The organism is Anabaena catenula FACHB-362 (assembly GCF_014698735.1).
Lineage (GTDB): Bacteria > Cyanobacteriota > Cyanobacteriia > Cyanobacteriales > Nostocaceae > Anabaena > Anabaena variabilis_A.
Genome location: NZ_JACJTQ010000009.1, coordinates 57,672 through 115,342 on the forward strand (window position 1 = coordinate 57,672; position 57,671 = coordinate 115,342).

Sequence of the window (57,671 nt, forward strand, 5' to 3'; positions counted from 1 at the left end):
CGATATTAGGCATTAAACCTATATTTTTACTGTTCCTATTATTGAGGAATACGGTATTACTAAATCTGGCTTGCCATTTGTTAATTATTTCTTGTGTGTTATCGTCTGAACAATTATCAGAAACAATAATTTCACATTCAGATTCAAAACCTTTGATTGCTTTTGCTAACCAAGTAAGTTGTTTATCTAGCAATGTAGCACGATTGTAAGTAGGAATAGCAATAGTCAGTAATTTATTCATGATATATATGGTAATCAATCCTAAATAATTAGGAGTTCATTTGGCTAAAAATCAGAATTTTCCTTGGTATATTCGAGACTTCCGAACCAAATATATTTGATTTGATTCGGAAAATTGTCCTAACTTATCTTCAAATTATTGTTGACTCCAGAAAAAATCTTGATCAATTTGTTGAGTACGAATTAGATACTCTAACTGCTTTAATCTTGTAAATCCTCGAAACAAGAAAGTATCTTCATTCATGTGGATTTGACTGAATAAATCAAATAACTGTTGAGCGCCGCGTTGAGCATTCCAATCACACTTAAATCCGGGGAGAATTGTGTTGATTTTCTCAAAAGATACTCGATAACTGCGGTTATCTGAACCGTTATTACCAAAAGACAATTTACAACCAGGGAAAGTATCAGCAATAATTTCTGCGATTTCTTTAACCCGATAATTATTTGTTGTATCTCCGACGTTAAAGACTTGATTGTGGACAATATCTCTAGGTGCTTCTAAAGCGCAAACAATGGCTTTACATATATCCAAAGCATGAACTAATGGCCGCCAAGGTGTACCATCACTGGTCATTTTAATTTCTTTGGTAGTCCATGCTAATCCTGACAAGTTGTTTAAAACAATATCAAATCGCATTCTAGGAGAAGCACCAAAAGCTGTAGCATTCCGCATAAAGATGGGAGAGAAATCATCATCAGCTAATGGTTTAACATCTCTTTCTACTAATGTTTTACATTCTGCATAAGCCGTTTGGGGATTAACAGGTGATTCTTCTGTGACATCATCTTCACTAGCAACGCCATAAACACTGCAAGAAGACATATAAACAAAACGACGTACACCTACTGCTTTAGCTAAGTTAGCAAGGCGAACTGAACCTAAATGATTAATTTCATAGGTAATATTGGGTGCTAATTGTCCGGTAGGATCATTGGAAAGTTCTGCCATGTGAACGATTGCTTCTACACCCTGTAAATCTTCAGGAGTAATATTACGAATATCTTTGTTGAGGGTTTTAGCTGTTACGTCTGTTCCGTTATATAGCCAACCAACTTTATAAAAACCAGTATCTACGCCCAGAACTTCATGACCTCTTGCAATTAATAAAGGAGGTAGTAAAGAACCTAGATAGCCTTCTGTTCCTGTTACTAATATTTTCATTGTTGTTATGTCCTATTTGTTGATTAGTTAAGTTGTCGTAAGTTGAGAGTTTTATGCTGTCGCAGACTTCTGTTATTCCATCAAAGTTTTACAACTGCTTGTGCAAATATCCGCCTAATTTTTAATGAAATAATTGGATATTTATCAGCATTTTGTCCGATATAAGTCCAAATTTTTAATCACTTTCATGGAGAAAAAAATAGCAGAAATAAAGATATCAGATCCAGTGAGGGCAATCGCAACTAAGCTGCTAGGCTGACAAATTTAACTTTTAGGCTGATGGAGCAGTTTTGCAGTCTTTTGCCCAAAAATAAAAATGTGCAACTTAGAAGTGCGATTGCTGATGTAGATAGATATCTAAGTCTTTTTATTTTTGCCTTTTTAGTAAACTACGGTGGAAATAAAGCCTGGTGATACTAGGCTACTAAGCTTTGTAAATATGATTGTTGGGGTATTTGTGCCACAATTGCTTTACCAATTTCCAAGGAAGAGGTTGCTGCGGGAGAGGGTGCATTGCAAACATGAATAGAGTTGTTACCTTGGACGATTAAAAAGTCATCTACTAAGGAACCATTATTCATTAATGCTTGAGCGCGAACTCCAGCATGGGTGGGGACTAAATCTGCCGCTTGGACTTCGGGAATTAGTTTTTGTAAACTTCTGACAAAGGCAGCTTTACTAAAGGAACGAATGATTTCTTGAATTCCTTCATCAGCGTGTTTAGCTGCTAGTTTCCAGAAACCCGGATAGGTGATAACTTCGGCAAAATCTCTTAAGTCAAAGTCTGTTTTTTTGTAACCTTCACGTTTGAGACTGAGAACTGCATTTGGCCCTGCATGGACACTATTATCAATCATTCGAGTAAAGTGGACACCCAGAAAGGGAAAATCGGGGTTAGGAACCGGGTAAATGAGTGTTTTGACCAAATAGCGTTTTTCTGGGGTTAGTTCGTAATATTCGCCCCGGAAGGGAACTATTTTGGCTTGGGGGTTAACTTTACCTAATTTTGCCATGCGATCGCTATGCAATCCGGCACAATTAATCACAAACCGAGTTTCAAAACTACCTTTATTGGTTTCAATTACCTGATTTTTACCACTTTGGGAAATTTGTAAAACTTTGGTATTGAGACGTAAATCTCCACCTTGCTGTTGAATGATTTCAGCGTATTTTAAACAAACTTGCTTGTAATTAACAATCCCTGTAGAAAATACACGAATTCCACCTACACAACTGACATGAGGTTCAATTTCTTTAACTTCTTCGGGACTGATCCTTTGAACTGGTATGCCGTTCTCTAAGCCTCGTTTGTAGAGGGTTTCTAATCTTGGTATTTCTTGTTCTTCTGTGGCAACAATAACTTTACCACAAATATCATGTTCAATTTCATGTTTTTGGCAGAATTCTACCATTGAGCGACTACCATCACGGCAAAATTTAGCTTTAAAGCTGCCTGGTTTGTAGTAAATTCCTGAATGAATTACGCCGCTGTTATTACCTGTTTGATGAAATGCCCATTGACTTTCTTTTTCTAGCACTAATATCCGTGCATCATGATAGCGATTTCCTAGAGCCATCGCTGTGGAAAGTCCAACTATTCCTCCGCCGATAATCGCAAAATCATACATTAGTAATTCTTCCCCACTCCAAAATCCACAATCTAAAATCCCAAATTGGTATTACCAAATTTTCCAAGGAGCTTTATCACTCTGCCATAGATCCTCTAAGTAGTTTTTATCTCTTAAAGTATCCATTGGTTGCCAAAAACCACTATGTTTAAACGCCGATAATTGTTCCATATCAGCTAACTTTTCTAATGGTTCTTTCTCCCACACAGTTGAACTATCAGCAATAAAATCAATTACTTGTGGTTCTAGAACAAAATAACCACCATTAATCCAAGCACCATCACCTTCTGGTTTTTCTTTAAAACTGGTAATTTTTGTTTGTTCTTGTCCTAGAGAAATCGCCCCAAATCTTCCCGCTGGTTGGACTGCACTGAGTGTAGCTAGTGTGTTTTGTTCTCGATGGAATTTAATTAACTCTGTAATATTTATATTACTGACACCATCACCATAGGTAAAGCAAAAAGTTTCGTTACCAATATGTTCACGAACTTGCTTTAAACGTCCACCAGTCATCGTATTATCACCTGTATTTACTAAGGTGATGCGCCAAGGTTCAGCATATCCAGAATGTATACTCATTTGATTAAATCGCATATCAAATGTCACATCTGACATATGTAAGAAGTAGTTAGCAAAATACTCTTTAATGATGTAACCTTTATAACCACAACAAATGATAAATTCATTAATCCCGTGGGAGGAATAAATTTTCATGATATGCCAGAGAATTGGCTTACCACCAATCTCAACCATAGGCTTGGGTTTGATACTGGTTTCTTCACTGAGGCGTGTACCAAGTCCTCCAGCTAAAATCACCGCTTTCATGCAATTAATTTCCTCGAAAATTGTCAGGTAGGTTATTATTTAAGTTGTCGGGATGAAGAGGATGCACAAATACTAGAGAAAAAATTCATTTTCATATAGTTATTTTTCTCTACCAACTATATAGAAACAATTTAACCGTAAATTGATGAAAGATTATGAAGAAAAAGTAAATTAAGATACTTTATATATAAAAGCTTGATGAATATACTAATTCTGAGTTCAATTTTAATAAATTATACTAGTTGAGATTTTAGATTTTAGATGGTAAAAGACTTACTGCATCAGCTTTATAATTTTCCATCTGTTACTATTTTTTTTGATACTTGGTATTAATAAAAGCAAATAAATATACAAATAATTAGCATCAAATATTGCCTACCTCTAAAGGACTAATTTTTCCTGAAGAATAAGCAAAATAATGTTAATTATAATATGACGGTTATGGTGAGATGTAATATTGTGTCCAGTTGTTCGCTTTAGCGTATTCTTAGAAATATACTGATTATCTTAAATTCAGGGGTTTGAGACCCCTAGGTCTACACGTAGTCTCAGTTGAGTTGGGGTAATAGTCCCCGACTCCAACTGTCTTCAATGTTTAATTTTTAATTTTTAATTTTTAATAGGGTTGATGCGGTGAGTTTTGTTGATCAGCAATTATTCGGACTTGATTTAATACGATGTCCGGCTAATTAGTTATGATTATGCCATTTGTGCAACAATCGCAAAATTCTCTTTCCCCCAGCTATCTTAATGATAAGTTTTTAACCGGACACGATATATAGCTGTAGCCAGGATAATTAGGACATTATTAATCCTTGAAACTTAGATATAATAAGGCTTTCCCTCCTGCCTCCTGCCCTCTGCCTCCTGCCTCCTGCTATAATACTGTCTCTCCTTAAAGTGAAACGGTATGAGGCGGAGATTTTTTTGACAAGTAATATCAACAGGACTGACGCAGAATCATGAAAAAACGTTCGCGCAGCGTCTCCGACAGGAGAAGAGAAGAAATAAGAATTTTCAGAGAGTTCTTGCGTAAGTCCTAATCAAGTCCGGTTGATTAATAATTGGTAGTTGGTAATTGGTGAAGAGATAATTGAGACAAGGTAAATAACAACAATACCAAAGCTATCAGCAGTAATTAGGCCAGCTTGATGTTACTGATTAATTTGTTCCAAAATACTTGAACTTTGGAAGATGGTATCACACTTGTTGGAGACGATAACGCAAATATTGCTGAGAGCTTGCTGGTAATTATCCATATCCTCTTGTGCGAGGTACATTTGAGCAGATTTTTCTAAATCTTCAATTGCTTGGGCATGATTTTCTTTAACTTTACTTTCTCCATATTGTGCTAGTTCATAGTACACCATCCCACGTTTGAGATAAACTTTTGCCATATGAGGATTAATATTTATTGCTTCGGTAAAATCAGTAATTGCCTGTTTATATTCTTGAGCATAATTGCTGCTATATTGGGCAAATTGATAACGGGCAAGACCTCGCTGAAAATAAGCTTCTGCGTTGGAGAGATTCAGTTTTATTGCTTGGGTAAAATCCGCAATTGATTTTTGGTATTCTTGTTGGGAGCTATGGCTATATTTAGCAATTTGAGAACGAACAATACCTCGGCGGATATAAGCTTCAGTATCTTGACTATTGAGACTGATAGCAGTATTAAAGTTGCTGATAGCTTTCCTATACTGTTGTTCAGGATCGTTACTATAGTCGGCAAGCATATAATGGGCATTGCCCCGGTTCACAAGTGCTTTTACTTCCTGAGGATTGATTTTAAGAGCCTGGTTATAATCTGCTAATGCTCCTTCAAAATCATTCATATTGTAGCGGGCATTACCTCTGTTAATAAATAATTTGGCGTAATTGGGATTTTTTTTGATGCCTTGGCTAAAATTTTCAATGGCTCGCTCATAGTCTCGCTTTTGATAATCAGTATTACCACGCTCATAGTAATCTGTAAAAGTTATATTTTCATCGGGAAGAGTATTATTTTCTTGGCGAGACATCAACGTTTGTTGAGTGTAAGGATTTTGGGAAACAAATGGGCGAGTAAATTTAATCATTACGTCTAAATATCCCAACAAACCAAAACCCAAAAAACAAAACATAATCTTGTAAAACCTAGATTTGTTAGAATTTTTGGGCGGTTGAGAAGTATAAAAGTTTTGAGTAAATACTGGTTGCCAATGATGTAATGAAGATCCTACTGTAACTGGTTTTCGGAAACGAGGAGTTGCTGTATGACGCTTTTTGGGTTTTCGGCGCGGTTGCAGATGTTCTTTGGAAGCGATCGCTTCCAGTGATGGAAAAGGATCACGTCCACCTAATCGCAAGGAACGTTCACACCAAGGACATTGTTTCAGGTGATGATCGTAGAAATGCTGGGGATTTACAGTACAAGTAACCAGACTTTCTTCAGCCGCAGCTATTGCTGATAACCAAGTTTGAGCGCTAGGACGCAATTGGGGATTGTGGTGGCCATCCTCAAAACAACGCACAAACAAATCCCGTAAGCTGGGATGGAGCATTTCCCAAGGGGGTGCGACGGGGGTTGGCTGATAGGGAACTTGCCGTTTTTGACAGTATGTAAAATGACCATCAATTATTCTGGCTTCATAGGCAGGGGGGTCAAATACACCTTGAAAAATCCCAGAAAATGGGTGCGTGCCTTCCATTAACAATTGAAATATCAGCACTGCTAACCCAAATAAATCATGGGAACTATCGCGATCGTACTCCGCAAAAGTTTTATTCTGTAATTCTGGTGGAGTATATTCGGGTTTACCGACTGAACAACGATAGACAATATTCTGCTCTGAGTCACGCACCTGAAATGAGTCTGTGTCTACCAAGGTGACTAAGGCGGTGTCACTAACTAGAATATTCGACTCATTCACATCCCCAATACAGTATTGACTAGCGTGCAAGGCGGCAAAAGCTGCGGCTAGATTGCGAGCCGTCCGCAGTAAATACTGATAATTGAATAAGGGGCAGTTTTGACGACGGGTTCCAGGATTGTAAAAGTCCATAATCGGCCGCATCCCCCGAATGCGGGGCATTAAAAAGCCGATGATGCTACCACTACCATCTGCTGCTTGCAACAATTCCAGTGGCCAAGCGATGGAAATATGCCCTAAATTGGCTGTAGGGTTTTCGGGGGGTTTGGCAAGCATCGCCTGAAGTTTTTCAGCATGGGTGACAACTGGCTTGTGATAAATTTTTGCCACTAAATTTTCATCAGATGGCACTGCATATACACAAGCTTCACCACCACGCCCCAAATTAACAGTGAGATCAAGAAGTTCCGGCTTGGGAAAACAACGTAGTACCTGCATGGTAGAGTTACGATTAAGAGAGGTTATGTTTACAGATATTGCTTATGAGTGGCTGAGTGCGGCTAGGACTAAGGTCAAATCATCATCCGTGCGTTGAGTAATCCGCTCAGAGCATAAAAACCTCACCAACTGCTCTTTAGCCATAATCTTATCCTCAGCATTCGCTACAAACTCGAATAAAGGAAAAAAGAATGGTTTGTGAGGTTCACCAACCACCATATTCAAAGCCAGCATTTGTAGTCCATCGGTAAGAACACCTATATTGACTATTTTTTGCCGCAATATTCTGATTTGTGCCGTATTTACGGCATCAGGCGAAGTCAAAAAAGTAGTTTCATTGATGTATTCACCGTTATTGGGTATGGTAAGTGCCAGTAGATTGCCGCTGTTATCTTTGGCTACAGCCAAGCCATCACCTATTTGGCCTACGGCTACTACTTCTGGTGTGGCGATCGCAATAATTAAGGTAGTTGCTAAATCATGAGGCTGATGGTTGCAGACATTTGCCTCCTCTTCTACAGCTTTTTTGGCGGCTAATATGGCATCCGTGAGCAGTCCACGCAATAGATCATCATCTGTAAGAGTGTTGTGGGTAATTTCTTGATTGTTTGAGAGATGATCTATTGCTGTTTCTACAGCAATCATTGCTCCCACTTTCCCCAAAGTTGCAGAACCCGCACCATCTGCCGTCGCTACTACCAACACATTATCTGGCAATATTTGCCAATGGTGAGCATCCTGACATAACTGCTTGTTTTTGACGTGGCTAGTACCACATACAGAAGCGGCTACTATCCGCCATTGAGAAATCTGTTTTGGTGTGTTCATAAATTTGCTCTCACAGCTAAAGTGAAGAGTTATCAGTTTCAAGGTAGGTGATCAAGAATCACTACCTGCAAGTATGCTTACCAATTAATGGGAATGCCCTGCAATTTAACTGGTAACTGATAACTGTTAACTGTTAAACAGACCCCCAACCAATTGGTGGTAGTGCCACTTGTTCATCTACTTTAGAATGAGAAACGGCTGACATACTAGCTGAAAGCCAAACGAACATTTCGATAAAGTTTAATCCCTGGAGTTTCAAAGGAGTACGCACGGCTATTTGATTTAAACGCATCATATTGGCATTTTCTACTCCTACGGTAAAAAAGGCAACGCGTTTATTAGCTTCATCTCCTTGTAGGCGCTGCACTGCTTGCTCAATCACATGATCTAGCTCACCTTGTGGCTCCCCATCAGTAATCATAAATACCCACGGACGATAGTAAGCTATGCCATTGGCACGATACTGGGATTTACGTTCTTGAATTATTTCTAATGATTTGTTAATTCCCGCGCCCATCGTCGTTAGTCCCTGGGCTGTTAGAATAGGTGGGTTGAATTGGTCTGCGGTGACAAAGTCTTGCACCACGTTGACATGACTGTCAAATGTCACAATCGCTACCTCAACCCTTCTAGCTGCTAAGGAGTTTTTGACTAGTTCATCCTTAAAACTCAGCAAGCCCTGATTTAAAGCCTCTATTCGCTCTCCTTGCATCGAGCCAGATGTATCTAGCAATAGCACGCAAGGACAACGGGGTTCGGGGTTTTCTGCAAACTCTACGACTTCATCTAGTTTTATTGTATCCAGCATAACCTTTTGTGTTATGTTATAGTCCAAAGCTTTAATTTCCTTTCCTCAAAGTATATAATTTCTAACACTAGTACGACTACAAGTATGGTATTTAGCGGTAAATAGCTTAATCTTCATTAACCAAATTATTCTCACACAATTCTCTATTTCAGGAAATTTGAATAACTATATAGTTTAGTTAAAGCAAATTTATCAGGGTGAGAAGTTTAGTTGTTGTAGTCTATCCACCATAATTTATGTTAAACACCTTAAGAATATAATATTCAATATATACATTTATCAAAATAAGTTTTTAAAGATTTTATGTGGAAAAATAGCCAACTGCTCAACTACTAAGTAATCCTCATTAATTCTGGCATTTGATAATTTTTACAATGTAAAAAGCAAAACCGAAAAACCTTAATTATATTGACAGCATGAGGCATATTTATAGACTAGTACTACAGAGCAGAAATAACTATCCAGTTACAAAAGGTTAACAAAGTTTTTTATCTTCTGCGTTCTTACAGTAGTAATATTAGGTAAATAGAAAAAGCCCAAAGTAATTGCTATAGCTAATAATAAGTACATAATATTGGTAAATACATATTGGTTTATAGAGAAAAATAAAAGAGAAGTGAAAATTTTATCTCAAAATTTACTCTTTCTCAATACTAAGTCAATTTCTCCAGAAAAACTGTAAAAAATATGAATAATACTGGCACATTTAGCAAACTATCTCCTGAGCGTTTATTAAGGCAGTTAACTAATTGTTCTGATACTACTTGTTTACAAGTCCTGAACAACTCCGTATCTTGGACAATATACTTAGAACAGGGCAAAATTATCTATGCTACCCATTCAGTAGAACCATTTGATCGACTAGAACGGCATATGCGTCGCCTAAGTCCGCAAATTCCCCTTGTGACTAGTGACATTCGTGTGCAGTTACGTATGATGTTTGAACCTGATTGGCAAACTCCGTTAACTGATGATGACGACAATTCACCAAGCCAACCTCCAGAATATCAAGCTATTTACTGGCTGATTAATCAAAAACATCTACTTTCTACACAAGCGGCAGTGCTAATTCAAGAATTAGTTAAAGAAGTAATTGAATCATTTCTGCTCATTCACGACGGAACTTATAAATTAGCAGAACCAGTAATTAGCATTCCTAAAATTTGTAAGTTAGACGTAGAGAATATTATAGAACGCTGCCAAAAGCGGTTACAAAATTGGCAGTCTTTCGCTCCCCAAATATCTTCTCCCTATCAACGTCCATATCTGTTGATTAACAGTAAATTTTATGATAAACGACTCCCAGAACTACAGCAAAATCTAACTAACTGGATGAAGGGTTTTAGCTTGCGTCATCTGGCTGTAATTATCAATCAAGATGAAGTGCAACTGGCTCAAACGTTATATCCACATATACTTGAGGGTTCGATTATTTTACATGAACCAGATCCTCCATTTGATCAATTACCGAAGACTTTTAAAGATCTATCACCGATTTTGCCACATGGCATAGCAACAATTAATAGAGAATCGTTTAGTGTAGAAGTATTATCAGATCCTGCTACGTCCGCAGAAGATACTGAATTGGAAATTTCTACTTTACCCACAGATAACAGGGAACAATTAAATATACAAAATAACATAGAAGCTGATGAGCAAAGTGTAACTAATGCTACTATAAATGCTACAAAAGTCTACAAAATTATTTCTGTAGATGATAGCCCCACAATTCTCAAAGAAATCAGTCGTTGTTTAGAAGATGAAAATGTTTCTGTAGTGACGATTAATGAGCCTGTCAAAGCAGTAATGTCTATTATTAGACATAAACCAGATTTGATTTTGCTGGATCTGAATATGGCAGGAATTGATGGTTATGAATTATGCCGGATTATCCGTAATAATTCAATGTTTAAAGAAATTCCCATTATTTTTGTGACTGGAAGTAGAGGAATTGTAGACAAGGTAAAAGCAAGAATGGTAGGAGCCTCTGGGTATTTAACTAAACCTTTTACTCGGGCTGAGTTACTGAAAATGATTTTTATGCATTTAGCATAAAGGTAAATGGGGGAGACGCTGGCAAAAGCTCAGAATTCCCTGTTCCCTGACAACTGACTCTAGAAAGTAATTAATCGTGGCACAAGTTGTATTAGAAAACGTTTATAAAAGTTTCCCTCCTCGGAAGGGGGAAGGTTTGCAGAATCAGCAGCAGTTATCACCAGGAAAAGAAAGTCCCGATAGTATTAATGTTTTGCGACGAATAAATTTAACCATCGCCGATGGTGAGTTTATGGTATTGGTGGGACCATCTGGCTGTGGTAAAAGCACCTTGCTGCGGTTGATCGCCGGTTTAGAGGTCATGACCGGTGGTAATATTTCCGTAGGCGATCGCTTGATTAATGATTTACCGCCTAAAGAAAGGGACATCGCTATGGTGTTTCAAAATTACGCCCTCTATCCCCATATGACGGTGTATGACAACATCGCTTTTGGGTTACGTCGTCGGTTTGATGATGGGGAAGTGGGGAAAACAACAATTACCAAATGGAAAGAAAATCTCTTGGTAGGGGTAAGCAGGAAACTACCGAAGGGACTGCGTTATGTTTCTCAAAAAGAACAGGCTATCAATGAAAGGGTGCGGAGTGTTGCTCAATTGTTACAAATTGAAGCTTTGTTACATCGTTTACCCAAACAACTTTCTGGGGGACAAAGACAAAGGGTAGCATTGGGAAGAGCGATCGCACGCAATCCCCAAGTATTCTTAATGGATGAGCCATTATCTAACTTAGATGCGAAATTACGGGCAGAAACCCGCACCCAAATTGTCAAATTGCAGCGTCAATTGGGAACGACAACGATTTATGTCACCCATGATCAAACAGAAGCAATGACAATGGGCGATCGCATTGCGATCATGTCAGAAGGTAAAATACAGCAAGTGGCTGCACCATTGGAACTTTATAACCGTCCAGCTAATCGCTTTGTAGCGGAATTTATCGGTTCACCACCCATGAATTTTATCCTGGTGGAATTTCATGCACCTTTATTAATTACCCATTCTGACTTTCGCTTTACTCTTCCAGATGTATGGGGAAATGCCTTACAAAAATACGATGGCAAAACTTTAATGTTAGGTATTCGTCCAGAACACCTGAATTTGAGTGTAGCTGCTACCAAAAATTTACCAGTAAAAGTAGACTTAGTAGAAAACTTGGGAAATGATACTTTTCTCTCCGTGAGAATTGCTGATCCTGATTTAGCAAACACAAATGGTCAAGGTTTACAGGTAAGAGTACCACCAGATAGGGTTATAACCCTGGGTGAGCAACTTTGGTTATCATTAATACCAGAAAAACTGCACTTTTTTGACCCAAAAACTGAGTTAGCACTATTTCCTACAAAATAGTCAAAGTAATTCGTAATTATTCGGTCAGTGGAATCTGCTTTTTTAATTTTTAATTGTTAATTTTTAATTCCGAGAAAGCGGTACTAGGGTAGCCAGTGGGGATGAAAGCCGACTAAAGGAAGTTGTTCAGGCTTAATTTCGATATTTTCTCCTTCTGTGATGGGTAACAGAGGCATAAGCCACAGACTGCTAGTAGCAATGGGTTCACCATCATCAGTTTTTAAGTTGTTACCAGGTAATGGTGTAGTGGTATTTTGTAGTGGCACTACTTGGTCAAACAATATGCCCAAACCGTCAGGTGCTAAACTCATTTGCACATTACGTTGAGCGGGAGGTAGCATTAACAGTGGCTTCTGCTGTTCTGTTTTGAGATTAATCGCCACTAAATAAGGCTGTTCTATATATTGTTCTTTTGATATTAGCTGTGTTGTCAAACAGTAGAGCGTGGGTGAAGCAGTATCAAAATTGCAGCCGAGAATAGAGCCTGTTGTTTTTAAGAGTTGTTTCTGCACACCTTGGTTTGTAACCAAGAATAAATCTCGTGTGTAGTCAGTATTAAACTTAACCATTGCCGCTTGTGAACCATCCTTAGAAAAAGCTTGAACTAAGCCAAATTGCGGCAAGAAATCTAGGGGTTTACTAGCATCTCCTAAAAGGGATAAAATTGCTGTTCCCTGTCCTTGGGCTACGGCTACGGCTTTACTATCTGGTGTAATCAAAAAGTCTCCACCAGGTTGACTTTCCAGACGTTTTGGGGTGTTTTTTTCTCCTGAAGTATGGTTGTTGGCTGGCAAATGCCATAGTCCAAAGTCACCGGGATTATCTCTTTTTCCCCGTTGAACAACAATTGTTTGCCCATCGGGAGATAAATCAAATTTCAGGTTTTGATAGTCTTTATTATCTAAAATCAGGTCAATTTTACCTGCTGGTTGTGGTTGTTCATCAGTTTTGCTAGAAATGCCTGTTGTGACTGTATATAATTGGGCTGAAAGTAAATCCGAAGATTTGGAAGAACGAGCCGAGAATAATATTTTATCCCCATCTGGAAATGGCTCGAAGTCCATGACAATCAGGTCTTTGGGGGTAAGTACCTTTTTTTGTTCTTGGGTTAAGTTGTAGAGTACTAACTTTCCCTGCTCTTCTTGATTCGCTCCTATATAAAGTAGGGCGCGATTGCGAGTGCTGAATTTACCTGTAAAGGGTTCCATTACCCTATTTTTTCCTTCTGCTTCCGAGAATTTATCTCTAGATCCTTGTAATAACACTTTATAGTTTGTGCCATAGGGTGCTGGTGTCACCAGTGTATAGACCAGTCTTCGCCCTGCCCAACTGATTTTACCTGCTAGAGGTGGATCGATTTTTAAGTTATTCTCTACGCTTTTGATGTCCATTGGACGGCTAAAGGTAAGACTGAAGGAGATGTCTTCTGCGCCAATTTGTTGATTTTGCCAGGTAAAAGTTCTGACGATAGGCTTGACGGCATCACCTTGCCAGATCACAAACCCAATCAGCAGACTTAATAGGAGAATCAGCGCGATCGCAATTCGATCTAGTGGTTGAATTAATATATGAGATTTAGTCATTGGTTATTAGTTATTAGTTATTGGTCATTGGTCATTGGTCATTGGTCATTAGTTATTGGTCATTGGTCATTGGTCATTGGTCATTGGTCATTGGTCATTAGTTATTGGTCATTGGTCATTGGTCATTGGTCAGAGAACACGTAATTCTTCTTTTTCCCCGCGTCTCCGCGTCCCCGTGTCTCCCCATCTCCCCATCTCCCCATCTCTCCATCCCCTTCTCCCCAGTCTACTAATAACTGTAAGGATTTTTGGGTTGGGGAATTTTCTTCAGGGAGTTAGCTTTGATAGTAAGTTGGCGTTTATTAGCCACAGTTTCTGTAATCATTTGTCCTTCTACTTCTAGCCAAGTGTCGGCTGGATACTGCTGATTATTATCTGGAACTTTAACGGGTAATCCGGCTGGATAGACATCTGCGGCACAACAGGTAATTACAAATCGTGCCAATATCAAATGGTTTTTTTCTAATTCTGGCGGGTGGATGACAAATCCTTGGACTTTAACTTTTTGTCCTGTATAAGCATCAGGTTCTGGATAGACATTGAGGATACGAACCCAGTCTATGAGCGATCGCTCTTCCGGGCGAACAGTAGCACGAAAAGCTTGGGGTTGGGCGCGTGTAGCCCCGATCAACTCAGTCACACCTCGATCTAGTGCTGTTTGACTAGCAAAGACGCGAGGTGTAATGATAAATCCTAAGATTGCTGATGTTAAAAGCAAAGCGCTGCCCCAACCAGGGGGAAATAGATTTATATGTTGTTGATTATTGGGTGCTTCATAACGGCGACGGCGTTGCCAAAGTTGCGCCCCTTTGGCAAATCCCACAATTAGCAACCCAACACCACCCAGATTTACTAACCAAAAGTAATCAGGGTGAATCAACAAATTCAGTTTGCCTGTCAGCCAGTATTTTAGGATTAAAATTCCCCAAGCAGTAATTGCTAGGACATCTAGCCAAGGGAGTAATATATTGTGAAAGTTGGGTTTGGAATTTTGGATTGAAGTCATTATTTATTAGTTGGTCAGCTGTAAGTTGCCAGTTGATAATTACAAATCACATCTGACAACTGACAAAATTTACATGACGTGCAAATTCAAAAATAAAGTAAACAAAAGTGTCAATTGTGCAGATAAAGCAAAGAGATAAATGAGAGCTTTGGGTTTGAAAATTGATAACATCAAACCCACACCTTTGATATCAATCATGGGACCAAATACCAGAAATGCTAACAAGGAACCACTGGTAAAGGTGGAGGCAAAAGATAGGGCAAAGAAGGAATCGACTGTAGAACAGATTGATACTACTACTGCTAAGACCAACATGGCAAGAATTGAGGTAATTGGTCCGGCACCCAAACTGAGGATTAGTTCACGGGGAGCTAAGACTTGAATGGCCGCAGCTATAGCACTTCCTAACACCATTACTCCCGCTAATTCCCTCAATTCTTGGACTATATTATCCAATGCTAGACGCAGTTTTTCGGCAACAGATTTATTCGGGTTAGCAGTGGAAATATCTGTCGGGTTCAAACCACCATCTATTCTGACAGATCCACCAGCTTTTCCACCCAGAATGTAAGTCCCTGATTGTAAAAGACTATTAACAGTTGCTTCTTCCTTTGCCTGATAACGTTTGCCCTTGCGTTTAGGTTCCGGTTTAGCAGGTGGGTTATATTTGAGATAACGAGCGATCGCAGGTTGCAAGAAAGGACTTAAGTCTTTCTGAAAACTGAAAGCAAAACCAATAATAGTTGCGATCGCTAAGGACAATACTACTCTTAACACCACTATTTCTGGTTGATCTCTAAATGCTGTCCAAGTTGACCAAATAACAATTGGGTTAATTGTTGGCGCTGCCAGTAAAAAGCCAATTGCTACTGGTGTGGGTACTCCCTGCATCAATAACCGCCGCGCCACCGGCACATTACCGCACTCACATACCGGGAACAAAAAACCAATCATACTGCCAAATAAAGCCCCCAGTAGGGGATTTGTGGGCATTTTCTCCACTAATTTGCGCTCATCAACGAAAAATAATAGCAAACTGGAGAGTAAAACCCCAAGCAGTAAAAAAGGCATCGCCTCGACTAGCAGACTGAGAAATATTGTAAAACCATTGTTCAGTTGATTCATGGGCGTGGCAGTCAAAAGCGGTTTTGAATTTTAGGGTTATGACTAGTCATTCTATCGAAATGGATATCGAACGGGGGATCAAAAGCAGATCAGTTAAAGTAAACATCATTATACTCAGCTATTTAGAAGCAATCGCATTATCAACCTTTTGGGCGCGGTAGAAGGCAGAAGGGCAGAAGGGCAAAAAAAGTTTTCTGGTATGCCTTTATTCTTTTCCCTACAAGGATTACTGAAATTTATATAGGCATCCTATTTGAGTTTTGTGAAAGTGGCCTGCGCTTTGCGCTTACAAAACGACCTACTCATCTACTTACCTTCTTTTCCTTCTTACCTGTGAAGAGTTCCCTATTCTCTTTTCCCGGTCTCTACGAGTAAGTATGGCTACGCCACGCAACCTATCACGAGTCAAACCGGAGTCCTATAGTTCGTAACCTTGATGTATGCCTGAAAAATCTTTTTACCTAAAAAAATAAACTGTCAGTATTTACCAAATTTAGTTATTTACGTATTAATACTGTTTCCAACATTTAATACCGCCTTGATCAACCCAATAACAAGTATTTGAGCATCGTGCTTAGACAAAAACATTATAACCGCATATTTTCGGATTACATTTATGAAGTGTATCAAAGATAATCAGGTTAATTGCATATAGCAAGCGACTCAAAAAAATTACCCATTTTTAGTTTCAGGAAAGTTTGATGAACGTTAAAAATGCATTTATCTTCACTAGCTTACTATTTGGTGCTGTTTTATCTGGCACTAATTCAGCTGAAGCTGCAAGTTTCACCAGCAATGTTACTGGTAATGATCCCACAAAGGATATCATCTTAAATTCCATTACCCAGAATGGAAAAAACATTAACAACTTTTCCTACATTAACAAGGCTGTTATTCAATACAACACCCCCAGGACTAACGATCCTAACAGTGGTGCGGCTAGTACAGATAGAGGAGATAATGTAGTCACACCACAGCTACCAGAAGAAACTCCAGATAATGTAGCGATCGCTGCTTACTTGGGTAACAACAACTTAAACAACATCATTGATACTGAAGATGTTGGTGCATTCACAATTGACGTATTCTTTGATAGCCAGATTACAAAAGATAACTCAGGACTAGATAGCCTGTTTTTCTGGGAACGGGGTATGAATAGTAGTTTGGGTATTCAAGCGCTGGATAGTTCTGGAAATGTGATCGGTAATATTAACCCAACTATAATCCATCAGACACGTAATAATTACGCAGGTTTCAAAATTGACACCACAGAAATTTGGGAAGCTCAAGAGGTAGGTTCTTGGGGTATAAATCTTGATTTGTTGGGAGTTACTAAATTAAGTGGTCTCCGACTCACAGCTAACAGTAGCTTTAGTGGACCCGATTTCAAAATTATTGCGAGAAAAACAACACCTGAACCCACAACTATTCTCGGCTTAGGTGCAGTAGCTGCACTTTGTTTGTTACGTCGTCAGTGGAAACAGGGTTCTGCTTCGGCATCTGTTCAGTAATACTGATTTGATTTTGATACTCAGTCAATAATTAAATCAAGCCTATAAATGGAAACCGAAGAATATCGGTAACCTGGTTATAGGCTTTTTGTTTTATTTAATCTAAAGCTTGTAGTAAATTTTCGCCACGTAGGTAAATTTCCCGTGCGTAGTCAGTCCAAGCACCTTGTCCCCAATATCGAAAACAACTGGTTTGCAGCAACAAGTTATGTAATAAAACTTGGCGGTAGTGAGTTTGTCTGGTGACAGGTTGGTCTGAGTCGGTAGACAATAATTGATCAAATTTATGATGAAATAATTTGCTTAATTCATACATGGGGGATAAAACATTTTCGTATCCTTGCACCCAACTAATATGATTAGTCCATGATGCACCATCCAGATGAAAATTGGGGTTAATCTGTTTTATTTCTTGAATAGCATTTTCTACAGCCTCTGGTTGCAAATTATCTGCTGAAATTCGCTGCCAAATTTGATGTTGTCCTACTGGTTGACAAGAGGGAAAGTCTTCAAGTTGACAACCAGCAGCAGTCAATAATTCTAAATATTCTGTTCCACAAACCCCAACAACACCTGTTTTACCTATTTGTCCCCAAGCTTGTTTGAAACCGCTGGGAAATTCATTCATCATCACACCCCCGTTTTCACCATCACCTATTTGGCTGACGATTGGTGGTACTAAAACATTTCCTAATTGTTGTTTAGATAAGGTTTTAGCTTCATAATATGGCTGCATTTGAGCAACTAATTTAGTATCTGAACCTTGGGTTTTAATTAAGGCTGTAATACTAATTGTTTCCCCTTGGGAATTACGAGCGATTAAACGGTGTGGTAGATGTTTTTGGGTGATAGGTTCACCACTGATTTGTTCTATCGTATGTTCTTGAACAAGTAACCAGCGGTATCCACATTCTTTGAGGGCTTTGATAAATGCAAATAATGTATCTGGGTGATTTGGTAGGTGCATTTCTGGAGGTGAAAATCCTTTAACTCTTCCTAGGGCTTCCCAACCAAAAATTGCCGCAAACTGATGTTGCCAAGCGATGATGTGCAGTTTAATATCTGGTATAGGGGTGGAAGGAATGACGGCATGACTCCACATTGTTCCCAACCACTCTACATAAGGCTGATAAGTAGAATCACAGGTGATGCGTTTAAGATTGTCGAGAATGTCACTCCGTCCCATTTGCCGAAGTCCCCACAAAAGATTACCGGAATAGTCCAACATCACACGGGGGTTACAGCCTTGATTGACTAATTCAGGAATAAAGTCTCCCATACGGCTGTAACAATGGGCAAAGGGGCCAGCATTGTGGTTGTCTCCTTCGTGCTGATGTTCAAACATATATTGCAGATTGCTGATGTATGAACCGTTATGTCCAGCTGGTATAGTTGGTTGGTGCATATGCAGTGCGATCGCAAATACAGCATTGACATCTGCTAATTTGATATTAGTTGTTGGTAAAAATACGGGCGCGTCATGGTTAACTACAGATAGCACTTCTGTTTCCCAACCAGAAATATTTGGTAAATCATCGATGATTTCGGGTAAAGATGGGAGATTGGTAAGGAGTTTAAGCATTTCTGGTTTTTCCGCAACGATGTCTAACTGTCAATCTTGCACCGATATCTGATTTTTTTTTCATCAACAACTACGAACTCAGGCTAGTCCAGCAATTATCATCGGTGCAGTCTTCCCAGATATTCCCACCTTTGGGTTCTACTTCTTGATGAAGTTTGTTTACCAATAAATCTTCTCCTCCCCGCGTCCCCGTGTCTCCCCATCTCCGCGTCCCTTCTCCCGCGTCTCTTCTTAAACTTCCAGCACTCTTTCTGCTATTCTTAATTTAGCGGAGCGCGATCGCACATTTTGAGAAATTTCTTCTTCACCAGCAATAATTGGCTTTTTTGTCAATACCTTTAACAGGGGCGAATTTCTTAACCCGTGTTTCACTAATCTATCTTCCAAACTGTGAAAACTGATAATGACAATTCTCCCACCGGGAACCAGCGCTAATGGTGCTTTTTCTATCAGGGTTTCTAAAACGTTTAATTCATCATTCACCACAATTCGCAAAGCTTGGAAAACGCGGGTAGCGGGGTGAATTCTCCCATGACGGTATTTAGGAGGGACAGAATATGCGATCGCATTTGCTAATTCTGTAGTAGTCTGAAATGGACGATTATCGACAATTTTTCTCGCTATCCTTCGAGAAAGTCTCTCTTCACCATATTTAAAGAAAATATCCGCCAATTCTTTTTCATCCCACTCATTAATTACATCAGCAGCCGTAAGAGACTGTTGTTGGTTCATTCGCATATCTAAATTTGCCGCATTTCTAAAACTAAAACCCCGTTCCGGCTGATCTAAATGATAAGAACTAACTCCCAAATCTGCTAAAATCCCATCATAAGTATTTGCGGGAAAGGCATAATTTGCAAAGTTGCTGTGAATAAAATTTACCCTTTTTCCAAACTCAGCCAAATTTTGTTGTGCTGCTGCTAAAGCATCTGTATCTTGGTCAAGTGCAGTAACTTGAACATTTTCCGCCGCTTGTAAAATCAGACGACTGTGACCACCACCACCCACCGTCAAATCTAAATAATTTCCACCGGGACGAACTGCTAAACCTATTATTACTTCTTGACCAAGAACGGGAATATGAGAAAAAGCAACTTCTTCTAAATCTAGCGGTGTTTGTAAATCTGATTCGATCATTAATTTTATCGTTGGTAAATAACTGCTTCGGGAACTTGACGCAGATTTTTTTCTAAATTTTTCGTATCGTTATTGATGATAATGACATAAGTGTAGCCAGGAAATTCTACTTCATTAATTATCTGGTCGAGAAATTTGTATTTACCGCTATCTGTTAAAGTCCATTTGCGCTGAACACCAAGTATATAAAAATGCTCTTCTGGAAAATATTCCACGACTTTTTGGACTAAATAAGCCCTTTTGAGTTCTGGATATTTAGCTAACTGTAAACATAGATTCTCAATCACTTCAGCAGATAAATTATGATGTTTAAATTCGTCACTAGCTCTAACATCAGAACGCTCTTGTTTAGCCAGCCAAATAAACTCATAATGCTGCTGGATGCGTTCTTGATAAGATTTTAATTCTTTATTTCTTCCTTGACTCTTCAGAAAGGCATAAATCAGGTTACAACCATCAATAACTATATTTGAATCTTGAGAAATTGCTCTTTCAATATAATCTATGCCACTATCATCATTTCTTTTTAATAAAGCCTGTCCTAATAGATAATTAGCTTGCGTATGATTTTCGTCATCAGCCAGAATGCCTCTAAACATAAGCATAGCAGTTTCTTGACTACGAAATTCCCATGTCAAGTAAGCAATATCCCAGTTTTCATCTTTAGTCAAAGATTGATTTTTAGACTTTTCTTCTAAAACCTGAAGCTTTTGTAGAGATTCTTGAGCATAGGCGTACCGTTGTCGCCAAGGAGTTTGCATTTTTTCTTGCCAATTTTGATCAAAGATATGAGTAAACTTCTCTAAATTATTTCCTAAATATTCACTAGCAGCACTGATTTCAAATTGTGGTGGTATAGTTAATGTTTGATTTTTAATAGTCAGATATCCTAAAGACTCCAGTCGGTCTTGTAAACAAGGATGAGTATCTTGATGATCGGTTTTTTCTGCTAAAGCCTGTTGTAAAAAGCGAATAGAATCTTCTTGTGTTGAACAATTAAACAACATCAGAGATACTTGTCCATAAACATCTTGGGGAGGTTCTACTAATTCTTCTGCTTTTTTATAGACACTCGGCCAAAAAGAATTCTCCAAAAATTTAGCTTTGACATCGACATTAATCAAAGCTTCGGCTATATTTTCTACACCTACAAGTTCCGCTGCACAACGGTCTGCTTCATATTCATTCATTCGCCTCAACACAAATGAATAAGCAGCAAAAAAAGGAGAATACCAATTAAAAAAAGATTGTAAAATTAAAGACCCGAATTGATCGCCACTTTGCTGTAATCTTTCTAAAATTTGATAGTAAGTTTTTTGAATACGATAAATCCAGCCTGCAAACTGACTATGATTTCCCGATAAATGTCCTAATTCATGTCCCAGCACAGCACAAAACTGATCTGGTGATAAAGCCTGCATCAATGGTAATCCTAATAACAAGTAATTTTGTTGCCATCCCAATAAACCCAAACGAGGTATTTGGACAACAGCAGCGTTAAACTCATCTGTAAGTAAAATGTGGTGAAATTTTGGTGATTTTAACTTAGTGGTGAGTTTATCAACTAAATTAAATAGATAGGTGGCTTCTTGGCGTTTGAGTTTTAAACCTTGAGGTTCTGGAAATGTCACCCAGAGCGATCGCAAAACCACAAAAATTGGTACAAGCAGCACTAACGCTAATTTTAGCACAACACTGTTCAATGTTCTGGTATAAAATCCTACAGTTAAAATTCCTACAAACACCAGCAACATCAATACTAAGGAGAAAAATATATAACCATAACCGAGTAGAGCCAACAACCCGACTTTCAACTTATAACTACCAGGTTGCTGCTGGGCATACTGCTGTAAATTAGTAATCAGTGTATCAAATTCTTCTTGATTTAAAGCCATATTCGCATATCACTAAGCTCAAACACTAGCTTAACCTATGTATGAGTTATTTAATATGGATACTTAAAAAACTTTATTACTGACCTAATTTCTGAATCTTGGTTCCATAGAATTTAATTAGTTTCAACATCAATTTAATCTATTTGTCTTTCGCCACAGAGAATCTTAGTGTAATGGGGTGAATATTTTTCCCACCTTCACCTCACACCGCATATAAAAAAATTGCCTGTAGCTCAATCCCTTGAATCTCTTGCTCCCTATAATAATTGAAGAAGTGCAACAAAATAAAGCATCAAGTACAAATCCGACCCTGCTATCCTCTCTTCAACATCACCCTGTAGAGACAGCAAGATTATCCCTACAAGCTAAATTTTGGCAGATCCGATAAATCTTGTCTGGTTAGCATCTTGGCGGTTCAATTCAAAAATGGCAATAACGGGAGAACATCAAATCTATGAGTAGAATAGAAACCCGCACTGAACCAATGGTGCTAAATATGGGGCCTCATCATCCCTCAATGCACGGAGTTCTGCGGCTAATTATGACACTGGATGGCGAGGATGTCGTTGACTGTGAACCAGTCATTGGCTACCTGCACAGGGGAATGGAGAAAATTGCCGAAAACCGCTCAAATATCATGTACGTCCCCTACGTCAGCCGTTGGGACTACGCTGCGGGGATGTTCAACGAAGCCGTCACTGTTAACGCACCTGAAAAGTTAGCAGGTGTCACAGTTCCCAAACGCGCCAGCTACATTCGCGTGATCATGCTGGAACTAAACCGTATTGCTAATCACTTGCTATGGTTTGGCCCTTTCCTCGCTGACGTAGGCGCACAAACTCCCTTCTTCTACCAATTCCGGGAACGAGAAATGATTTATGACCTGTGGGAAGCCGCCACAGGTTATCGCATGGTAAATAACAACTACTTCCGCGTTGGTGGTGTAGCTGCTGATTTACCCTACGGTTGGGTAGACAAGTGTTTGGAATTTTGCGAATATTTCATCCCCAAAGTTGATGAGTATGAACGCCTAGTTACAAATAACCCGATCTTCCGTCGTCGTATTGAAGGTTTGGGTACTATTACCCGCGAAGAAGCCATTAACTGGGGACTTTCCGGCCCCATGTTACGCGCTTCGGGTGTGAAGTGGGATTTGCGGAAAGTTGACCACTACGAATGTTACGACGACTTCGACTGGGACGTACAGTGGGAAACCGTAGGTGATTGTCTTGCCCGTTACATGGTACGGATGCGAGAAATGCGCGAATCCGTGAAAATCATCAAACAAGCCATCCAAGGTTTACCGGGCGGACCTTACGAAAACCTGGAAGCCAAGCGGTTAATGGCTGGGAAAAAATCTGAGTGGGATGCTTTTGATTATCAATTCATTGGTAAGAAAGTTTCACCTTCATTTAAGATTCCTACAGGTGAAATCTACTCCCGTGTAGAAAGCGGTAAAGGTGAACTGGGAATTTATTTAGTTGGCGATAATAACGTTTTCCCCTGGCGGTGGAAAATTCGCCCAGCAGATTTCAACAACCTGCAAATTCTCCCTCATTTATTACGGGGTATGAAGGTTGCAGACGTGGTAGTAATTCTCGGTAGTATTGACGTGATCATGGGATCTGTTGATAGATAATTAATCGCCGCATTACGCCGCTGTTTACTTTATTAGAGACGTGGTAATTCGCGTCTCTATGTTTTATGGATAAAAAATTATTTGTGTCTGAAAATACAGCAGAGAACTCTTAACTCTCTTTGCAACTCTCTTTTTATATAGCTTTGTTCTTAAATTTTGTACCTCCTGTAACCTGAAATCTGCTGTAAAATATTGTTGTATTACTTAACATAAAGTAAAAAAATTCAATTAATATGTAAATTAATTTTAGAAAGAAACTAAAATTTAATACTTAATTATTTGGATAAAAATAAATCCGAATTAAATTAATTATTTTTTAATATTTGGGAATCTAATTGATATCAATCCATCCATAACTACCAGAAACTTCTGTGCTGTTACTACAATTTGTGTTAGATTCAGGATGATTTTTCCTTACAGGTCTGATAAGTTACTATATAAATTCGATAACCTTTACTCAATATTTATTTTAGACCTGTGCAAATTCACCCTCACTCAGAATTTGAACACATCTCGAATCGGCATAGTCAACAGGGTATGCAAAAATTGCTGAATCGCCTTGTGAGAAAAATGCAGCGGGATGAGTTAGTTCGACAAACAACAAATCAACTCCGAGAATCACTCCAAGTTGATCGCGTAGTCTTATATTATTTTTATGAGCAATGGTACGGTCAGGTGACATTTGAATCTTTGATTTCTGATGAATTATCAATTTTGGGTTCAACTGGAGCAGATGATTGTTTTAACAATGAATACGCTGCTTTGTACTTAGGCGGCAGGGTAAATGCGATCGCTGATATTGAGTTAGAACCTATTGCGCCTTGTCACCGCGATTTCCTCCGCAGTATGCAGGTACGTGCCAATTTGGTTGTACCGATTTTGATTCCTAGAGGTTTATGGGGGCTACTAGTAGCTCATCAGTGTCATAAAACTCATGCTTGGTCGCCAGTAGAGATAGAATTGATGCAAACAGCCGCCCACACACTGGCTACAGATCCTAACATCTTAGAAAGTTAACGTCGGCTACAACTTTTTGAAAGTCTTGAATTTAGAGGCTAAAAGTTACAAATCCGGTGAAAGTGTAAAGTTTGATGACCGATTAGATAAGTGATGGGATTTGGGCAGACAAACAAATCGAAGGGGTGCTTTAAACCACTTCTGTCAGATTCCAAATCACAAACCTGATCTGCGGGAAACCAAGCATGGATAAAGTGGCGCTGAAAAAACACCTTTCATGGAAGCATATTCCTTTAGCATTGCAAATAGCGATCGCAATTATCCTGGCTGTAATCATAGGAAGTTTACTAAGTAGCCAAGCCGCAAATAATGCCGACTATATCAATCATTTAGCAATTCCCTGTAACTTAATACTCAAGGCGCTGCGGGCTTTGGCAACACCACTAATTATGTTAGCCGTACTCCACGCCTTTCTCACCGCTGATATCCCAGGTAGATCCGGTCGTCGTCTAACAGTGCTACTACTGACCAATACCACTGTAGCCATTTTTATCGGTCTTTTCGTCGCCAACGTTTTACAACCAGGTTCATGGGGTCGCCTTTCTGCACCCTCTAGCACCGAAGCATCTAGCAAAACTCTCGACCCTTGGGGACTAGTCCAGGACATCGTACCAGATTCTATCCTCAAACCTCTGGTTGACAACAATGTCATTCAACTGATTTTTATCTCCTTAGCTTTCGGCGTAGTTTTGCGTGCCTTGAAAGCACAACAAATAGCGGAAAGCAAAACATATTACCAGGCAATAGAGGGGGTAATTACAATATTATTTGAGGCAGTTATCCGCATCCTCCACTGGACTATAGCTTTAGTACCATTAGCAGTCTTTGGCATCGTTGCTAAAACTGTTGCCCTTCAAGGCTTTGCCCCCTTTAAATCCTTGGGAGCATTTATTTTAGCTGTGTTGTTAGCTTTAAGTTTACAAGCCTGTTATTACTTGCTGCGAGTGAAATTTGGTTCTTGGGTAACTCCCAAAAACTTCTTAGCAGGCGGTTCAGAAGCTTTATTAACAGCTTTTTCCACAGCTTCCTCAACAGCCACAACACCAATTACTTTTGAGGCTTTGCTATCTAAAATCGGTTTGCGGGAATCTTCTGCTTCTCTGGGGGCGCTAGTTGGTAGTAATTTTAACAATGATGGAACTGCCCTCTATGAAGCAATGTCAGCACTATTTATTGCCCAAGTATTGGGTTTACATCTTTCTCTACCACAGCAGTTGATTGTTGTCATCACAGCTATTTTTGCTTCTGTTGGTGCAGCTGGTATACCAGAAGCTGGTTTAGTAACAATGACCCTTGTATTTACTTCTGTGGGTCTGCCTACTCAATACATAGCATTGCTAGTGACAGTGGATTGGTTCTTAGATCGTTGTCGCACTGCTATTAATGTTATGGGCGATATGACTGTCAGCTGCTTGCTTGATGGTAAGAAGCCGCTAAATAGGGTTTGCTGTTCGCGTAGCGTGCCGTAGGCGTAAAAGTCTTTCCGTTAGGGGTTAGGAGTCAGGAGTCAGGAGTCAGGAGTCAGGAGGAAGAATTAGAAGCAGCTGAGAATAGTTTATCTAGAGGGAAAAGTGAGCAGTTTTTGATGGTTTTAATGTCTATTGCTTGCACCTTCTTACCCTTTTTTACCCCTGAATCCCTTGATTCATCTAGGTTTTATCTTTATTCAGCAAGCCCTAAATACTAATATCGACACTTACAGCAGGTGACAGAGGTGTTTTTGCGTCTGTCTATATTGTATCAACCCTATAAATGGGATAAACACTGTCTCCGCGTCCCCCACTCCTCGCGTCTGTCCGTCCTGAATATTTTACCTGAAATTGCAAATTTTATGGATTCCCATCCCGCACTGTGTCAAGCTCTAGCCAATCGCATTATCACTAATCCGCAAAAACGAATTACCTTTGCTGAATACATGGATATGGTGTTATATCACCCAGAATATGGCTACTATTCCAGTGATACAGTCAAAATTGGGTTTCGAGGTGGTGATTTTTTCACATCTTCCAGTCTTGGGAATGATTTCGGCGAATTACTGGCTGTGCAGTTTTTCCAGATGTGGCAGATTTTAGGGCAACCAACGCCTTTTTCTTTGGTGGAAATGGGAGCAGGTTTTGGTATTTTGGCATCTCATATCCTCAATTACCTAAAATTACAGCACCCAGATTTTTTTACCGTACTGGAATACATCATTATTGAGAAATCGCCAAGTTTAAGGCAAGAACAGCAGCAAAGGTTACAAGACCAAAATGTTCGTTGGTGCAATTTGGAAGAAATAGCTCCCAACTCAATTATTGGCTGCTTTTTTTCTAATGAATTAGTAGATGCTTTTCCAGTCCATCAATTCACCCTAGAAGCAGGAGAATTGCGAGAAATTTATGTGACTACTTCGCAGAACCTAACCCCCGAAACCCCTTCCCTATTAGGGGAGAAGTCAAATATTGAATTTATTGAAGTATTAGGTGAACCATCTACGCCGCAGTTAGCAGCATATTTTGATTTGGTGGAAATTGAATTAAGCCAAAGTACTTATGCAGATGGTTATCGCAGTGAAATTAATTTAGCTGCTCTTGACTGGTTGAGTATAGTGGCAGACTGCTTGCAACGCGGGTATGTGTTAACAATTGATTATGGCTACCCTTCCAGCCGTTATTATAACCCCAGGCGATCGCAAGGAACACTACAGTGCTACTACCATCATCGTTATCATGATAATCCTTACATCAATATTGGGCGACAAGATATCACCGCTCATGTTGATTTTACAGCTTTGGAATCTTGGGGTAAAAAGTGCGGTTTAAATTCAGTTGGTTGGACACAACAAGGTTTATTTTTGATGGCGTTGGGGTTAGGTGAACGACTAGCTGCCCTTTCATCTCAAAACCAACCCCTATCACAAGTGCTAAACCGACGGGAAACATTACACCAACTAATTTCACCCACGGGACTGGGCAGTTTTGGAGTTCTGGTTCAAAGCAAGGAATTAACGGCAAAAGAAGCCTTGCAATGCTTGAAGGGATTAACCACACCTGGGTAGAGGTGAAGGTAAAAGGTTAAAACTCTATTTAAGAATCCTGTATCAGTCTTTATTAGACTAGCATAACAGTGATTACCTTGAACTCTCAAACCTTAATTTAGTAATAACTATGACTGCTCACGACCTACTTGTGCTAGTAACTCTACTTAGTCCCGGACTCCTGCTTTCAATTATAATCATGGCTACTTTTGCCGCAGGTGGCTGATGTCTGGAAAATGAAAAGATGGGGAGATGGGGCGAATAAATAATCAAATAATTACTTATTCCCGGTTCCCATTCCCCAATGACCAATGACTAATGACCAATGACAAAGGAACGTAAAACATGAAGGTTGCATTTCTGGGAACTGGATTGATGGGACTACCGATGGCTCAAAGGTTATTAGCCGCAAATGTAGAGCTAGTGGCCTACAACCGCACCCCAGAAAAATTAGCACCACTACAAGCAGCAGGGGCAGAAATTGTCACAAAACCACGGCAAGCGATTTGCTCTGCTGATTGTATAGTTCTTATGCTATCTAATGCCGCAGCTATTTATCATGTCTTGCTCACAGATACCAGTTGGCACACTTTATCAGGGCGCAGTGTCATCCAAATGGGGACGCTGACTCCTCCAGAAAGCCAAGAAATCAGAGATGCGGTAGTTGCGGCAGGTGGTGAATATATAGAAGCGCCAGTACTCGGTAGTATCCCGGAAGCAGAAACTGGCAAGTTAATTGTGATGGTAGGTGCGGAACCAGAACAATATCAACGTCACGTCAATTTACTGCAACATTTTGGCCCCGAACCAGTACACATCGGTCCTGTGGGATCTGCCTCAGCGCTGACACTGGCACTAAATCAACTCATTGCTTCCCTCACTACTAGCTTTGCCCTTAGTTTGGCTTTTGTCCAAATGCAAGGCATTGATATAGACTTGTTTATGCGAATCCTGCGCGATAGTAAACTGTACGCGCCTACCTTTGATCAAAACCTGAAACGGATGTTAGATGGCAATTACACTAAAGCGAATTTGCCTACAAAACAATTGATCAAAGAAATAGATTTATTTATCTCTGAAGCTAAATCCCTTGGTTTGAATCTCAGCAGTATTGAGGGTGTAAGGCATATCTTACAATCAGCAATGAAAATGTCATATCCAGAAGATGATTACTCTTCCGTCTTTCCCGCAATTCGGGAATGGGGTGAAGTTAGTGGTGGGTGATTGAAGGCAGAAGGCAGAAGGCAGAAGGCAGAAGGCAGGTAATAAAAATCAGTAGAAGTTATTCTCCCCCTCTGCCCCCCTGCTCCTCTTAAAATGGAATGTCATCGGGATCAGGTTCGGCTTCTGTTACAGGCTGATAGGATTGACGTTCAACATTTGCCGGTTGATAAGTGGGTTCGGGGGTGATTGGCTGGGGTACTGTACCTGTAAAAGTTGTCGCTGGGGTTGGTGCTGGCTGGGTTGATTGGTATGTCTCTGGAGGACGCTGTGCTGGTGGTGCTACAGTCGCCACTGGTTGTGGACTCGGATTCATACTTTTGCCAATAGCATGAATACGTTGTACTGTCAACTCAGCACGTTTTTCTTTGAAACCTTCGGGACGATCAAAAGTATTCATCCCTAAGCGCCCTTCGATGATTACGCGATCGCCTGATTGGTAAGTTTGATGAATTTCTTTCGCTAAATTACCCCAGCCGACAACTTTCAAAGGGTGTGAAGGGTCATCTGGACGCACTCCCGGAACATGAACGATCATTTCCGTAACTTCTAACCCGTCGGGTGTGTGACGCAGTTGGGGAGCGTCATAAATTTCTGCCATTAAAATACAACTGTTCATATATTTCTCCTCATTCAGTCAAACTTTACAATATTTCCATCCCCTAGATTTATCTATGGGGTTACTTACTCCCTTACCAGTGTAAGATTAGCTATCTTCTTCCTTCTTCCTTCGCGCTCTTTGCGTCTTTGCGGTTTATTTAAACCGTATTCTTTTAGTGGGAAGGGAGTAGCACTTGGCACTCCTGAACTTCATCGCAGGGGATTAAAATCACATTTAATCACAAAAGTCAAGTGAGAACTTTGAACAACTATTAATAGCTGTTCATGAACTGCACCTGACTGAAACGAGCATTTTATTCTGCATTGAGTAGTACTAATTTACCATTAAAAGATTAAATCTGGACATGAACTGGAAAAACACCTAGAGCAATTAACCGTGCCGGCAGGTCGCGTAAGATAGGTAAACGCAGCAACAAGGGCGGTTGAAATGTTTGATTTTCCGTCAGAATTGGGGTAAAAATCTGTTTTTGAATGAAACTTTGAAAAGCTTGAATCAGACGTGTAGGTAACTCTCGACGCTGCTGCACTTGGGCTAAATCGCTGACTTCTACATAACGTTGCTTGAGAGATTTAGTGAGTACATTTGCAGTCACCACAGCATCTTGAATTGCGTAGTTTATCCCCACACCACCTACAGGGGACATGACATGGGCAGCATCACCGATGAGTAGCAGTCCGGGAAGATACCAGCGTTGAACACGGCTAGACTCTACTGAGAGAAAAGCTACCTGTGACCAATCTTGCAAATTTTGGATACGATTATTTAATTCTGGTACTATCTCCACAATAGACTTTCTCAACGCCTCTAAACCAGCGGCACGCAGTTGTTGATAACCACCTTTAGGAATAACATAGGCAATTTGCCATTCTTCACCACGATTGAGCATAACAACAATGTGACCAGCCCCAAAGCGCCCCATTCCTCCCGCAATTTCTTCTGACTGACGGGGAAGACGAAACCAAAGCACATCCATTGGTGATGAAGTTTCTATTGACTCAAAGCCGCCTAATTGCCTTAAGCGTGAGTGTCGTCCATCTGCACCAATTGTGAGTATAGCTCGGACTTCATGCCAGCCACCTTGTCCACGATAACGCACACCTTGAATTACGCCATTTTCTGCAATTAGTTCTTGGACATTTGCACCCATGACTAAGTGAAAATTGGGATATTTTTGGGCTTCTTGGGTGATGAACTCCAAGAATTTTACTTGGGGAAGCATCATGATATAAGGGTAGCGGGTTTTCAGGTGGCTAAAATCTGCTAAAGTCACAGTATCTTGGGGAGTTTGTATCTGAAGGCGGTGCATTTTCGTGTGAGGTAGTTGTAAAATGCGATCGCTCAAACCCAACTCTTCCATAATCTGCATTACCGAAGGGTGAATAGTATCACCTCGAAAATCCCGGTCAAAATCCTTGTGTGCTTCCAGCAGCATCACCGAAATTCCCTGACGCGCTAACAGCAGAGAAAGTACAGCCCCTGCCGGTCCACCACCAACAATGCAACAATCTGTAGTTATTACGTCTACGATCTCGTGAGCATCATTCATAAAACCTCCTGAAAACTAAGGAGGGCAATTTCCAATTATAGCCTGTAACAATAATTTTAATAAATTAGACCTTGGCATCTGGAGAACGATATAAAAACCTATAGCAGATTGCAGATCAATGAGGTACAGAATCAAAATTCAAACCTAGACAGCAAGCCAGTTTTACTCCTGACTCCTGACTCCTGACTCCTGAATTCTGCTGTAATTATCTCCACCTAACAGATAAAATTAAAGCAAAAGACAAATCTAAATCTGAACACCAGCACACTCCATGCGTATTTCTCTAAATTGGCTGCGGGAACTAGTAGAAATAAAACTTACTCCAGAAGAATTAGCCGAAACCTTGACAATGGCAGGTTTTGAAGTTGAAGATATTGAAGATCGCCGGACTTGGGCAAATGGCGTAGTTGTGGGGAGAGTGCTTGAGCGTCAACCTCACCCCAATGCAGATAAACTCAGCGTTTGTACAGTAGATATTGGTGCAGATGAGACTTTAAATATTGTCTGTGGTGCTGCTAATGTCTGTGCAGATATATATGTTCCCATTGCAACTACAGGAACTTATTTACCAAATATCGATTTAAAAATTAAACCAGCCAAACTACGCGGTGTACCATCTAACGGGATGATATGTTCTTTAAAAGAACTAGGTTTACCCACTGACATAGATGGTATTCATATTTTCACACCAGAAAATCTCACCTTGGGTAGTGATGTACGTCCCTTGTTAGGTTTAGATGATGTGATTTTAGATGTGACTGCGACTGCTAACCGTGCTGATGCTTTATCTATGGTGGGTATCGCTAGGGAAGTAGCAGCTTTAACAGGTGGAAAGTTGTCTATTCCAGAATCCGCAAAAGTAGAAATTATCAAAGGTACAGGAAACTTAGCTTTAAAAATCTCTGAACCAGAAGCTTGTCCGGCTTATATCGGTACGGTAATAGAACAGCTAAAAATTGCTCCTTCTCCGGAATGGTTACAACAGCGTTTGCGTTCTGCTGGAGTTAGACCAATTAATAATGTAGTTGATATCACTAACTACGTTTTGTTAGAACGGGGACAACCTCTCCACGCTTTTGATCAAGAACGGTTAAAATCTGTGGCTGGGGGTGAAAAATTAACTATTGGTGTGCGCTTTGCTGATGCTGGAGAAACTCTCAAAACCTTAGATGGACAAACCCGCAATTTATCAACTCAAAATTTGTTAATCACCGCTAATAATAAAGCAGTGGCTTTAGCCGGTGTCATGGGTGGAGAGGAAACGGAAGTTCATGAAGGTACACAAAGTCTAGTTTTAGAAGCGGCTTTATTTGATTCTGTGGCTATTCGCCGTTCTTCTCGTAGTGTAGGGTTAAGAAGTGAGGCTTCGGGCAGATATGAACGCGGAGTAAATCGGGCAGAATTAGAAATCGCTTGTCACCGGGCTTTATCATTAATCAGTGAATTAGCCGCAGGTGTAATTGTTCAGCAAGAAACTTCTGATAGTCGTCCTGATTCTTCTACTTGGTCCCATTCTATCGCCCTGCGTTTAGATCGAGTGAATGACGTACTTGGACCGGTTGAGTTGGGAGACGAAACGGGAGAACTGCAAGAAAAAGATGTAGAAGAAATTTTAACTGCACTAGGATGTGAGTTGGTGAATACTGGTGAACGTACTTGGAAGGTGACAGTACCTCCCTATCGTTACCGGGACTTAGAACGGGAAATTGATTTAATTGAAGAAATTGCCCGTCTTTATGGCTATGATAAATTCTGCGATACTTTACCAGAGAAAACTGAACCTGGTTATCTATCTTTAGATCAAGAGTTACTTCGGAAGTTACGCGCTTCCCTACGGGCTGAAGGTTTGACAGAATTAATTCATTATTCTTTGGTTAAACCAGGAGAAAGTCAGCAAATAGTCTTAACAAATCCATTATTTGCCGAATATTCGGCGTTGCGAACCGATTTAATATCTGGGTTAATTGATGCTTGTCAATATAATGTAGAACAGGGAAATAGGGCGCTAAATGGTTTTGAAATTGGGCGCATTTTCTGGCGCGAAGAAGATGGTTTCCAAGAAACTGATATGCTGGCTGGGATCATTGGTGGTGATGCCTCTTTGGGTAAATGGTCAAGAGGTGGTCGTGAACAACCTATCACTTGGTTTGAAGCGAAAGGGATTTTAGAAAGTGTGTTTCAACAACTTGGTTTGCGGGTGGAATTTCAACCAGAAAACCGCGATTCTCGATTGCATCCTGGACGCACTGCTTCTTTATGGGTGGGGGGAAACAGACTGGGAACTTTTGGGCAAGTTCATCCTCAATTGCGACGGGAAAAGGGTTTACCAGAAGCAGTTTATGTGTTCCAATTAAGTTTGGATGTGCTGTTGAATGGGCTGGATAATGATGAATTGCTAGTTCCCAAGTTCCATTCTTATTCTACCTATCCAGCGAGCGATAGAGATATTGCCTTTTTCGCACCAGTGAAAGTCACGGTTTCGGAAATTGAAAAGGTGATTACCAAAGCTGGTAAAGGTTTATTAGATTCTGTGGAATTGTTTGATGAGTATCGCGGTGAACACGTTCCAGTCGGACAACGGAGTTTAGCCTTTCGTTTAGTCTATCGTGCCAGCGATCGCACTCTCACCGATTCTGAAGTCCAACCAGTCCACGATAAAGTCCGTAGTGCTTTAGTGGAAAAATTCGGCGTGAGTCTGAGAAGTTAGGATTTTTTAATGGGTAATTGGGGAAAAGGTAATTGCTAAGAGTTTTTTCTATTTACTAATTCCCAATTCTCATGAAGTAGATCAACGTCAATAATTAAAGGTTTGTAGTCAGGGCTACAGCCCTAATTTGGGTTTTAAAGCCCTCACTACCAGCCACTTTCAACTGATACCTCTTTTCATATTTTATTCTTAACCTAGGATTAACAAAATCATGCCTAAATACATAATGTGGGGAACTTACTGCGAAGATGTCCTCGCAAAACGTGACCCCTATCGTCAAGCCCATTTAGACGGATTAGCCAAACAAAAAGAAGCTGGTGTTTTGATCACCCTTGGCCCTACCAAAGATGTCACACAAGTTTTTGGCATTTATGAAGCCGAAGACGAAAACACCGTTCGTCAATTAGTGGAAGCTGATCCCTATTGGCAAAACGGCATTTGGACTGAATATTCTATTAAGGAATGGATTCAAGCTTTTTAGTCAATCATAATTCATAATTTGTAATTAATTACGAATTACGTTGGCGGTAGCCAGCCGTAGGCATTATTACGAATTACGAATTACGAATTATCCTTTAAGTGCTTTTCTAAAATTACGCCGATAGGATGGATTAGCAATAAACAAAGCTGGCCATAGCAAAGAAAAACCAATGCGATTTGGCAGACTTTGATTAAAGTTAGTTTTATTGAATCCAGTCCAAAACTTCCAAGCTCCACCGACATAAACCACTATCAAGCCAAGAATAATTAATTTACCCATTTCCATCAACTCCCTTAGTAACTGACAGAATATTAGCTAAGTAGAAAGGCACAAATCAAGATAAATCTTGTTATAAAGATGAACACAGTTCAAACTTTATCCCAATGATAAATATTTACGCCAACTTACATAAGTATGCCTCACTTATGTAGGTTTTTTGTAGCCTGCATTCATCAGTGCCTTAATTTAAGACCACTTATTTACCTGATTGTAGTGTAAGTTAATCTCACAAATTTCAGCTAGTACAAAAATCTAATAGTTAAAAAATTCTCTCATGAATCAAAGAGTATTGCTATAGTTTAATGAGTAATTAAACTTATTTCTCACTGGATAGATCTTGTGGAAGTTCCTCAAAGATTAACATCCATAGGAGACTTAGGTAAGTAGGCGAAAAGAAATCAAACTATGTTAAGTCAGGTAACAAATTTTGAAATTGGCTCGTAGTCAGGGCTACAACCTTACTTGGAGGTCTAAAGCCCTCTCCACAAACCTTTAATTATTCACGTTACTCTACTTAATAAACAATAACATAAAGTTTATAACGGATACTAATGCAGTAAAAGCTGCAAATAGGAGGGTTTATGCGTGCAGTATTGATGGCAGGGGGTTCAGGGACAAGGTTACGTCCCTTAACTTGCGATTTACCAAAACCGATGGTTCCTATATTAAATCGACCCATTGCTGAACACATCATTAATCTTCTGAGAAGACATAAGATTACCGAAGTAATCGCAACGTTGCATTATTTACCAGATGTTCTACGGGATTACTTCCAAGATGGTAGTGATTTTGGCGTGCAAATGACATATGCTATCGAAGAAGACCAACCACTGGGTACAGCAGGCTGTGTAAAAAATATTGCTGAACTGCTGGATGAAACTTTTTTAGTGATTAGCGGCGATAGTATCACAGATTTTGATCTGACAGCAGCGATCGCATTTCACAAACAAAAACAGTCAAAAGCAACTTTGGTTTTAACCCGTGTTCCCAACCCGATTGAATTTGGGGTGGTAATTACTGACCAAACTGGAAGAATACAGAGATTTTTAGAAAAACCTTCAACCAGCGAAATTTTTTCTGATACCGTCAACACTGGTACTTATATATTAGAACCTGAAGTTTTAGAATATCTACCAGAATACACAGAATGTGACTTTTCCAAAGATTTATTTCCCTTACTACTCACCAGAAATGAGCCAATTTACGGTTATGTAGCCCAAGGTTACTGGTGTGACGTAGGTCATTTAGATGCATATCGTGAAGCGCAATATGACGCTCTAGCTAGGAAAGTAAAACTTGATTTTCCCTACCAAGAAACTTCTCCCGGTGTGTGGATTGGTCAAAATACCTATATTGATCCTACAGCTAGAATTGAAACTCCTGCTGTAATTGGTGACAATTGTCGGATTGGGGCGAGAGTACAAATTGAAGATGGGACTGTAATTGGCGATAATGTTACCATCGGCGCTGACGCGAACTTAAAGCGTCCCATAGTTTGGAATGGCGCAATTATTGGTGATGAAGCCCAGCTATCGGCCTGTGTAATTTCCCGTGGGACTCGTGTAGATAGACGCGCTCATGTATTAGAAGCTGCTGTAGTCGGTTCCCTTTCCACAGTGGGAGAAGAAGCCCAAATCAGCCCTGGTGTACGGGTGTGGCCGAGTAAAAAGATTGAGTCAGGTGCAATCTTAAACATTAACCTGATTTGGGGTAACACTGCCCAACGCAATCTATTTGGTCAACGTGGTGTACAAGGTTTAGCTAATATTGACATCAGCCCAGAATTTGCGGTGAAATTGGGTGCTGCTTATGGCTCTACATTAAAACCCCATTCTAAAGTGACGGTTTCTCGTGACCAACGTAATGTCTCGCGGATGGTAACTCGTTCTTTAATTGCTGGTTTGATGTCTGTAGGTATTGATATTCAGAATCTTGATTCTACAGCTATTCCTATTACCCGCACAGTGATCCCGACCATGGGAGTAGTTGGGGGTATTCATGTGCGTGTACACCCTGATCGCCCTGATTATATCCTGATTGAATTCATGGATGCGAAGGGAATTAATATCACTAAAGCCCAGGAAAAGAAAATTGAGGGGGCTTATTTTAAGGAAGATATGCGGAGGGCGCAAAGTCATGAAATTGGCGATGTGGCATATCCAAGCCAAGTAATTGACCTTTACTGCACTGCTTTTGAGAAATTATTGAATGTGGGGACACTTCGTAACAGTCGGGCGAAAGTGGTGATTGATTATGTTTATGCTGTGTCAGGGGCGGTTTTACCGCAAATGTTAGATAAATTTGGTGCTGATGCGGTGGTGCTAAATGCGAGTTTGAATAAAACCTCAATGTCAACCACTAACCGTGAAGGACTGCTGACACAATTAGGTCATGTGGTGGAAGCACTAAAGGCTAATTTTGGTGTTCAGGTATCAGCGAATGGAGAACAACTGATTTTAGTTGATGAATCTGGCTACCCGGTGCGGGGAGAGACACTGACAGCGCTGATGGTAGATATGATGTTGACATCTAACCCCAGAAGTTCGGTAGTTGTCCCAGTCCACGCTTCCAGTGCTGTAGAACAAGTAGCTCGTCGTCATGATGGTAAAGTAATTCGCACTAAAGCCAATCCGACGGCTTTGATGGAAACTTCCCAAAAAAATCCGAATGTAGTTTTAGGCGGTAGTGGGGAGACTGGTTTTATTTTCCCCCATTTACATCCGGGGTTTGATTCGATGTTCTGTATTGCTAAATTAATTGAAATGCTGACCATCCAAGAGCGATCGCTGGCATCTGTCCGCGCCGAATTGCCTCGCGTTATTCATAGAAATTATACTATCCGTTGTCCTTGGACTGCCAAGGGGGCGCTAATGCGTTATTTGGTAGAAACTCACCCAGCCCAAAACCTGGAATTAATTGACGGGGTAAAAATTTGTCAGCCCTATGATGATAGTTGGGTGTTAGTTTTGCCAGATGCTAGTGAACCACTGGTACATTTATTTGTCAACAGTAGCGATCGCGAATGGGTAGATGACAACTTGAGAAATTACCGTAACCGTGTTCAGACATTTGTGGAAAGAGAACAGGAACATTACGCAGCTGAAGTCTAAACTACCCTAACGTCGGCTATGTCAAGCAGGTTCAAACCCTTTACCACTTGCGGACAAAAATACTACATGATGCCTACGGCAGCAATAACTAAACAATTAGAAACAGACAAACAATTAGAATATATGAACATTACAGCCATTTGCCATTTGCTTTCTGCCTATTTGCCATCTTGTACTAGTCACTCATGCTAAACGAGAGTTAAACTTGGCTTCTAGAGGAAATTTTGATTGCTTACGGCAGTCCCTCAAGCAATGGAACGCAGTTGAACAGCAATGCTGACACTAGCATAGCTGAATAATTTTAAGCAGGTGGGTCAAGAGTGATGAAAATAGCTGACACCTCAAACAACGGCACTGTGATTGAACCCCTAGATTCTGCAAATTCGCCACAATCGGAGCAGGCGAGTTGTCCCTTTTACTCAGTTGTGCATTATGAAAATATGGCCGTGACTAATTTACCACTCCTGAACCCAGCCGCAGATGTCTACGACGGACTACGCCCACAGCAAGATGACACCACCGTTGTAGAAGACTTGAACGATAATATCCCACAGGACTGGGTGGCAGAACCTGACAGTGATCAACAAGCACTTATAGACTCGGAATTTCAAAAGTTACTAGGATTGAATGAGGAGTTAACTACAGCTAATGGTGATTTGTACAGTCAAGTAGAGCAGTTAAAACAAGAATTAGCTGAAGCAGAAAAAATTTTGCAATGGCAAAAAAAGCGCTCCAGCGTCACCGATTCGATGCTAAATCAACAAACTCAGGAACTTGCAGCCGCCCAAGAGCAAATTCAGTCTCTATTTCAACAGTTAGAAGCTGCTGTACAAACTGTTCAACGTCAGGAAATTTTCATCGACACCCACAAAGCACAATTACAAATTAGTCAACAACGCCTAGCTCAATTAGAGCGCGAATGTTCATTGCTACAAACTAACTACAATGAAAAGTCTCAGCAGTTATCTCACTCAGAAAATACTTGTCGGGAATTGCAAAGTAGACTTATGCGGCAACAACGCCAAACTTTGCAATTTAAAGCCGCGTTAGAAAAATGTTTAGATACATCTGTCCCTAACTATGACACTTTAGAGGATTCAGCCCATCACCCACAAGGCGTAACTGGTGGACAGACAAGATTCTCTAGAAAAGCCCGGTCTTTATTTCCTAATGCACAGCCCATTAAACCTTGGTCAGCAGAAGCAGATATTATGGGTGGTTTCTGCGACGGGCTACGCCAAAATATAGATAATTCCTGGGCAGAACCTTCAACACCATGCTCACAGGAAAACAATGATTCTGCTCCCACTTCCCCATCTTCTGAGCATAGCTTAGATGAGGAATACACCCTGACACCAACACAACTAGCTGCCTTGTCAGCAGTTGATGATTCTGTAATTCAATCAGAAACTGTTTCTACTCCTAATGGCTCAAATCTAGATCAGCAATTGGAGAGTTTGATTCAAAGGTTTTTTGTCTCCCAGCCGGTAGATGATGTACAAAGTCATCAAGCTGATACACCTATCTGGGAACCCTCAGCATTTACTTTGGAGAATGGTGAAAAACCAAAAGTTACCAGAGAAGAGAATCTAGCGACAGAAGATTTGCTGATTTCTCCAACTCAGGAACCACAAGTCACACCCACTTCTCGACACCAAGAGACAAATGCTGTAGAAAGCGAGGACTATTGGTCAGAAGTCTCACCCTCTACATCGTCAAAATTGCCTTTGCACAATTTTTTCCCAGAACCATTGGGTGAATATCCGCAAGATCAAAAATCACCTTCTCCAGTGATTTATCCCCAACGTCCACCCAAAGGACGCAAATCATTAGCCTCTGTAGAATTGCCTAATTTTCGCCCCAATAGTCCTGAATCAAAAGTTAGTGACCAATAACTAATTGTTAATGACTAATTTGAGTGACGGCTTTTGGGTTAACTGGGACTACCTGATTACGCCATATTGGTTTGCCGGTAGAAATCGCATAATTAATGGTTAACAACTGTAACCACATGGCCGGATAGCGGGATTCTAGCCAAGTTTGGTTCAATTTCATGAATTTGGGGAGCAATTTACTCAGTACAGCACTAACTAAGGCGTGACGACCGAAGTTGAAATAATTACCCAACCATCGGACTAAATCCCGAAAACCAGCTAGTTGCCAAATCCACAGCAGCAAGGCTGGATTTTTCGTAGCTGCTTTGAGTGCTAAACGGTTAAATGTCAACCAATCGCAACGATCCTTAATGAAATTATCTGCCACTTGTGGAGGTTCGTCTGCTAATAACCCAAAAAAGGTATTAAGCATGGCGTTTACCCGTTGGGGAGCGATAAATTTGCCTGTGGGAACCATCATTCCTTTGGAAAATAGCCACGTTACGGAAACGTTACTTTGGTAGGCGCGAATTTGATTTAAGTGGCGGAAACTGAGTAAGTCATGTTTCAGGGCAGTGTTTAAAAGTGTTGTTAAACGCTCTAAGTTGCGAACTAGGGAACCAAACCCGGTAAAGATTAGAGGTGACTGGAGTGAGGCAGCATCACCCATAGCAATTAATCTATCAAAGGCAATTGTGCGATCGCTACTACTAACACTAAAATGCCCCGGTATATATCCAAAAGTCGGCTTTTTCCACACCAATTTGTCCATATCGCAGCGACGATACTCTGGCAAAATCGTGAAAAAGTCCTCATACATCTCCAACAAAGAACCGGGATTTTTCCTATTCACCTCATGGTAATGAAATAAATAAATCGTCAGTTCTTCCCCAACTCCAGGAAACAACTCCCAAATTAACTGTCTACCGCGAGAAATATCGCCATGACTGTAGAGAACATCTCCATATTGAGAATCCCACACACCAGGCTCAAACCCTTTCTCAATTACTGCTCCCACCGTCGGACATACACTATCAAAAGCCCTACCACCATTTAATTGCCAAGCGATAGGCGAAGCCGTACCCATTGCATCTACTAACAATCTGCCACTAACTTGCTTTTCATTACCACTAGGTAAATGCTTGACTAAAACCTTAACTTGTGTATCACTGACATCTGCCCGAATAAATTCCGTTTCATCCCAAATATCACCACCAGCGGCTTGTAGCTTTTCTCCACAGATTTGCAGCAATTTATCAGAATCTAAAGCTATATTCAGCACATTCGGCGTGTGTAAAATTGGTGATCTCAGATGAGAGGGATTATTGCCATCAAAAAACTTATTAAATCCGTCTTTGTACTCTCTGGCAATAATTGTTTCCAATTCAGCATTTGTCAGCAAACCCAGATTCACCAAACATTGAATTTCATCACGGGAAATATTCCATTCTCGATTCATCCGTCCAAAGGGCAATCTTTCCACTAGCAGGACTTTATAACCCAACTTAGCCATCACAGCCGCATGAATCGACCCTAAAGCCCCACCAATGTAAATCAGGTCATATTGGAGATGGGGATTTCTTTCTTCCCTGTTGCCTTCATAAAACACCACCTGACGAGGCTGCTGGGGATTTCTCACCCCTTCTCGCCAACGTTGCTCCCACCAGTAAGCACGGTTGAGATCATATTCCCCATTGGGCATTTTTTGAAAGTACTTGACAGTCAGGGGATAATAAGGTTCTAGCTGTAGGAAAATCGATTTTTGAGGATCAATCTCTGGTGGTTCTGGATAACTATGGGGAAAGCGGCTTCTAATTCCTGTAGTTAGGCGTTGGAGAATTTGTCCCTCATTCGCAAAAGGTTTATCAGCCCAACGGAACACCTTCAGGTAAGTAGTGCGCTGTACCGACCAGACAAACACAGAAAGTTCATCTGCCAAATTTTCCTCAACAGACACAACAGGGTTTCTCAGGCGAAAACCGTCTGTGGTCAGTAATTTTTCTCCATACCCTGGTGCAAAATCTATTTGCAGCCAACTACGTACAGCCACAGTATCGGTCGTAGGAATTTCTAAGTAAAGAACTTCTTTCATATTCCGCTCACATCTCCCATCGATTTACTCACTACGACAGATTTAACAAAGGCAGAAAGTGCGCTAGACTCCGCCCTATCAGTTGCATCAAAAAAATTTAATTAAGAAAATTAAGAAATTTTAATAGTTTGTTAAATTTATTATTCATTTTAGAACTTCTGTAAACTCATACCATGAATTATCCTATCCCAGACAGTCCCCAAGAAATTTTTGCACTTCAACAACAGCCAGTTGATGAAGAACTGGTAGCAGCGGTAATTGCCGGCGTAGTCAAACTTGTCCGCGCTCAGGGTCAATCTTTAGAAGAATTAACTGCCCAAGTGTTAGCAGATGACTTGGTGTTAAATCGACAACAGCGACGCTGGCTGAGTACATTGGTTGCCCAAGCGTGGGAAAGTTTCCCTTAATCCTCTTCTCTTTTGGCATTTTACCCTGTATGGACTAGTGAGCAGAGCGAAATTAAAAATTAAAAAAGCATATTGTTTTCCTGAAAAGTTTCCCTGTGGTAATAGTGAGAGTAACAGTAGATGGCATTTTTTTATAATTGATTATTTAAGGTTTTGGTAAATATTATACTCTGTAGGTTGGGTTAAGTGATAACGCAACCCAACAATATCACCTGATCACATTTGAATCATGTTGGGTTTCCTTACGTCAACCCAACCTACATTTATAAAAAAAGATTTTTTGCAATAAAGAGGGGTCTATTCTCATGATTATTGAGAATGGTGTCAATAATTTAACGAGTTTTGGTTATTTCAGCTTGGGGCGTTGACAGTGTTCTGAGTTTTTGCTAGTCTAATGTTATATCTAGAAATCTGTCAGCGCCATATATAACAGATTTTTGGAAACATGGTTAAAATCTGAAGATAAACAAGTAATTTGGGTGAATGCTTTATTTAATTGTCTGAATCAGGATATCCAGGATTTTAGGATTTACAGGATATGGATTTTCCTGTTTAGTATATGATTTAAGCTGTACTCTATAGGTTTTTAATTGTCTGAATCAGGATATCCAGGATTTTAGGATGTACAGGATGTGGGTTGAGATTGAGATTTTTTGATGTCAGGATTTTGGCGATGTGGGGATTTTTTAGATATTAATTTTAATATGTAAGTTAATGATTGTTGGGTAATTCTATTTAAACTCTCACATTTTTAAATTGAAAATTGATGATTAAATAAATATCTAAAACATCACCTTTCAAAACCTTTCAAACCAATATCCTGTAAATCCTAAAATCCTGTACTTCGACTTCGCTCAGTAACCAGATATCCTGATTCAGACAATTGAGAATTTCAGATACCCGACAACTTTTAACAATTTTCTCATTTATCACATTAATTATCGCAGAAGTCGGGGATCTTTAGATGCAAACTAACATCCTGTAAATCCTTAAATCCTGTACTTCGACTTCGCTCAGTAACCAGATATCCTGATTCAGACTTAATAATTTTATGTAAACCTTAAATGTTACAACTTACAAGTCTCGACGCGAGAGAAGAGTACTACCCTCTCTTGCTCTCCCATAAACCACCTCATACAAAACCCACGCGCCATCAAAATTAAAGGGAGGTGGCCTTCTGGTGCTTTCAAAGTAATATGTTCTACTGCCAACCACCTAGTGTCACCACTCCATCCTACCTTGTCCCCGAACTTCTTCCAGATTTCTCTGTTACATTCTCTCGTTCCACCAAAACTTTGATAAATGCGTTTCTGCACAGAAAGACCAAATTTCCCATCACTGTATTTTACCCACAACTGGTCAATGGTGCGGAGGTCTTCACAAGGAAAATGATCAATATCTTTAACATCTAAGCAACCCTCGTTTTCGCGCTTCGCAACCGCTAACATTACTCGTGCTGTTTTCTCGTCTGCTTCCCTCCATTTCCCTTGTGCGAGTAAGTCACGCAGTTTCCTATAGTCCATTCCACAGGATGATTTTAATTCTATCTCCTGGTTATTTGGTGGTGTGTGTAGAGACGTTATATGGAACGTCTCTACATTGTTAATGGGTTGTTGAATATCGAAATTAATAACAGGTTTAACCACCAAACCCAATAACTCCCGAAACTCCCGCACAGTTTGGGGACGGTTGACTGGTTCTAACTCCATCCCTTTGAGAATAGCAGCATTTACTTTATCGCTAATCTGCTGATTAAATTTTTGCGGTGGTGATAACTTGACATCTTCCTCAGCGCGATAATTAGCAGGAATGGGAACTCTATTCGTTAATAAACTATATAATGTCGCAGCTAAAGCATAAACATCAGTATAATAACCAAAATCTCCACGCCGTTCATACTGTTCTATGGGTGCATAACCTTGGGTTATCATCCCCGTCATGCTTCTGATTTTACCAGGTTGAAATTCCCGCGCTAACCCAAAATCAATTAATACTGCTTCCTTGCTTTCCCGTCGCAACAAAATATTATTGGGTTTCACATCTCGGTGTAAAAGTTTCCGTTCATGAACACATTCTAAAGCTTGTCCGATTTGGTCAATGTAGCGCAAAGCTTCGGTTTCTGACAAGTAACCATTTTCAGCAGTGTAGTTTTCCACATAAGCTGCTAAATCATCACCGTCAATGTGTTCCATAACAATCACCCAAAGTCCATCTTCAGGAAAATTGTCGTAAACTTGGACAATATGGGGATGATAGCATTTTGATAAATCTAAAGCTTCTTTTCTAAACTTCTTTTGTATTTCCGCAAAGTCTGGTTTTTCTCGTTGTTCCCGGTTGAGGGTTTTTATCACAATCAACCTGTTTTCTTCCCTATCTTCTGCGAGATATGTTTCACCAAAACCACCGCCACCGATCGCTCTTTTAATGATATACTGTCCGTTCTGTAGTGGGGTGTTAGGTGTCCACATATTGTCTGAATCAGGATTTACAGGATTTAAGGATGAACAAGATTTAAGATGTATATTACATCAGTTTATATGTATTTAGACCACACTCTTAATTCTTCTCTGCGACTCTGCGCCTCTGCGTGAGAAAAAGAGATGTAGTTTACTCACCTGAAAATCCTGATTCTGAGATTAATAATAACTTTGGGAAATCAAAATCATAGTATATATGCGCGCACAGATTCCCATTATAAAATAAGCATAATTGAAAGCCAGAAACTTGTCAATAGGTTTAGGAAAAATATCTTCGTAGAGACATTTGATAAAACATCTCTACAAAATCTATTTACTTCTAAACCTTCAACGCCTTTTCAGCTTGGAAATGCAACAACAAACCATATTCCAAACCTTCAACGACAGCTTGATAGGAAGCTTCCAAAATATTTGTAGAAACCCCTACAGTAGTCCAGCGTTGTTGACCATTACCCGATTCTACTAAAGCGCGGGTTTTTGCAGCTGTTCCTGTATGTCCATTGAGAATTCTGACTTTATAATCAGTCAACTCAAAGTCCGCAATTTGGGGATAAAAGTTCACCAAAGCTTTACGCAAAGCAGCATCTAAAGCTGCAACTGGTCCATTTCCTTCCGCAACTTCGAGAATATTTTTACCATTAACAGCTACTTTCACCGTGGCTAAAGAATTAGTAGTTTCTTTCACCTCTACTAAATCACAGTGTACTTGAAAACCTTTCACCTCAAAAAACTGCTCACGACGACCCAACGCCTCATACATCAAAAGAATAAAACTAGCTTCTGCGGCTTCAAATTGATATCCTTGACTTTCCAATTCCTTCATGCGTTGGAGAATTTGTCTAGCTTGAGGATGATCCTTATCTAATTCAATCCCACAAGTTCGGGCCTTAGCTAACACATTACTTAAACCAGACTGTTCAGAAATAACAATCCGACGTTGGTTTCCCACCAGTTCCGGCTGAATATGTTCATAGGTTAAAGGATTACGTTCTACAGCCGATACATGAATACCACCTTTATGAGCAAAAGCCGAACGTCCAACAAAAGGCGCGTGTTCATCAGGTGCGAGATTGACAACTTCGCTGACAAAACGACTAGCTTCTGTAAGTTGATTTAGCTGGTGTTCACCGATACAGCTATAACCAAGCTTTAGCTGTAAATTAGGAATCAGAGAACACAAATTAGCATTACCGCAGCGTTCCCCATAACCGTTGATTGTACCTTGTACCATCGTTGCCCCAGCCATAACTGCGGCTAAGGCGTTAGCTACAGCCATTTCTGAATCGTTATGAGTATGAATGCCAATTTTGGTGATTGGGAATTGGTGATTGGTGATTGGTGATTGGGTAAGAGCTTTTTCCTCATTCCCTGTTAATAGTTCCCTGTTCCCTATTTCTGTAACGACATCTTTAACAATTTGCGTAACTTCATGAGGTAAAGTTCCGCCATTGGTATCACACAAAACCAACCATTCAGCACCTGATGTCATTGCTGCTGTTAATGTTTGTAAAGCATAATCAGGATTTTGCTTGTAGCCATCAAACCAATGTTCAGCATCGTAAATTACGCGCCGTCCTTGAGAACGCAGATACTCAATTGTGTCACCAATCATGGCTAAATTTTCTTCCAGACTGGTCTTAAGTCCGGCTGTAACGTGCAAATCCCAGGATTTACCAAAAATTGTCACCCAGCGAGTACCTGCTGCTAGAATCGCTTGCAGCATGGGTTCATCTGCGGCTATGGCGTGAGGGCGACGAGTAGAGCAAAAAGGAACTACTTCTGCTTGTTTGAGGGGATTTTCTTGAAGTTCCCAGAAGAATTGTACATCTTTGGGATTTGCTCCTGGCCAACCACCTTCAATAAAGGGAATCCCTAATTGATCAAGTTTGTGAGCAATGCGTAATTTATCTTCTATAGAGACTGATAGTCCTTCCCGTTGAGTGCCATCTCGTAGAGTAGTGTCATAGAGCCAAAGTTGAAGAGAGGGATTTGTGGTCATAAAACTCAGACATAAGAGACAACTTTGAAGCGATGTGCCAATATACAACAAAAAGCGAGTTTGGTAATCTAAAGATGCCCAAGGTACTAGCTCAAGGTAAAACCATTGAGTGTGTTAGCCAAGCCAATTTACGCAAAATTCTGTTAGACAATGGTGTTGACCTCTACAACGGCGGTTCTCAGGTCATAAACTGTAGAGGACTTGGCAGTTGTGGTACTTGTGCGGTTAAGGTAGAAGGCGAAGTATCCGTAGCGAATTGGCGTGATCAAACACGGCGTTCGCTTCCTCCCCATTCTCCCACAACTGATTTGCGTTTAGCTTGTCAAACTCAGGTTTTAGGCGATGTAAAAGTCACAAAATTTGATGGATTTTGGGGTCAAGGTTCTCAATTAGTTTGGACACCAGAAGGTTAAAAAGGAGACAAACAAGATGGGCAGATGGACACCTCTGATTTTGATGGCAGGAGGCGTGGCGATTTTGCTGGGTACGTTGCTAGGTATTAATTTTCCCATGGGCGGGCAACAAAGCGCTAATGTACCTCCTGGTCGCAGAGCCTCTAGCGTCCTCCCAGCTAATATTAATGTTAATAGCACTGCCACCAGGAATGATCCTGAAACTGCTAGTAAGAATGATTCTGAAACCGCGATTAGGAATAATTCTGAAACCGCTACTAGAAATGATGCTGAAACCACTACTAGTAACGATCTTGATAGTGAAACCCGCCGCACTAGTGTAGCTCAAAATAATGCTTCTACGGAGCCAACATCCACCACTGAAAATACACCCAGTACAAGCAATACGGATATATCCACCACTGATACTCAATCAGTCTCAACAGACAGTGGTTCAAGTGACACGAATCAAGAAAAACAACCTATTCGGGCTTTGTGGTAGCTGGTGACTAGGGAGGTGGAGATGGGAAGATAAATTTGAGGTTTGAGATTTTAGATTTTCAAGTGGAGTTAATTCAATACCATCCAAAATCCAAAATCCAATACCCAATCACCTCTTCTCCAATCACCAGCCCTTTGTTTACCCCTGATAAGTTATTAGTTATGTACTAATGACTAATAACTAATGACTAGTGACGTTTTAATTATTGGTGGTGGCGTGATCGGCTTGGCTTGCGCCATTGAACTCAAATCGCGTGGGGCAAATGTTACCGTGCTTTGTCGTGATTTCTCTGCTGCTGCCAGCCACGCCGCTGCCGGGATGTTAGCACCGGATGCGGAAAATATTCCCAATCAGGCAATGCTTTCTTTATGTTGGCGATCGCGTGCCTTATATCCTGAATGGACGGCTAAACTCGAAAAACTGACTGGTTTAAACACAGGTTATTGGCCTTGTGGCATCCTGGCACCAGTTTATCAACAACCAGAAACGAGAACCAATGATCAATCTCCTGCTTATTGGTTAGACAAATCAGCAATTGAACTATATCAACCAGGATTGGGAGCAGATGTCATTGGTGGCTGGTGGTATCCTGAAGATGGTCAAGTTGACAATCGCGCCTTAGCCCAAGTTTTACGTACTGCGGCTCAGTCTTTGGGTGTAGAACTCCAAGATGGGATTAAAGTAGAAGCGATCGCACAACAGCAAGGACAAGTTATCGGTGTACAAACAAATATTGGCTTAATTCACGCTGCACATTATCTTTTAGCCGCTGGTGCTTGGGCAAATGAACTGTTACCCTTACCGATACGTCCCCGCAAAGGACAAATGCTCAGTTTGGGAGTACCAGAATTCTTGCCGGAATTACCCTTAACACGGGTTTTATTTGGTGAAAATATTTACATTGTCCCCCGGCGGAATCGTTCTATGATTCTGGGTGCAACCAGTGAAGATGTGGGCTTTACTCCCCATAACACCCCAGGTGGGATTCAAGGCTTACTCCAAGCTGCAATTCGCCTTTATCCCCAATTAGAGAATTATCCGATTCAAGAACTTTGGTGGGGATTTCGCCCAGCCACACCCGATGAATTACCCATCTTGGGCAATAGCCATTGTCCCAATTTAACTTTGGCTACTGGTCATTACCGTAATGGAATTTTACTCGCACCTGTCACAGCCACATTAATTGCTGATTTGATTTGGTCACAAAAAGCTGATCCTCTATTGACTAATTTTCACTATTCGCGCTTCCAAGCTCAGACATCTACCACTACATCCATGCTTACTAATTCTGCTAATTTTACTAACGGAAACCGCACCAATTTATCTACCAATTTATCTTTACCATCATCAGAATTCAACATTGAAAATTCAGGATTAATTATTGCTGGCAAAACTTTTAAATCTCGCTTGATGACGGGAACTGGTAAGTACCGCAGTATTGAGGAAATGCAGCGCAGTGTCGCCGCCAGTGGTTGCCAAATTGTTACTGTAGCAGTGCGACGAGTCCAAACTAAAGCAGCGGGACATGAAGGTTTGGCGGAAGCTCTGGATTGGAATAAAATTTGGATGTTACCGAATACTGCTGGTTGTCAAACCGCAGAAGATGCGATTCGTGTTGCCCGTTTGGGACGAGAAATGGCGAAATTATTAGGACAGGAAGATAATAATTTTGTCAAGTTAGAAGTGATTCCCGATGCTAAATATTTATTACCAGATCCCATTGGCACTTTGCAAGCTGCTGAACAGTTGGTAAAAGAAGGTTTTGCGGTATTGCCTTATATTAATGCTGATCCCATGTTAGCCAAGCGGTTAGAGGAGGTGGGCTGTGCCACGGTAATGCCTTTAGCTGCACCTATTGGTTCTGGACAAGGGTTGAAAACTACTGCCAATATTCAGATCATTATTGAAAATGCCAATATACCTGTGGTAGTAGATGCGGGCATTGGTGCGCCTTCCGAAGCGTCTGAGGCGATGGAATTGGGGGCGGATGCGTTATTAATTAATAGTGCGATCGCACTGGCTCAAAATGCTCCAGCAATGGCTTATGCAATGAATTTAGCAACTGTCGCCGGTCGCATGGCTTATTTAGCCGGAAGAATGCCAATGAAAGATTACGCTAGTGCTAGTTCACCTGTGACGGGAACGATTACTAGTTAATTTTAACCAATCTTGTAGTGCGGGCATCTTGCCCGCTTTTGTCTTTATTTTATTTCTACTAAAAGTAAAACTAATTGTATAACTAAGTAAGCACAATAAAACCCTTTTGCTCTCTGCCTTATCCTCAGCATAATTATTTATGCCTACCTACTTATTACATCTCCCCTTTGATATATGAAAAACACTTCTCATATCTCCAATAATTAGGAAAGCATAGGAAAGCATATTTATTTTGTTCACAAAACCTGACTCATACATAGCATTTACTCGTCTACTGAAGTACAAATTCATCTGCTGCGTTAATCTGCATTTATCCTTTTCTATCTGCGGTTAAATATTTCTTACTTTACTGAAGTGGGAATCTATATCCCATTCCCATGAAAATTAACAATGATGTTTCTAAAATTGGAGAATAATCATGGATAATGTGATTACCTACAATAACGATAAAGGACTACTAGCCTACATTCAATTTCTCGCATCAAGAGCATTGAGAACTGAATATGATGGAACTGATCCAGTTTTTAATTTTGAAGATGCACTTGATCAAACAGAAATAGCACAATTAGCTGTAGATGAACTGAAGAAAAATTCCGAAATTAACGCCTTATTTACAGAACGCTGGCTACCTGCACCGATAAATTTAGATGAATTAAGTAAACTTCCTGAAGGAACTTTAGGAAATGTTTATGCTACGGAAATGAAATCTAGAGGCTTCGATCCCAACTTCTACAAAAAAGTTCCTGTGGTTGATGATATTTCTTATCTCAAAATGCTCTGGAGAACTACTCATGATATTTATCATGTAGTCGCAGGATTTGAGACTGATGTATTGGGAGAACTTGGTTTACAAGCTTTTGTATTAGCACAAACTCCTATTCCTATCAGCATCATGCTTGTCAGTTTTGGTATGGTTTTAATTAGTCTCTACCAACCTGCTAAACTCAAACCTTTAATGACAGAAATATCCCGTGGCTACCGTTTAGGTTCTCATACTCCCAGCAAACTTATTGCTCAAAAGTGGGATCAGTTTTGGGATATTCCAGTTATTAAAATTCGCGCTCAATTAGGAATGAATCCTATCCAGGAAAACTGATATAGCAATTCCCATTCAAGCGAGGTACAAGCAGGTAAGAATTAAACGCAGATAGACGCAGATAAACGCAGATAATTTTGTACTTCATTAGACTAGGAAACGCTATATATAGGACTCTGGTTTGATTTGTGATGTCTTTAATTTTGTATCCTTTGGCTCAATTTTGAATTGTTTAGTTAGTGTGTGCGTAAAATAAACACACACATTATGGATTTTGTCAATGCTTCAGCCTGAATCTAGAATTATTAACTTTTAGTTTTAATTAATGTAACGATTTGTCTATAATTATGAGAGTAAATCTAGAATTATGTAACATAAAATCAAAGAAAATAACAAGGAATCACTTCATGCCCTACACAAACGAAGAAGGCGGTCTTATCAATAATTTTGCCCGTGAACCCAAGGTTTATCAAGCAGAACCTCCCACGGATGGACAAAAGCGTACTTATATTATCTTAGGAATTGGGGCTGCGCTTTTGGTTGGTGGCTTAATTTTTGTCGCCTTCTCTGTTTCCCAAGTCGGTTAGGAATTAAGGACTTTAAGTAAATCACCGAATTTAAGATTTTAAATTTTGGATTTTGGATTTTGAATCTTCACTCCTAAATTTAAACAGGTCAATTTTTTGGCTTCTCAGATTCCAATGTGAGGAGGAGCCTAATTTTTTTATATTTTGTTATAATATTATTGAAAGTGTATAATTATATACTTAAGTTTACCATATTAAATCTTTAAAACTCAATTCATCCTGAGCAGAAAACATTGACTAGAAAATCAGAATAATGAGATTTTTCTGTGATGTCCCATGCATTCCTTCAGGATGTATACTATCTTTCGGCTCTGTAGCCACCATGAGTGTGAATGAAACTTTACCCACAGATATTTTTGCTTGGAATAGGCAAGTATATCAACGCCTAAAACTTGCCTTGAGCCTTGGCTTGCGGCGACAAATTCTTTTTGCTATATGTGATGATTTACACTTGAGAAATCAAGTAGCTACTCGGTTGCATTCGACGTTGGCTTATCCACTGGGGCAAGTGCTATATCAGCCAGCAGATGCAGGAGCAATCAGTACTCCAGCCTACCCACGATTGGTCACATTGCGTTTAAATCTAAACGATCCCAATCCTATCGCCCAAATAAATCAATGGTTGGCTAATTATCCACCACCGATTGTGGGAGAATCAAAGGATACGCCTGGTCGTCCTTTACCAATACCAGCATTTCAAATTGTTGGTGTAGAACTGCTAACTAAACAATCAGTAGCCGTGCAACGTTTGTTTCTACACTATCTGCGTTTAAGCGAGCAGTATTTTGCTAACCAAGAATCCAGTCGATTTCTGGACTCTAGCTTGCTTTTTTGGCTACCGCGTCCTTGGTTGTATGCGATTCAGCAATCAGCACCAAAATTTTGGCATTGTCGGACTGGTATATTTATATTTGCCGGTGAACCGACACCAAGCATAGATAATCGAGATCCAGACAATTTGTCTAATTGGCGAAGTGGAGATATAACTAATTTTGACACCCTAGAAGAATTCTCAGAACAGGCTGTCCAAGATTTTCAGGTTACTGACATTAAGAATTTTCAGAAAAAACCATTTGCAGAAACAGTTGAACATACACCAGAGAAAGCGACTGCAATATCTGCCAATGGAACTGATATCCCAAAGCTATCATCTTTTCTATATGTTAGTGACGAGTTAAGGTCGCTAGTTACAGCCACACTTAACACGGATATTGGTGAAGATGCATATCATAACTGGCAACCACACCAACTGCTCTGGGAAATTGAACAACTACATCAGGAAAAAGCTTCTGGAGCAGAAATAGCAGTAGCTTATGAAAACTTAGGAAATTTATATCGCCTCCGCATTGAGCAAGGACAGTCAAATTTAGAAAACTTAATGGTGGCAATTCTTGCTTATCAGGAAGCAGTTAGCTATGACGACTCTTCGCCACAACTTCCAGATATTTTGAATGATTTGGGTACACTTTACTGGATGCTACACCGCACACCAGGAAATAATGGGGAGGAACAGACTTATATAGAGCAGGGAATAGAATTTTATCAGTTAGCAATCAAATTAATTGCACCTGATACCCAACCGGAAATTTATGCCCGTGTGCAGAATAATTTGGCAACAGCTTACGGTGATTTAGCAAAGTTTTCTCAGCCTGTGGAAAACTGGCAGCAAGCTGTGGCGGCTTATAGTCAAGCACTCCTTTATCGTACAGAGGAAATTGATCCTTTAAAGTATGCTGCTTGTCAGAATAATTTGGGGACTGCTTACTGGCATTTAGGACAACATAGTCAACCAGTAGAGCATCTCCAGAAAGCGATCGCAGCTTATAATTTAGCACTGGTTCATTACAAACCCGCAGAGGAACCGCTGAAGTATGGCATGATTCAAAACAACATTGGCACTGCTTATTGGAATCTCTCCCAATATGAAAAACCAATGGAATACCTACAGTTAGCAATTGATGTCTACTGTGAAGCGCTGAAATATCGCACACCTGCTAATGTTCCCAATGCCTGTGCGGCTACCCAAAATAATCTTGGCACTGCTTATTGGCATATAGCGAATTTACCGAAAATATCTAAAGATGAACGACAAAATTTTCTGCAATTATGCATCAATGCTTATGAAGAAACAATTAATTTGGCTCACTCCCTTAATGGCGTAGCTTTAAGTTTTGATTTGTTAGCAACACACAATAACTTGGGGTTAGCTCATTATCAACTAGCAATAGATGGCTCCTTTGTTGGGGACAAAAAAATAATTTCTCACCATTTAGAAGCAGCTTTAGAAAATCATGTGCGAGCATTAAAGGGTTTCATTAAACAAACAGAACCTTATCAAACAACTTTCAATCATATCGTCAAAGCCATTCGGACTTTCCACAATGAGTTAGGAATACAAGGACAAAATTTGGCTTTATCTAAAGTTCCGGGTAATTTAATTCCAGAAATTTTACCTAAGTTGTAAAATATAGAGTTAACTTAAGAAAATATCAAAACATCTGTTAACTTTTAGTCAAATTTAATACCCCGGTACTCATGAAAGAAACTGTCCTAGAGGTTCGCAATCTACAAGTTGAATTTTCCGGTGATGGCAGCAAAGTTAATGCTGTAGATGGTATCACCTTTGAATTAAATCGAGGTGAGACTCTAGGAATAGTAGGAGAATCGGGGAGTGGTAAATCAGTTACAGCCCTAGCTGTCATGGGTTTGTTGCAGTATCCCGGTAGGGTGAGTGGGGGACAGATTTGGTTTCGTCCCCAGGAGAATGCCCAACCCATCGATTTATTGGCTTTACCTCCTCAGGAAATGCAGCTGTACCGGGGTGGTGATATCGCCATGATTTTTCAAGAACCGATGACTTCACTCAACCCGGTTTATGATATTGGGTTTCAGCTGACGGAAGCAATTATGCGCCATCAGAATGTGAGTGCAACGGAAGCGCGAAGAATAGCGATCGCTCTTTTACAAGAAGTTAAACTTTTATCTAGTGATGAAGAAATTCAGCAGCGGTATCTTCATAAGTCGCAGCCAAATAGCTTCCAACTAGCGCAGTTAGTACAAGAACATAAAGCAGCGATGCTGGAACGCTATCCTCATGAACTTTCCGGAGGACAGTTACAACGGGTGATGATTGCAATGGCTATTTCCTGTAACCCATCACTGTTAATTGCTGATGAACCCACCACAGCTTTAGATGTGACGGTACAAGCAACAATTATTGACTTGATGCGGGAATTACAGCAAAGCCGCGATATGGGCATAATTTTCATCAGCCATGACTTGGGGTTAGTTTCGGAAATCGCTGACCAAGTTGCGGTGATGTATAAAGGTAAAATTGTCGAATATGGTGCAGCAGAGCAAATTTTTACTAGTCCCCAACATCCATATACTAAGGGACTTGTAGCTTGTCGTCCCAACTTGGAACGCCGTCCCCAAAAATTGTTGACTGTTTCTGACTATATGAATGCAGAGGAAGATGCAACCGGAAAGGTAGTCATTCATGCCAAAGAACCAGCACAACCACGGGATATCACCAGTGGAGAGATTAACCAAAGATTGACAAATCTCACCGCCCAAAAACCCCTGCTGGAAATTCGCAATTTGACAGTTGGCTTCCCGGTGCGGGGGGTATTAAGTGGGACAAAACCCTACAATATGGCTGTAAATTCTGTTTCTTTTGATGTGTATCCAGGAGAAACTCTGGGATTGGTGGGAGAATCGGGTTGTGGTAAAACCACTTTAGGCAGAACTTTGCTCAGATTAATCGCACCCATGAGCGGTAAGATTTTGTTTGATGGGCAGAATATTACTACCCTCAAAGGCGAAAAGTTGCAGAAATTGCGACGAGAAATGCAAATAGTTTTTCAAAATCCTTTTAGTTCTCTTGATCCCCGCATGAAGATTGGGGATGCCGTTATGGAACCGTTGTTAATTCACTCGGTGGGGAAGACAAAGCAACAACGGCGAGATCGGGCGGCGGAACTGTTAGAACGGGTGGGATTGAGGGCAGATGATCTGCAACGCTATCCTCATCAGTTTTCTGGTGGTCAACGTCAAAGGGTTTGTATTGCGCGGTCTTTGGCGTTAAATCCTAAATTTATTATTTGCGATGAGTCTGTTTCGGCACTGGATGTGTCAGTACAAGCCCAGGTGTTGAATTTGTTAAAAGAATTACAGCATGAGTTTCAACTTACTTATATATTTATTTCCCATGATTTAAGTGTGGTCAAATTTATGAGCGATCGCATTTTGGTGATGAATCAGGGGAAAATTGTGGAAGAAGGTACAGCTGAAAGTCTTTACCGCCAACCAAAAGAAGAATACACCCGAAAATTAATTGCGGCGATTCCTACAGGTAGTGCGGAAAGAATCAGGAATCGTCATTTACGGGCTTCCAAGTAAAAAAAATACCCCATCGTTTTGAGGACAGGGAGAGGAAAAGTTGTTTTGATTCTGTGAAATTGGATAATTTATTTTTTGGAGTTCCCTAAGGGGAATATCGCTCAAGCTTGGCTTGCGTCTGTTTATATTTACGTCAAGCCATAAAAAATAACCTCTATTAGCGATCGCAGCATTTCCAAAATGCCTTCGCGTAGCGTTCCGCAGGAAAGGTATCGCACTTGTCTATTTATATTTTATTTTTCAGCAAGTCAATTATATCCGTACTCCATTTAACTTGAAATCCACAATGATTATTTGTACCTGTGTAGGGCAGTATCACACTTAATCCCTTACCTAATATCGTGGGTTGCCACAGATTAGCAGCTTTATACTGCAACTGCATTTCTTGAAGTAGTTGGTTGACCTTAATAGGACTGATTTTCTTACCAGTGAGTTTTTCTAATTCTCTACCAATTTCTGTGGGAGTTAAGAATTGAGTTTGCACTATCATTGGATGTAACCTCTGTAACGTTAGTTAGAGGTTATAGTTTGGGAAATTCCCAAGGCAAGAATCAGTGAACAAAGGCTGGAAGTTTTGTATAATGCAGAAGCTATTTTTCATGAATCACAATAATTTACACAGAAAATAGAGGACAATATAGAAAAAGCATGGATGCAAAAGTATTTGATAGAATCTTTGCTAGAAAGTGGTCACTTGGTTAAAGCTCAAGAAATTTTGCAATTCCTAGATATTTTTATTCTGCCTATAAGCTATATTACTAAATTAGCATTAGCACTTGTTGAATCAAAATTAACAGTAGAAGCAGACTTAATTCTGAGCCAATATATTATTTATGAATTGAGCGAAAATGATTATTTGCGATTGGCAATATTGTTTGGTGAAATTACAGGATTTTTAAATAAAACTGGTGATAAAAAACAAGCCATAAAAACATTAAATATGGCTTATAAATTTGCTGAATTAATAGAAATTGATTGGGAAAAAAGAGCAGTTTTATAAGAAATAAATATAATTAGTGATGAACTAAATTTACAAGAAGAAGTTTTAACTCAAACTAATAATTCCATATCTGAGTATTATTATGATGATAATGGTTTTCAAAAATCACAAGAACAAAAAGATACACAATCAGAATTAGAACCTGATTCAAAAATAATGCGATTTTTTGAAAAATTACCATTATAGCCGTGGACAGGGTGGTTAGGACATCAATTGATAATGAAACTCCCACTACAAGAGGGTTCTACTCCTGACTCCTGCTATAAATGAAAAATTCCCATTAAATGGGATAAATGAGTTTTTTTCTGCTTTCTCAGAATTGCTATGTGATTTTGAAAAATTAGAATTAATGCTATCTGTAGAAGTTTTACGAGAAATAATCCGTATTGCTGGTTGGGTGAGTCCGCACTGGCAGGAAATTTATCAGATTTTTCCTGATATCAAAAGAAACTAATTTCAAAATCTGTTTTGTCTCTGAGTATAATGAATAATAACCTCTATTAGCAATTGTATTTGGTACTGCCTTAGAGGTTATTTTTAAGTATTTTATCGATTATTTAAAAAACATTTCCGCGTTTTTACTTCTCAGAAACTTCTATATTGTGCAACCAAACAACCAAATCATCTAAACTCGCAAAATCTAACAACACCTCAGTTAAATCTTCCAATTGTTCCAGAGATAACTTCTCTATCTGCATTTTTAGCTGACTAGGAACTTCCCCAAATCTTTTAGATAATAACCGCAGGATGAGATTTGCTTCTCCCTCCTGTTTACCTCTTTCTATACCTTGTTGCATACCTATTTCGGTAGCTTCTTCTCTTAGTTCTTGATACAAGCGAGTTTGCTCAAAAGTTATACCTAACATTGCTTCTATCTCCACACGACTTAAATGAGTAAACCTATAAGACATAATCGTGGTAATTATTTCCATTATCGCACGACTATCTGCTGCTTCTTGTAACTCCTGCTGACAACGGTTGACTAAATATCGCGCTGCTGCTGGTGCTTTGTCTTCCTTTAGT

General features: G+C 40.0%; 43 protein-coding genes (2 of these 43 cut by a window edge). 22 read left to right on the forward strand and 21 right to left on the reverse strand.

Translation table 11 applies throughout. From position 1 onward, the window contains the following. The 7 genes from H6G68_RS08535 to H6G68_RS08565 all read right to left on the reverse strand — a co-directional run. Window positions 1-241: the start of a glycosyltransferase family 2 protein gene (locus H6G68_RS08535; protein ID WP_190906238.1), read on the reverse strand. 731 nt of this gene lie to the left of the window's left edge; the window shows 241 of its 972 coding nt (coding positions 1-241); the start codon lies at window positions 239-241; its stop codon lies off the left edge, out of view. Between the two features lie 135 nt (window positions 242-376). Then, window positions 377-1,405 carry an NAD-dependent epimerase/dehydratase family protein gene (locus H6G68_RS08540; protein ID WP_190906239.1) on the reverse strand — a complete coding sequence of 343 codons (1,029 nt, stop codon included), beginning with the start codon at window positions 1,403-1,405 and terminating at the stop codon, window positions 377-379. A gap of 416 nt (window positions 1,406-1,821) precedes the next feature. Next, the gene (gene lhgO / locus H6G68_RS08545; RefSeq protein ID WP_190906240.1) at window positions 1,822-3,033 is read right to left on the reverse strand and encodes an L-2-hydroxyglutarate oxidase; all 1,212 of its coding nucleotides are present in this window, start codon (window positions 3,031-3,033) and stop codon (window positions 1,822-1,824) included. A 51-nt stretch (window positions 3,034-3,084) separates the two neighbouring features. Beyond that, entirely contained in the window at window positions 3,085-3,858 is a 774-nt protein-coding gene (gene rfbF / locus H6G68_RS08550; protein ID WP_190906241.1) for a glucose-1-phosphate cytidylyltransferase, read from the reverse strand. Window positions 3,859-5,012: 1,154 nt separating this feature from the next. Next, window positions 5,013-7,208 carry a tetratricopeptide repeat protein gene (locus H6G68_RS08555; protein WP_190906242.1) on the reverse strand — a complete coding sequence of 732 codons (2,196 nt, stop codon included), beginning with the start codon at window positions 7,206-7,208 and terminating at the stop codon, window positions 5,013-5,015. 42 nt (window positions 7,209-7,250) lie between these two features. Next, complete coding sequence (locus H6G68_RS08560; RefSeq protein WP_190906243.1) at window positions 7,251-8,036, reverse strand: PP2C family serine/threonine-protein phosphatase; 786 nt, start codon at window positions 8,034-8,036, stop codon at window positions 7,251-7,253. Between the two features lie 133 nt (window positions 8,037-8,169). Beyond that, window positions 8,170-8,844 carry a vWA domain-containing protein gene (locus tag H6G68_RS08565; RefSeq protein WP_190906244.1) on the reverse strand — a complete coding sequence of 225 codons (675 nt, stop codon included), beginning with the start codon at window positions 8,842-8,844 and terminating at the stop codon, window positions 8,170-8,172. Between the two features lie 687 nt (window positions 8,845-9,531). Here H6G68_RS08565 and H6G68_RS08570 point away from each other — a divergent pair. Both H6G68_RS08570 and H6G68_RS08575 read left to right on the forward strand, forming a co-directional pair. Beyond that, entirely contained in the window at window positions 9,532-10,899 is a 1,368-nt protein-coding gene (locus tag H6G68_RS08570) for a response regulator (protein WP_190906245.1), read from the forward strand. Between the two features lie 76 nt (window positions 10,900-10,975). Then, window positions 10,976-12,247 carry an ATP-binding cassette domain-containing protein gene (locus H6G68_RS08575; RefSeq protein WP_190906246.1) on the forward strand — a complete coding sequence of 424 codons (1,272 nt, stop codon included), beginning with the start codon at window positions 10,976-10,978 and terminating at the stop codon, window positions 12,245-12,247. A gap of 83 nt (window positions 12,248-12,330) precedes the next feature. On the opposite strand, the gene H6G68_RS08580 is transcribed toward H6G68_RS08575, so the two are convergent. Next, window positions 12,331-13,830: an Ig-like domain-containing domain gene (locus H6G68_RS08580; RefSeq protein WP_190906247.1), complete on the reverse strand. Its 1,500-nt coding sequence runs from the start codon at window positions 13,828-13,830 to the stop codon at window positions 12,331-12,333. On the opposite strand from H6G68_RS08580, the gene H6G68_RS08585 reads away from it, so the two are divergent. Then, window positions 13,816-13,974, forward strand: a complete 159-nt coding sequence (locus H6G68_RS08585) for a hypothetical protein (RefSeq protein WP_190906248.1) — start codon at window positions 13,816-13,818, stop codon at window positions 13,972-13,974. The two genes, H6G68_RS08580 and H6G68_RS08585, sit on opposite strands and share 15 nt — an antisense overlap. Window positions 13,975-14,059: 85 nt before the next feature. On the opposite strand, the gene H6G68_RS08590 is transcribed toward H6G68_RS08585, so the two are convergent. After that, complete coding sequence (locus H6G68_RS08590; protein WP_190906249.1) at window positions 14,060-14,836, reverse strand: TIGR03943 family putative permease subunit; 777 nt, start codon at window positions 14,834-14,836, stop codon at window positions 14,060-14,062. A gap of 69 nt (window positions 14,837-14,905) precedes the next feature. Beyond that, window positions 14,906-15,961, reverse strand: a complete 1,056-nt coding sequence (locus tag H6G68_RS08595; protein ID WP_190906250.1) for a permease — start codon at window positions 15,959-15,961, stop codon at window positions 14,906-14,908. A gap of 701 nt (window positions 15,962-16,662) precedes the next feature. On the opposite strand from H6G68_RS08595, the gene H6G68_RS08600 reads away from it, so the two are divergent. Then, window positions 16,663-17,472 carry an exosortase-dependent surface protein XDP2 gene (locus tag H6G68_RS08600; protein WP_190906251.1) on the forward strand — a complete coding sequence of 270 codons (810 nt, stop codon included), beginning with the start codon at window positions 16,663-16,665 and terminating at the stop codon, window positions 17,470-17,472. A 97-nt stretch (window positions 17,473-17,569) separates the two neighbouring features. Here H6G68_RS08600 and H6G68_RS08605 read toward each other — a convergent pair whose 3' ends face one another. The 3 genes from H6G68_RS08605 to H6G68_RS08615 form a co-directional block, all read right to left on the reverse strand. Next, complete coding sequence (locus H6G68_RS08605) at window positions 17,570-19,054, reverse strand: glycosyl hydrolase family 57 (RefSeq protein ID WP_190906252.1); 1,485 nt, start codon at window positions 19,052-19,054, stop codon at window positions 17,570-17,572. A 231-nt stretch (window positions 19,055-19,285) separates the two neighbouring features. Next, complete coding sequence (gene rsmH / locus H6G68_RS08610; RefSeq protein WP_190906253.1) at window positions 19,286-20,191, reverse strand: 16S rRNA (cytosine(1402)-N(4))-methyltransferase RsmH; 906 nt, start codon at window positions 20,189-20,191, stop codon at window positions 19,286-19,288. 5 nt (window positions 20,192-20,196) lie between these two features. Further along, window positions 20,197-22,086 (reverse strand): M48 family metallopeptidase, encoded by a 1,890-nt coding sequence (locus H6G68_RS08615; protein WP_190906254.1) that lies wholly within the window; start codon window positions 22,084-22,086, stop codon window positions 20,197-20,199. A gap of 454 nt (window positions 22,087-22,540) precedes the next feature. Between H6G68_RS08615 and H6G68_RS08620 the strand changes: the two genes are divergently transcribed. From H6G68_RS08620 to H6G68_RS08640, 5 genes are all read left to right on the forward strand, one after another. Next, the gene (locus H6G68_RS08620; protein WP_071189466.1) at window positions 22,541-23,725 is read left to right on the forward strand and encodes an NAD(P)H-quinone oxidoreductase subunit H; all 1,185 of its coding nucleotides are present in this window, start codon (window positions 22,541-22,543) and stop codon (window positions 23,723-23,725) included. Window positions 23,726-24,202: 477 nt separating this feature from the next. Continuing rightward, entirely contained in the window at window positions 24,203-24,742 is a 540-nt protein-coding gene (locus tag H6G68_RS08625; RefSeq protein WP_190906255.1) for a GAF domain-containing protein, read from the forward strand. Between the two features lie 185 nt (window positions 24,743-24,927). Next, complete coding sequence (locus tag H6G68_RS08630; RefSeq protein ID WP_190906256.1) at window positions 24,928-26,211, forward strand: dicarboxylate/amino acid:cation symporter; 1,284 nt, start codon at window positions 24,928-24,930, stop codon at window positions 26,209-26,211. 362 nt (window positions 26,212-26,573) lie between these two features. Then, window positions 26,574-27,779 (forward strand): class I SAM-dependent methyltransferase, encoded by a 1,206-nt coding sequence (locus tag H6G68_RS08635; RefSeq protein ID WP_190906257.1) that lies wholly within the window; start codon window positions 26,574-26,576, stop codon window positions 27,777-27,779. Between the two features lie 324 nt (window positions 27,780-28,103). Next, window positions 28,104-28,982: an NAD(P)-dependent oxidoreductase gene (locus tag H6G68_RS08640; protein WP_190906258.1), complete on the forward strand. Its 879-nt coding sequence runs from the start codon at window positions 28,104-28,106 to the stop codon at window positions 28,980-28,982. An 88-nt stretch (window positions 28,983-29,070) separates the two neighbouring features. Here the strand turns inward: H6G68_RS08640 and H6G68_RS08645 are convergent, their stop codons facing one another. Next, window positions 29,071-29,598, reverse strand: a complete 528-nt coding sequence (locus H6G68_RS08645; RefSeq protein WP_190906259.1) for a single-stranded DNA-binding protein — start codon at window positions 29,596-29,598, stop codon at window positions 29,071-29,073. A gap of 334 nt (window positions 29,599-29,932) precedes the next feature. After that, complete coding sequence (locus H6G68_RS08650) at window positions 29,933-31,147, reverse strand: FAD-dependent oxidoreductase (RefSeq protein WP_190906260.1); 1,215 nt, start codon at window positions 31,145-31,147, stop codon at window positions 29,933-29,935. A 271-nt stretch (window positions 31,148-31,418) separates the two neighbouring features. Between H6G68_RS08650 and pheT the strand changes: the two genes are divergently transcribed. Together pheT and H6G68_RS08660 are read left to right on the forward strand one after the other, a co-directional pair. Next, window positions 31,419-33,854 (forward strand): phenylalanine--tRNA ligase subunit beta, encoded by a 2,436-nt coding sequence (pheT, locus tag H6G68_RS08655; protein WP_190906261.1) that lies wholly within the window; start codon window positions 31,419-31,421, stop codon window positions 33,852-33,854. Between the two features lie 211 nt (window positions 33,855-34,065). Continuing rightward, window positions 34,066-34,335, forward strand: a complete 270-nt coding sequence (locus H6G68_RS08660) for a YciI family protein (protein ID WP_190906262.1) — start codon at window positions 34,066-34,068, stop codon at window positions 34,333-34,335. Window positions 34,336-34,422: 87 nt separating this feature from the next. Here the strand turns inward: H6G68_RS08660 and H6G68_RS08665 are convergent, their stop codons facing one another. Continuing rightward, entirely contained in the window at window positions 34,423-34,614 is a 192-nt protein-coding gene (locus tag H6G68_RS08665) for a hypothetical protein (RefSeq protein WP_127051966.1), read from the reverse strand. Window positions 34,615-35,195: 581 nt separating this feature from the next. Here H6G68_RS08665 and H6G68_RS08670 point away from each other — a divergent pair. Together H6G68_RS08670 and H6G68_RS08675 are read left to right on the forward strand one after the other, a co-directional pair. Beyond that, window positions 35,196-37,724 carry a mannose-1-phosphate guanyltransferase gene (locus tag H6G68_RS08670; protein WP_190906263.1) on the forward strand — a complete coding sequence of 843 codons (2,529 nt, stop codon included), beginning with the start codon at window positions 35,196-35,198 and terminating at the stop codon, window positions 37,722-37,724. 323 nt (window positions 37,725-38,047) lie between these two features. Beyond that, window positions 38,048-39,619: a hypothetical protein gene (locus H6G68_RS08675; RefSeq protein WP_190906264.1), complete on the forward strand. Its 1,572-nt coding sequence runs from the start codon at window positions 38,048-38,050 to the stop codon at window positions 39,617-39,619. 7 nt (window positions 39,620-39,626) lie between these two features. Here the strand turns inward: H6G68_RS08675 and H6G68_RS08680 are convergent, their stop codons facing one another. After that, window positions 39,627-41,690, reverse strand: a complete 2,064-nt coding sequence (locus tag H6G68_RS08680; RefSeq protein WP_190906265.1) for an NAD(P)/FAD-dependent oxidoreductase — start codon at window positions 41,688-41,690, stop codon at window positions 39,627-39,629. 173 nt (window positions 41,691-41,863) lie between these two features. On the opposite strand from H6G68_RS08680, the gene H6G68_RS08685 reads away from it, so the two are divergent. Beyond that, window positions 41,864-42,097, forward strand: coding sequence for a hypothetical protein (locus H6G68_RS08685; RefSeq protein ID WP_190906266.1), 234 nt, complete (start codon window positions 41,864-41,866; stop codon window positions 42,095-42,097). A 1,067-nt stretch (window positions 42,098-43,164) separates the two neighbouring features. Here H6G68_RS08685 and H6G68_RS08690 read toward each other — a convergent pair. Both H6G68_RS08690 and cimA read right to left on the reverse strand, forming a co-directional pair. Then, window positions 43,165-44,565 carry a serine/threonine-protein kinase gene (locus H6G68_RS08690; protein WP_190906267.1) on the reverse strand — a complete coding sequence of 467 codons (1,401 nt, stop codon included), beginning with the start codon at window positions 44,563-44,565 and terminating at the stop codon, window positions 43,165-43,167. Window positions 44,566-44,893: 328 nt separating this feature from the next. Further along, on the reverse strand, window positions 44,894-46,573 hold the full coding sequence (cimA, locus tag H6G68_RS08695) for a citramalate synthase (RefSeq protein WP_190906268.1): 1,680 nt from the start codon (window positions 46,571-46,573) through the stop codon (window positions 44,894-44,896). A gap of 74 nt (window positions 46,574-46,647) precedes the next feature. Between cimA and H6G68_RS08700 the strand changes: the two genes are divergently transcribed. From H6G68_RS08700 to H6G68_RS08730, 7 genes are all read left to right on the forward strand, one after another. Beyond that, on the forward strand, window positions 46,648-46,986 hold the full coding sequence (locus H6G68_RS08700; protein ID WP_190906269.1) for a 2Fe-2S iron-sulfur cluster-binding protein: 339 nt from the start codon (window positions 46,648-46,650) through the stop codon (window positions 46,984-46,986). 16 nt (window positions 46,987-47,002) lie between these two features. Continuing rightward, complete coding sequence (locus tag H6G68_RS08705) at window positions 47,003-47,467, forward strand: hypothetical protein (RefSeq protein ID WP_190906270.1); 465 nt, start codon at window positions 47,003-47,005, stop codon at window positions 47,465-47,467. A 183-nt stretch (window positions 47,468-47,650) separates the two neighbouring features. Continuing rightward, window positions 47,651-49,624, forward strand: coding sequence for a glycine oxidase ThiO (thiO, locus tag H6G68_RS08710; protein ID WP_190906271.1), 1,974 nt, complete (start codon window positions 47,651-47,653; stop codon window positions 49,622-49,624). A gap of 418 nt (window positions 49,625-50,042) precedes the next feature. Then, entirely contained in the window at window positions 50,043-50,720 is a 678-nt protein-coding gene (locus H6G68_RS08715) for a Coq4 family protein (RefSeq protein WP_190906272.1), read from the forward strand. Between the two features lie 347 nt (window positions 50,721-51,067). Then, window positions 51,068-51,247 carry a photosystem II assembly protein Psb34 gene (psb34, locus tag H6G68_RS08720; protein WP_190712686.1) on the forward strand — a complete coding sequence of 60 codons (180 nt, stop codon included), beginning with the start codon at window positions 51,068-51,070 and terminating at the stop codon, window positions 51,245-51,247. Between the two features lie 322 nt (window positions 51,248-51,569). Beyond that, a complete protein-coding gene (locus H6G68_RS08725; protein ID WP_190906273.1) occupies window positions 51,570-53,711 on the forward strand; it encodes a tetratricopeptide repeat protein in 2,142 nt (713 codons plus the stop codon). 71 nt (window positions 53,712-53,782) lie between these two features. After that, the gene (locus H6G68_RS08730) at window positions 53,783-55,648 is read left to right on the forward strand and encodes an ABC transporter ATP-binding protein (RefSeq protein ID WP_190906274.1); all 1,866 of its coding nucleotides are present in this window, start codon (window positions 53,783-53,785) and stop codon (window positions 55,646-55,648) included. Between the two features lie 226 nt (window positions 55,649-55,874). On the opposite strand, the gene H6G68_RS08735 is transcribed toward H6G68_RS08730, so the two are convergent. Beyond that, entirely contained in the window at window positions 55,875-56,138 is a 264-nt protein-coding gene (locus tag H6G68_RS08735; protein ID WP_190906275.1) for a hypothetical protein, read from the reverse strand. Between the two features lie 162 nt (window positions 56,139-56,300). Between H6G68_RS08735 and H6G68_RS08740 the strand changes: the two genes are divergently transcribed. Continuing rightward, on the forward strand, window positions 56,301-56,648 hold the full coding sequence (locus H6G68_RS08740; protein ID WP_190906276.1) for a hypothetical protein: 348 nt from the start codon (window positions 56,301-56,303) through the stop codon (window positions 56,646-56,648). 578 nt (window positions 56,649-57,226) lie between these two features. Here H6G68_RS08740 and H6G68_RS08745 read toward each other — a convergent pair. After that, window positions 57,227-57,671, reverse strand: partial view of an Rpn family recombination-promoting nuclease/putative transposase gene (locus H6G68_RS08745; RefSeq protein ID WP_190906277.1) — the end only. Its footprint extends 446 nt past the window's final position; the window shows 445 of its 891 coding nt (coding positions 447-891); its start codon lies off the right edge, out of view; its stop codon occupies window positions 57,227-57,229.

Excerpts from the sequence above, each read along its gene's own strand:
- H6G68_RS08595 (WP_190906250.1), bottom strand. The coding sequence starts at position 15,961 with ATGAATCAACTGAACAATGGTTTTACAATATTTCTCAGTCTGCTAGTC.
- H6G68_RS08730 (WP_190906274.1), top strand. The coding sequence starts at position 53,783 with ATGAAAGAAACTGTCCTAGAGGTTCGCAATCTACAAGTTGAATTTTCC.
- H6G68_RS08585 (WP_190906248.1), top strand. The coding sequence starts at position 13,816 with ATGAGATTTAGTCATTGGTTATTAGTTATTAGTTATTGGTCATTGGTC.
- H6G68_RS08635 (WP_190906257.1), top strand. The coding sequence starts at position 26,574 with ATGGATTCCCATCCCGCACTGTGTCAAGCTCTAGCCAATCGCATTATC.
- H6G68_RS08690 (WP_190906267.1), bottom strand. The coding sequence starts at position 44,565 with ATGTGGACACCTAACACCCCACTACAGAACGGACAGTATATCATTAAA.
- H6G68_RS08705 (WP_190906270.1), top strand. The coding sequence starts at position 47,003 with ATGGGCAGATGGACACCTCTGATTTTGATGGCAGGAGGCGTGGCGATT.
- H6G68_RS08615 (WP_190906254.1), bottom strand. The coding sequence starts at position 22,086 with ATGGCTTTAAATCAAGAAGAATTTGATACACTGATTACTAATTTACAG.
- pheT (WP_190906261.1), top strand. The coding sequence starts at position 31,419 with ATGCGTATTTCTCTAAATTGGCTGCGGGAACTAGTAGAAATAAAACTT.
- H6G68_RS08555 (WP_190906242.1), bottom strand. The coding sequence starts at position 7,208 with ATGCAGGTACTACGTTGTTTTCCCAAGCCGGAACTTCTTGATCTCACT.
- H6G68_RS08560 (WP_190906243.1), bottom strand. The coding sequence starts at position 8,036 with ATGAACACACCAAAACAGATTTCTCAATGGCGGATAGTAGCCGCTTCT.
- H6G68_RS08570 (WP_190906245.1), top strand. The coding sequence starts at position 9,532 with ATGAATAATACTGGCACATTTAGCAAACTATCTCCTGAGCGTTTATTA.
- H6G68_RS08620 (WP_071189466.1), top strand. The coding sequence starts at position 22,541 with ATGAGTAGAATAGAAACCCGCACTGAACCAATGGTGCTAAATATGGGG.
- thiO (WP_190906271.1), top strand. The coding sequence starts at position 47,651 with ATGACTAGTGACGTTTTAATTATTGGTGGTGGCGTGATCGGCTTGGCT.
- H6G68_RS08580 (WP_190906247.1), bottom strand. The coding sequence starts at position 13,830 with ATGACTAAATCTCATATATTAATTCAACCACTAGATCGAATTGCGATC.
- rfbF (WP_190906241.1), bottom strand. The coding sequence starts at position 3,858 with ATGAAAGCGGTGATTTTAGCTGGAGGACTTGGTACACGCCTCAGTGAA.
- H6G68_RS08600 (WP_190906251.1), top strand. The coding sequence starts at position 16,663 with ATGAACGTTAAAAATGCATTTATCTTCACTAGCTTACTATTTGGTGCT.
- H6G68_RS08590 (WP_190906249.1), bottom strand. The coding sequence starts at position 14,836 with ATGACTTCAATCCAAAATTCCAAACCCAACTTTCACAATATATTACTC.
- H6G68_RS08685 (WP_190906266.1), top strand. The coding sequence starts at position 41,864 with ATGAATTATCCTATCCCAGACAGTCCCCAAGAAATTTTTGCACTTCAA.
- lhgO (WP_190906240.1), bottom strand. The coding sequence starts at position 3,033 with ATGTATGATTTTGCGATTATCGGCGGAGGAATAGTTGGACTTTCCACA.
- H6G68_RS08605 (WP_190906252.1), bottom strand. The coding sequence starts at position 19,054 with ATGCTTAAACTCCTTACCAATCTCCCATCTTTACCCGAAATCATCGAT.
- H6G68_RS08665 (WP_127051966.1), bottom strand. The coding sequence starts at position 34,614 with ATGGGTAAATTAATTATTCTTGGCTTGATAGTGGTTTATGTCGGTGGA.
- H6G68_RS08540 (WP_190906239.1), bottom strand. The coding sequence starts at position 1,405 with ATGAAAATATTAGTAACAGGAACAGAAGGCTATCTAGGTTCTTTACTA.
- H6G68_RS08640 (WP_190906258.1), top strand. The coding sequence starts at position 28,104 with ATGAAGGTTGCATTTCTGGGAACTGGATTGATGGGACTACCGATGGCT.
- H6G68_RS08645 (WP_190906259.1), bottom strand. The coding sequence starts at position 29,598 with ATGAACAGTTGTATTTTAATGGCAGAAATTTATGACGCTCCCCAACTG.
- H6G68_RS08740 (WP_190906276.1), top strand. The coding sequence starts at position 56,301 with ATGCAAAAGTATTTGATAGAATCTTTGCTAGAAAGTGGTCACTTGGTT.
- H6G68_RS08680 (WP_190906265.1), bottom strand. The coding sequence starts at position 41,690 with ATGAAAGAAGTTCTTTACTTAGAAATTCCTACGACCGATACTGTGGCT.
- H6G68_RS08715 (WP_190906272.1), top strand. The coding sequence starts at position 50,043 with ATGGATAATGTGATTACCTACAATAACGATAAAGGACTACTAGCCTAC.
- H6G68_RS08630 (WP_190906256.1), top strand. The coding sequence starts at position 24,928 with ATGGATAAAGTGGCGCTGAAAAAACACCTTTCATGGAAGCATATTCCT.
- H6G68_RS08660 (WP_190906262.1), top strand. The coding sequence starts at position 34,066 with ATGCCTAAATACATAATGTGGGGAACTTACTGCGAAGATGTCCTCGCA.
- H6G68_RS08675 (WP_190906264.1), top strand. The coding sequence starts at position 38,048 with ATGAAAATAGCTGACACCTCAAACAACGGCACTGTGATTGAACCCCTA.
- cimA (WP_190906268.1), bottom strand. The coding sequence starts at position 46,573 with ATGACCACAAATCCCTCTCTTCAACTTTGGCTCTATGACACTACTCTA.
- H6G68_RS08670 (WP_190906263.1), top strand. The coding sequence starts at position 35,196 with ATGCGTGCAGTATTGATGGCAGGGGGTTCAGGGACAAGGTTACGTCCC.
- psb34 (WP_190712686.1), top strand. The coding sequence starts at position 51,068 with ATGCCCTACACAAACGAAGAAGGCGGTCTTATCAATAATTTTGCCCGT.
- H6G68_RS08735 (WP_190906275.1), bottom strand. The coding sequence starts at position 56,138 with ATGATAGTGCAAACTCAATTCTTAACTCCCACAGAAATTGGTAGAGAA.
- H6G68_RS08565 (WP_190906244.1), bottom strand. The coding sequence starts at position 8,844 with ATGCTGGATACAATAAAACTAGATGAAGTCGTAGAGTTTGCAGAAAAC.
- H6G68_RS08700 (WP_190906269.1), top strand. The coding sequence starts at position 46,648 with ATGCCCAAGGTACTAGCTCAAGGTAAAACCATTGAGTGTGTTAGCCAA.
- H6G68_RS08725 (WP_190906273.1), top strand. The coding sequence starts at position 51,570 with ATGAGTGTGAATGAAACTTTACCCACAGATATTTTTGCTTGGAATAGG.
- H6G68_RS08650 (WP_190906260.1), bottom strand. The coding sequence starts at position 31,147 with ATGAATGATGCTCACGAGATCGTAGACGTAATAACTACAGATTGTTGC.
- rsmH (WP_190906253.1), bottom strand. The coding sequence starts at position 20,191 with ATGATCGAATCAGATTTACAAACACCGCTAGATTTAGAAGAAGTTGCT.